General features: G+C 60.5%; 47 protein-coding genes, 1 pseudogene and 1 other annotated feature (2 of these 49 only partly in view). Of the genes and pseudogenes, 28 read left to right on the top strand and 20 right to left on the bottom strand.

What is annotated here, in order from left to right; genetic code table 11:
- The 4 genes in view from PEP31012_RS00495 to PEP31012_RS00480 are tightly spaced (at most 9 nt apart) and all read left to right on the top strand, a layout consistent with a single transcriptional unit that may run on beyond the window.
- Positions 1–733, top strand: partial view of an ABC transporter ATP-binding protein gene (locus PEP31012_RS00495; protein WP_150587419.1) — the 3' portion only. 5 nt of this gene lie to the left of the window's left edge; 733 of the gene's 738 nt are visible here — the last part of the coding sequence; the start codon falls outside the window, past its left edge; its stop codon occupies positions 731–733.
- Between the two features lie 8 nt (positions 734–741).
- Complete coding sequence (locus tag PEP31012_RS00490; RefSeq protein WP_150587418.1) at positions 742–1,626, top strand: branched-chain amino acid ABC transporter permease; 885 nt, start codon at positions 742–744, stop codon at positions 1,624–1,626.
- A gap of 9 nt (positions 1,627–1,635) precedes the next feature.
- Positions 1,636–2,685, top strand: coding sequence for a branched-chain amino acid ABC transporter permease (locus PEP31012_RS00485; RefSeq protein WP_150587417.1), 1,050 nt, complete (start codon positions 1,636–1,638; stop codon positions 2,683–2,685).
- Positions 2,682–4,061 (top strand): NAD(P)/FAD-dependent oxidoreductase, encoded by a 1,380-nt coding sequence (locus PEP31012_RS00480; protein ID WP_246171082.1) that lies wholly within the window; start codon positions 2,682–2,684, stop codon positions 4,059–4,061. Before PEP31012_RS00485 ends, PEP31012_RS00480 begins: the two co-directional genes overlap by 4 nt.
- A gap of 1,578 nt (positions 4,062–5,639) precedes the next feature.
- Here PEP31012_RS00480 and PEP31012_RS00475 read toward each other — a convergent pair.
- Entirely contained in the window at positions 5,640–7,838 is a 2,199-nt protein-coding gene (locus tag PEP31012_RS00475; protein WP_150587416.1) for a putative bifunctional diguanylate cyclase/phosphodiesterase, read from the bottom strand.
- Positions 7,839–7,885: 47 nt separating this feature from the next.
- Entirely contained in the window at positions 7,886–8,173 is a 288-nt protein-coding gene (locus PEP31012_RS23515) for an EAL domain-containing protein (protein ID WP_246171080.1), read from the bottom strand.
- 140 nt (positions 8,174–8,313) lie between these two features.
- On the opposite strand from PEP31012_RS23515, the gene PEP31012_RS23510 reads away from it, so the two are divergent.
- Positions 8,314–8,598, top strand: a complete 285-nt coding sequence (locus PEP31012_RS23510; protein ID WP_174978059.1) for a hypothetical protein — start codon at positions 8,314–8,316, stop codon at positions 8,596–8,598.
- A 400-nt stretch (positions 8,599–8,998) separates the two neighbouring features.
- Here the strand turns inward: PEP31012_RS23510 and PEP31012_RS00465 are convergent, their stop codons facing one another.
- Entirely contained in the window at positions 8,999–10,291 is a 1,293-nt protein-coding gene (locus tag PEP31012_RS00465; RefSeq protein ID WP_150587414.1) for an NAD(P)/FAD-dependent oxidoreductase, read from the bottom strand.
- Positions 10,288–10,725: a hypothetical protein gene (locus PEP31012_RS00460; RefSeq protein WP_150587413.1), complete on the bottom strand. Its 438-nt coding sequence runs from the start codon at positions 10,723–10,725 to the stop codon at positions 10,288–10,290. Before PEP31012_RS00460 ends, PEP31012_RS00465 begins: the two co-directional genes overlap by 4 nt.
- Positions 10,726–10,831: 106 nt before the next feature.
- Between PEP31012_RS00460 and PEP31012_RS00455 the strand changes: the two genes are divergently transcribed.
- Entirely contained in the window at positions 10,832–11,737 is a 906-nt protein-coding gene (locus tag PEP31012_RS00455; protein WP_246171079.1) for a LysR substrate-binding domain-containing protein, read from the top strand.
- Positions 11,738–11,786: 49 nt separating this feature from the next.
- On the opposite strand, the gene PEP31012_RS00450 is transcribed toward PEP31012_RS00455, so the two are convergent.
- Positions 11,787–12,728: a LysR substrate-binding domain-containing protein gene (locus PEP31012_RS00450; RefSeq protein WP_150587411.1), complete on the bottom strand. Its 942-nt coding sequence runs from the start codon at positions 12,726–12,728 to the stop codon at positions 11,787–11,789.
- A gap of 157 nt (positions 12,729–12,885) precedes the next feature.
- On the opposite strand from PEP31012_RS00450, the gene PEP31012_RS00445 reads away from it, so the two are divergent.
- From PEP31012_RS00445 to lhpI, 11 genes are read left to right on the top strand one after another with little or no spacing between them, the layout of a single operon-like run.
- On the top strand, positions 12,886–13,926 hold the full coding sequence (locus tag PEP31012_RS00445; RefSeq protein WP_150587410.1) for an ABC transporter substrate-binding protein: 1,041 nt from the start codon (positions 12,886–12,888) through the stop codon (positions 13,924–13,926).
- Between the two features lie 22 nt (positions 13,927–13,948).
- A complete protein-coding gene (locus tag PEP31012_RS00440) occupies positions 13,949–15,025 on the top strand; it encodes an ABC transporter ATP-binding protein (protein ID WP_150587409.1) in 1,077 nt (358 codons plus the stop codon).
- Positions 15,026–15,054: 29 nt separating this feature from the next.
- Entirely contained in the window at positions 15,055–16,407 is a 1,353-nt protein-coding gene (locus PEP31012_RS00435) for an acyclic terpene utilization AtuA family protein (protein WP_150587408.1), read from the top strand.
- The gene (locus tag PEP31012_RS00430) at positions 16,407–16,736 is read left to right on the top strand and encodes a DUF4387 domain-containing protein (protein WP_150587407.1); all 330 of its coding nucleotides are present in this window, start codon (positions 16,407–16,409) and stop codon (positions 16,734–16,736) included. The genes PEP31012_RS00435 and PEP31012_RS00430 overlap by 1 nt, the downstream gene beginning before the upstream one ends.
- A gap of 3 nt (positions 16,737–16,739) precedes the next feature.
- Positions 16,740–17,600 carry an ABC transporter permease gene (locus tag PEP31012_RS00425; protein ID WP_150587406.1) on the top strand — a complete coding sequence of 287 codons (861 nt, stop codon included), beginning with the start codon at positions 16,740–16,742 and terminating at the stop codon, positions 17,598–17,600.
- Complete coding sequence (locus tag PEP31012_RS00420) at positions 17,597–18,394, top strand: ABC transporter permease (protein ID WP_150587405.1); 798 nt, start codon at positions 17,597–17,599, stop codon at positions 18,392–18,394. The genes PEP31012_RS00425 and PEP31012_RS00420 overlap by 4 nt, the downstream gene beginning before the upstream one ends.
- Positions 18,395–18,412: 18 nt before the next feature.
- Positions 18,413–19,645 carry a CaiB/BaiF CoA transferase family protein gene (locus PEP31012_RS00415; protein WP_150587404.1) on the top strand — a complete coding sequence of 411 codons (1,233 nt, stop codon included), beginning with the start codon at positions 18,413–18,415 and terminating at the stop codon, positions 19,643–19,645.
- A complete protein-coding gene (locus tag PEP31012_RS00410) occupies positions 19,645–20,805 on the top strand; it encodes a thiolase family protein (protein WP_150587403.1) in 1,161 nt (386 codons plus the stop codon). Before PEP31012_RS00415 ends, PEP31012_RS00410 begins: the two co-directional genes overlap by 1 nt.
- The gene (locus PEP31012_RS23855; RefSeq protein ID WP_150587402.1) at positions 20,802–21,215 is read left to right on the top strand and encodes a Zn-ribbon domain-containing OB-fold protein; all 414 of its coding nucleotides are present in this window, start codon (positions 20,802–20,804) and stop codon (positions 21,213–21,215) included. The genes PEP31012_RS00410 and PEP31012_RS23855 overlap by 4 nt, the downstream gene beginning before the upstream one ends.
- Positions 21,216–21,243: 28 nt before the next feature.
- A complete protein-coding gene (locus PEP31012_RS00400) occupies positions 21,244–22,443 on the top strand; it encodes an MFS transporter (RefSeq protein ID WP_150587401.1) in 1,200 nt (399 codons plus the stop codon).
- A gap of 2 nt (positions 22,444–22,445) precedes the next feature.
- Complete coding sequence (gene lhpI, locus PEP31012_RS00395; RefSeq protein WP_150587400.1) at positions 22,446–23,417, top strand: bifunctional Delta(1)-pyrroline-2-carboxylate/Delta(1)-piperideine-2-carboxylate reductase; 972 nt, start codon at positions 22,446–22,448, stop codon at positions 23,415–23,417.
- A 133-nt stretch (positions 23,418–23,550) separates the two neighbouring features.
- Here the strand turns inward: lhpI and PEP31012_RS00390 are convergent, their stop codons facing one another.
- Positions 23,551–24,612 (bottom strand): GGDEF domain-containing protein, encoded by a 1,062-nt coding sequence (locus PEP31012_RS00390; protein WP_150587399.1) that lies wholly within the window; start codon positions 24,610–24,612, stop codon positions 23,551–23,553.
- A 759-nt stretch (positions 24,613–25,371) separates the two neighbouring features.
- On the opposite strand from PEP31012_RS00390, the gene PEP31012_RS00385 reads away from it, so the two are divergent.
- Positions 25,372–26,911 (top strand): IS3 family transposase gene (locus PEP31012_RS00385; protein ID WP_150587398.1). Its coding sequence is split into 2 segments (ribosomal slippage): positions 25,372–26,007 and positions 26,009–26,911, totalling 1,539 coding nucleotides; the frame shifts between segments, so codons are not numbered across the junction.
- Positions 26,912–27,175: 264 nt separating this feature from the next.
- Here PEP31012_RS00385 and PEP31012_RS00380 read toward each other — a convergent pair.
- From PEP31012_RS00380 to PEP31012_RS23850, 12 genes and pseudogenes are all read right to left on the bottom strand, one after another.
- A complete protein-coding gene (locus tag PEP31012_RS00380; RefSeq protein WP_174978058.1) occupies positions 27,176–27,625 on the bottom strand; it encodes an AMP-binding enzyme in 450 nt (149 codons plus the stop codon).
- Positions 27,626–27,829: 204 nt separating this feature from the next.
- Positions 27,830–28,929 (bottom strand): IS3 family transposase gene (locus tag PEP31012_RS00375; protein ID WP_150587396.1). Its coding sequence is split into 2 segments (ribosomal slippage): positions 27,830–28,668 and positions 28,668–28,929, totalling 1,101 coding nucleotides; the frame shifts between segments, so codons are not numbered across the junction.
- A 157-nt stretch (positions 28,930–29,086) separates the two neighbouring features.
- Positions 29,087–29,464: a photoactive yellow protein gene (gene pyp / locus PEP31012_RS00370; RefSeq protein WP_150587395.1), complete on the bottom strand. Its 378-nt coding sequence runs from the start codon at positions 29,462–29,464 to the stop codon at positions 29,087–29,089.
- Between the two features lie 453 nt (positions 29,465–29,917).
- Positions 29,918–30,709: an EAL domain-containing protein gene (locus PEP31012_RS00365; RefSeq protein ID WP_150587394.1), complete on the bottom strand. Its 792-nt coding sequence runs from the start codon at positions 30,707–30,709 to the stop codon at positions 29,918–29,920.
- 66 nt (positions 30,710–30,775) lie between these two features.
- The gene (locus PEP31012_RS00360; RefSeq protein WP_150587393.1) at positions 30,776–32,116 is read right to left on the bottom strand and encodes a sensor domain-containing diguanylate cyclase; all 1,341 of its coding nucleotides are present in this window, start codon (positions 32,114–32,116) and stop codon (positions 30,776–30,778) included.
- The gene (locus PEP31012_RS00355) at positions 32,113–32,484 is read right to left on the bottom strand and encodes a phosphonate transporter (RefSeq protein ID WP_150587392.1); all 372 of its coding nucleotides are present in this window, start codon (positions 32,482–32,484) and stop codon (positions 32,113–32,115) included. Before PEP31012_RS00355 ends, PEP31012_RS00360 begins: the two co-directional genes overlap by 4 nt.
- Positions 32,485–32,716: 232 nt before the next feature.
- Positions 32,717–33,403, bottom strand: a complete 687-nt coding sequence (locus tag PEP31012_RS00350; RefSeq protein WP_150587391.1) for an HD-GYP domain-containing protein — start codon at positions 33,401–33,403, stop codon at positions 32,717–32,719.
- A 112-nt stretch (positions 33,404–33,515) separates the two neighbouring features.
- On the bottom strand, positions 33,516–33,893 hold the full coding sequence (locus PEP31012_RS00345; RefSeq protein ID WP_150587390.1) for an EAL domain-containing protein: 378 nt from the start codon (positions 33,891–33,893) through the stop codon (positions 33,516–33,518).
- Positions 33,894–33,939: 46 nt separating this feature from the next.
- Positions 33,940–35,177, bottom strand: a protein-coding gene (locus tag PEP31012_RS00340; RefSeq protein WP_150587389.1) for an IS3 family transposase whose coding sequence is annotated in 2 segments (ribosomal slippage) — positions 33,940–34,886 and positions 34,886–35,177 — 1,239 coding nt in all. Because the reading frame shifts where the segments join, the coding sequence is not laid out codon by codon here.
- Positions 34,780–34,896: a sequence feature (AL1L pseudoknot), on the bottom strand. It overlaps the preceding gene by 117 nt.
- Positions 35,178–35,224: 47 nt before the next feature.
- Complete coding sequence (locus PEP31012_RS00335) at positions 35,225–38,506, bottom strand: diguanylate cyclase domain-containing protein (RefSeq protein ID WP_246171077.1); 3,282 nt, start codon at positions 38,504–38,506, stop codon at positions 35,225–35,227.
- A gap of 14 nt (positions 38,507–38,520) precedes the next feature.
- Positions 38,521–40,827, bottom strand: coding sequence for a sensor domain-containing diguanylate cyclase (locus PEP31012_RS00330; protein ID WP_150587388.1), 2,307 nt, complete (start codon positions 40,825–40,827; stop codon positions 38,521–38,523).
- A gap of 114 nt (positions 40,828–40,941) precedes the next feature.
- Positions 40,942–41,127 (bottom strand): annotated as a pseudogene (locus tag PEP31012_RS23850) (IS3 family transposase); the annotation flags it as partial.
- Positions 41,128–41,572: 445 nt separating this feature from the next.
- Between PEP31012_RS23850 and PEP31012_RS00320 the strand changes: the two are divergent.
- Complete coding sequence (locus PEP31012_RS00320) at positions 41,573–43,018, top strand: IS1182 family transposase (protein WP_150587386.1); 1,446 nt, start codon at positions 41,573–41,575, stop codon at positions 43,016–43,018.
- 253 nt (positions 43,019–43,271) lie between these two features.
- Here PEP31012_RS00320 and PEP31012_RS00315 read toward each other — a convergent pair whose 3' ends face one another.
- Positions 43,272–44,543 (bottom strand): tyrosine-type recombinase/integrase, encoded by a 1,272-nt coding sequence (locus PEP31012_RS00315; RefSeq protein WP_150587385.1) that lies wholly within the window; start codon positions 44,541–44,543, stop codon positions 43,272–43,274.
- Between the two features lie 610 nt (positions 44,544–45,153).
- Here PEP31012_RS00315 and PEP31012_RS00310 point away from each other — a divergent pair.
- The 5 genes from PEP31012_RS00310 (at position 45,154) to PEP31012_RS00290 (ending at position 52,326) form a co-directional block, all read left to right on the top strand.
- The gene (locus PEP31012_RS00310) at positions 45,154–46,071 is read left to right on the top strand and encodes an SMP-30/gluconolactonase/LRE family protein (RefSeq protein WP_150587384.1); all 918 of its coding nucleotides are present in this window, start codon (positions 45,154–45,156) and stop codon (positions 46,069–46,071) included.
- Between the two features lie 79 nt (positions 46,072–46,150).
- Positions 46,151–47,614, top strand: a complete 1,464-nt coding sequence (locus PEP31012_RS00305; RefSeq protein WP_150587383.1) for an NAD-dependent succinate-semialdehyde dehydrogenase — start codon at positions 46,151–46,153, stop codon at positions 47,612–47,614.
- A 92-nt stretch (positions 47,615–47,706) separates the two neighbouring features.
- Complete coding sequence (locus PEP31012_RS00300; protein WP_150587382.1) at positions 47,707–49,440, top strand: solute:sodium symporter family transporter; 1,734 nt, start codon at positions 47,707–47,709, stop codon at positions 49,438–49,440.
- 67 nt (positions 49,441–49,507) lie between these two features.
- Positions 49,508–51,526: an alpha-glucosidase gene (locus PEP31012_RS00295; RefSeq protein ID WP_150587381.1), complete on the top strand. Its 2,019-nt coding sequence runs from the start codon at positions 49,508–49,510 to the stop codon at positions 51,524–51,526.
- 32 nt (positions 51,527–51,558) lie between these two features.
- Positions 51,559–52,326: a sulfite exporter TauE/SafE family protein gene (locus PEP31012_RS00290; protein ID WP_150587380.1), complete on the top strand. Its 768-nt coding sequence runs from the start codon at positions 51,559–51,561 to the stop codon at positions 52,324–52,326.
- 36 nt (positions 52,327–52,362) lie between these two features.
- Here PEP31012_RS00290 and PEP31012_RS00285 read toward each other — a convergent pair whose 3' ends face one another.
- Complete coding sequence (locus PEP31012_RS00285; protein ID WP_150587379.1) at positions 52,363–53,406, bottom strand: LacI family DNA-binding transcriptional regulator; 1,044 nt, start codon at positions 53,404–53,406, stop codon at positions 52,363–52,365.
- 167 nt (positions 53,407–53,573) lie between these two features.
- Here PEP31012_RS00285 and araD point away from each other — a divergent pair, with 167 nt between their 5' ends.
- From araD to PEP31012_RS00265, 4 genes are all read left to right on the top strand, one after another.
- A complete protein-coding gene (araD, locus tag PEP31012_RS00280) occupies positions 53,574–55,325 on the top strand; it encodes an L-arabinonate dehydratase (RefSeq protein WP_150587378.1) in 1,752 nt (583 codons plus the stop codon).
- Between the two features lie 10 nt (positions 55,326–55,335).
- Positions 55,336–56,139 carry an HpcH/HpaI aldolase family protein gene (locus PEP31012_RS00275; protein ID WP_150587377.1) on the top strand — a complete coding sequence of 268 codons (804 nt, stop codon included), beginning with the start codon at positions 55,336–55,338 and terminating at the stop codon, positions 56,137–56,139.
- Positions 56,140–56,282: 143 nt separating this feature from the next.
- Complete coding sequence (locus PEP31012_RS00270) at positions 56,283–57,389, top strand: ABC transporter ATP-binding protein (protein WP_150587376.1); 1,107 nt, start codon at positions 56,283–56,285, stop codon at positions 57,387–57,389.
- 85 nt (positions 57,390–57,474) lie between these two features.
- Positions 57,475–57,671: the 5' portion of an ABC transporter substrate-binding protein gene (locus PEP31012_RS00265; protein WP_150587375.1), read on the top strand. The gene runs 1,078 nt beyond the window's last position; 197 of the gene's 1,275 nt are visible here — the first part of the coding sequence; it begins with the start codon at positions 57,475–57,477; its stop codon lies off the right edge, out of view.

Genomic DNA, 57,671 nt, shown 5'->3' with positions numbered 1-57,671 from the left:
AACCACGCTTTCTCCCCCTGCGCTGCACATCGAAGGCCTACACGGGTGGTACGGCGAATCGCACATCCTGCACGGCGTCGATCTGCACGTGGATCGCGGGGAAGTAGTCACGCTGCTGGGCCGCAACGGAGCGGGGCGCACGACGACGTTGCGCGCCATCATGGGACTGATCGGAACGCGACGCGGTTCGATCCGCATCGACGGGAGCGAGACGATCGGTTTGCCGACACACCATATCGCGGGATTCGGCGTTGGCTACTGCCCCGAGGAGCGCGCCATCTTCGCGAGCCTGTCATGTGAGGAGAATCTGCGACTCCCACCGCGACTCGGCTCCAGACGGGGTAACGATTCCCTCGCGGGCATGAGTGAAGACGAGATCTATAAACTGTTCCCAAATCTCTGGGAGCGACGTCACAGCCAGGGGACCCGACTCTCGGGCGGTGAACAGCAGATGCTGGCGATGGCGCGAATTCTGCGCACCGGTGCGAATCTCCTTTTGCTCGACGAGATTTCCGAAGGGCTCGCCCCTGTGATCGTGCAGAGCCTTGCGCGCATGATCCGTGCGCTCAAGCAAAGGGGTTACACGATCGTCATGGTCGAACAAAACTTCCGCTTCGCCGCGCCACTGGCCGACCGGTTCTATGTGATGGAGCACGGTCGCATCGTCGAGCACTTCGTCGCCAGCGAGTTGCCGCAGCGCGCGCAGGCCCTCCACCAATTGCTCGGCGTTTGAGGTCTTCCATGCATCTGTTCGAGATTCCCTTGCCTGCGTTGCTGTCCCAGCTATTGCTCGGACTTGTCAACGGCTCGTTCTACGCGATGCTCAGTCTGGGTCTAGCAGTCATCTTCGGATTACTGGGCGTGATCAACTTTGCGCATGGTGCACTGTTCATGCTGGGCGCCGTGTTGGCGTGGATGGGTATGGAGTACCTGGGGCTGGGGTACTGGACCATGCTGCTGCTCGCGCCGCTCATCGTCGCCGGACTCGGTGTCGTGATGGAGCTTGTACTGCTGCGCTGGATATACAAGCTCGATCACCTCTACGGACTTCTGCTGACGCTCGGTATCACGCTCCTGCTCGAAGGCACTTTGCGCGCAGGGTATGGCGTTTCAGGATTGCCGTACGCGACACCCGACGGGCTGACCGGCGCGACCGACGTCGGTTTCATGGTGTTGCCGAACTACCGCGCGTGGGTGGTCGCGGCGTCGCTTTCCGTCTGTCTGGGGACCTGGCTGCTGATCGAGAAGACGCCGCTCGGTGCACGCCTGCGGGCCGGTACGGAGAACCCGAAGATCGTCGCGTCGTTCGGTGTCAACGTGCCGCTGATGATTACGCTGACCTATGCCTTCGGTGTCGCGCTCGCGGCACTCGGAGGCGTGCTCGCCGCGCCAGTCATCCAGGTGTCACCGCTCATGGGGCAGAACCTGATCATCGTCGTGTTTGCCGTAGTCGTGATCGGCGGAATGGGATCGATTCTCGGAGCCGTCGCCACCGGGCTCGGGCTCGGCGTGATCGAAGGACTGACCAAGGTCGTCTATCCCGAGGCGTCGTCGACGGTCGTCTTCGTGGTCATGGTGCTGGTGCTGCTCGTGCGCCCGGCGGGATTGTTTGGCAAGGAATCGTAGGAGTTCGGTATGGAAAAACGATGGCTACCCTGGCTGGTTCTCCTGGCCCTGCTGGCCGCACCGTTTGCAGGGGCGTATCCGGTGTTCGTCATGAAAGTCCTCTGCTTCGCGCTGTTCGCCTGTGCGTTCGATCTGCTGCTCGGGCATGCGGGGCTGCTGTCGTTCGGGCATGCCGCCCTTTTCGGCGGCGCCGGTTACGTGGCCGGCTATGCGATGAAGGCGTGGGACGTATCGCCGGAAGCCGGCCTGTTGCTCGGCGCACTGACCGGTGCGGGGCTCGGCGCCGTCATGGGCGGACTGGCGATTCGACGCAAGGGCATCTATTTCGCGATGGTCACGCTCGCCCTCGCGCAAATCGTCTATTTCGTGTTGTTGCAGGCGCCGTTCACCGGCGGCGAAGACGGCTTGCAGGCAGTGCCGCGCGGTCGACTGTTCGGGGTGTTGCCACTCGATGACGATCACACGTTGTACTACGTCGTACTCGCCATCGTGGCGGCGGCGTTCCTGCTGATCGGCCGCATTGTCGCATCGCCTTACGGTGCGGTGCTCACGGCCATCAAGGAGAACGAGCCGCGCGCCATGTCGCTCGGCTACGACGTCGATCGCTTCAAGTGGCTCGCCTTCGTGCTGTCGGCTGCGCTAGCCGGCCTGGCGGGGGCGCTCAAGGTGCTGGTGCTCGGCTTCGAGACGCTGACCGACATGCACTGGTCGATGTCCGGGGCCGTCATCCTGATGACGCTGGTCGGCGGGATGGCAACGCGCTGGGGGCCCGTCGTCGGCGCTGTGGTCATCACGGGGCTGGAGACCAAGCTCGGCGACATCGGCGATGTGCTCGCGGCACTCACCCGTATCGACGCATTCGCTCGTCTGGGCGAATCCGTCACCATCGTGACCGGACTGCTGTTCATCGTCACGGTGCTGTTCCTGCGCGACGGCGTTGTCGGCAGCGTTGTCGCACTCTGGCAGCGCGTGCGCACACGAGTGCTGCCGAACCCGAACCATGAAGCAATGCGTCTCGCGGCAGGCACCGCCACCTCACAATCAGGAGAAAGCGAATGACGACACGCGAGCATGCCCGTCTGGCCGCCCATGACGCGATGACTGCCACCACCGGCGTGCGCAGCGATACCGCAGGCAATGGCGCGCGGCGCGGCGACGCCGGTCCGATCGGCGCGTTCCCGTCGCTCTGGTCGGCCACCGCGACGCCTGCGTTGGCGACTCCCGCGCTCCACGCGTCGCGACGCGTGGACGTGGCGGTGATCGGCGGCGGGTTCACGGGGGTTTCCGCTGCGCTGCATTTGGCAGAAGCCGGCGTCGACGTTTGTGTGCTTGACGCCGGTGAGCCCGGATGGGGCGCGTCGGGGCGCAATGGCGGTCAAGTGATTCCGGGACTCAAGCACGATCCGGATGCGCTGATGAAGCGCTTTCCTGGGGAGCAGGGCGTCGCGCTCGTCGACATGATTGGCGGGGCGGCCGACGTCGTCTTCGACCTTATTGCGCGCTACGGCATCGACTGCGATGCGCGGCGCGAAGGCTGGATACAGCCGGCGCATTCTGCCGCGATGCTGGCGGCCCAACGCATGCGAGTCGCGCAATGGCGCACGCGAGGGGCACCCGTCGAGATGCTCGATCGCGATGCTGTGACATCACGCATCGGCAGCCCCATTTACCAGGGTGGCTGGATCGACCGGCGTGCGGGCAGCCTGCATCCGCTGAGTTATCTACGAGGCCTGGTGCGGGCAGCGACCGGGCAGGGTGCGACGATTCACGGGAACACACAGGTGACCGGCCTGCGAGCAGTGGTGGGGCGCTGGCAGGTGAGCACGGCGTCGGGCCACACGATCGACGCCGCGCGTGTGCTGATCGCGACCAACGGCTATACCGACGACCTATGGCCCGGGCTACGCCGTACCCTAATCGCCGCGAACAGTTTCATCGTCGCTACGGCGCCGTTACCGGAGCACATTGCGGCCACTGTGCTGCCAGGCGGCGAAGTCGCCTCGGATGCGCGCCGACTGTTGCTGTACTTTCGCAAGGACGCCGCTGGCCGATTGCTGCTCGGCGGCCGCGGCTCGTTTTCAGACCCGGGCTCGGCGAGCGCATGGCGGCATCTCGAGCGCGCGCTGGTTCGCCTATTTCCGCAGACGCAGGGCGTACCCATCGAGTATCGCTGGGCGGGGCGTGTGGCGGTGACACCGGACGCGATGCCGCACGTTCACGCGCCGGCCCCCGGTCTGACGATCTCGCTCGGTTACAACGGCCGCGGCATCGCCATGGCGACGGCGCTCGGGCGTGAACTGGCCGGGCACCTCACCGGGCACTCGGCATTGCGTTTCCCTGTCACGCCCATCCGGCCGATTCCCTTCCACGACTTGCAGCGTCTGTATTTCTCGGCTGCGGTGAACTGGTATCGCGTGCTCGATCAATTGAGTTGAATGACGTTACCGGACGGGCTCCGGTGGCGCTTCTTTTGCTCAACTGTCCGTTGAAGTAATTGAATCGCCCCGGCTTTCGAGGAGGCCGGTTGGTTTAGGTTATGACTGATTCGGCGGCCCCCCTGGCGAGTTGCCGCCAGTAATTTGACCATGCCTCGAAACGACATACCCTTTGCGTCGGACGATGGCCTGCCATTGATGAGGGCCACGGTTGTTGATTGTTGCCATGCGGTCGCTACTCCCGAATTAAAGTGTAGCGTCGCCGCGAGGGCATGATTGGCAGGTGCAGCAGGCTTGCTGCAAATTCTCAGTGCAGCAGAATTGCAGCAATAAATGGCCAGAAAGCAAAAAGCCCACCTAAAAGGTGGGCTAAGTGCTTGATATCTTTGGTGGGGCGAGAGTGACTCGAACACTCGACCTACGAATTAAGAGTCCGTAAACCTGACAACTGGCCTCGCAACGAAAAACCTAGGGCAGTCGCGACAATTTCGTCGCACAGTCGCAAAACTGTGGCGCCAGTCGCACATACTCTGGCGCCCTACGATTCCGGTTCCCTACAGAAATGTTAAGGAAGTCGATCTGACAACCTACAGCAACCACCAGCTCAGATCGCTTCACTTATTTGTGAAGAACATCAACTTTTCTGGGATCCTACAGCGTCAAACCGCACATAACCCCGCATCCAGCTTGTGTTCTGGGCATTGAGCGGGCGGCGACGTGAGAACACGTAGCCCATCACCAGCCTTTGCAATCTATGGCGAAACAGCTGCGGGCGATCTGTTACGCGACCGGAACCACTTTCGGATCCCGGTCTCCGCAAAAAAATCGCCCGCAGGGTGAGCTGCGGGCGGAACCTGCGTCATCGATATTGGGGGGGGCGATGAGCATTGGTTTGATTCTAGCTACCAATACATGTGACTAGTTCATGGGGAAACCACCAGGAGACGAAATGCCGTGCATAAGCGTGGCCAATGAAAGTGCAGACTTTCCATGCACCTCGAAATGCCCCACCACGCCCGTACTGGCGGGCCTCAGCGGTTGGCACAAAAGTGCATAAAAAGTGTTGCATCAAGCGGGCAGGCGCGGCGGGGTCATGACCGGGCGCGCGCCGGGGGCTGCGCTGCGGGGTGCCTCCCATAAAAAGGCTGCAGCACGGCGAGGTCACTGCGCGCCTCGCCGACGGCCTGCCGCTGACCGCTGGGCCCCGCGCGCCACCCCCGCAACGGTCGCCTGCCACGGCGCGTCACCGTGAGTCAGACTCACGGGGCAGACCGATTTACATCCGCGCAGCATTTTGACCGCTCGGCGCCATCAGCCTGACAAGTCACAACGCCGCGCCCCGTCCAGTCTCGACCTCTCTTGACCTCCAGCAGGTTTAGGAACTCACGCCAATGCCGGAGGTGCGCGAGCTACCGCGGGCAATCCACCGGATTACCTGAAAAAAACCGTTCAACGACGCCGCATTGATTAAAGCTGTGGAAAAAGCGCTAGAGCTACGCCAACTCCCATAAAGCGCTTCGCCCTCTCGCACTGCAGACTTTTTACTTCCTCGTCCCGACTGGCCTCGGTTGCGCACGTTTATGCGTGTGCCAAGAGCCGGGTGGGCAGCTCAATCCCGAAAGCGGCCGCGAATCGGGGGGCGGGGGCAGGACGGCCGAACAGAAATCCTTGGCCCTCATGGCAGCCCAGGCTTTTCAGGACCTCACGTTGCTGCTCGCTTTCAACACCTTCGGCAATCGTCTCCATCCTGAAACTGTGCGCCACATGAAGAATGGCGCGGATTACCGCCGCATCACGTTCCGATTCGAGCATGCCTTGCACGAAAGACTGGTCAATCTTGATCCGTGTGACTGGACAGCGCTTAAGCAGACTTGGCGAAGCATAGCCGGTTCCGAAATCGTCAAGGGCAATCCCGACGCCACGCGTCCTTAGTTTCTCAAGTGATTCCAGCACGGCGTCGTCGCGGTCGAACACGGTGTTTTCGGTGACTTCCAGTTCGAGCGCTTGTGGCGGCAGGCCATGCCGCTCCAGAACGGAGAAGACTTGCGAATCAAGGTCGCCGTTCGTGATAATCTGCGCGGCGAACAGATTGACGCCAATCCGGAAGTCCTTCGCGCCGCTTCTGCGCCAGAGTGCCGCTTGCGCACAGGCTTCATCAAGGACCCACCATCCCACCGCCGCTGCCAGCGGGCCACTTTCCAACGCGGGAAGAAAAGCTGCGGGCGAGAGAAGACCATGCTGCGGATGCAGCCAGCGTATGAGCGCCTCCGCTCCGGCAAGGGTACCGTCTGCCAGACGGATCTGCGGTTGATAGAAGAGGACGAATTCGCCATCATTGACGGCCCGATGCAACTCCATGTTGTAGCGTTGATTCACCACCGCGGTTTCCCTCAGTGCGTTGACAAACGATACCGATCTGCCGCGGCCGAGCCTTTTTGCCTTCGAAAGCGCCAGGCCTGCATTGCCGATGAGCTGTACCGCTTCCAATGCATGAAGTGGCGCCGTCGCTATGCCGCAGCAGGCCGTCAAGCGCATTTCATGTCCGGCGATAATGATCGGTTCGCAAACATTGCTCATGACGGCACTGGCCGTCTCGTTCGCCTGTGCGGCGCTGGCGTCTTCCAGCAGAATCGTAAACTCGTCTCCGCCGATGCGCGCCACCAAATCTTTCTGCGGTATGATTTTCTCCAGGCGGCGAGCTACTTCGCAAAGGATTCCGTCGCCTATCGCGTTGCCTAACGTGGCATTGATGTCCTTGAAGGCATCTAGGTCGATCATTAACAGGGCGCAGGACGACGTATCCTTGAGTGCCTGTTCTACACGCCGATAAAAGCCAGCCCGGTTGACCAACCCGGTGAGACTGTCAGTGTGGGCCAGACGCTGCAACTCCTCCTGCTCGCGTCGCAGTGCGGCCTGATCGATCAGGAATGCGTTAAATATCGGGCTACCGTTCCGGCGGCCATGACTCAGGCATAGCTTGAGTTCAAATTCCGATCCGTCCTTACGCAACCCTCGCAGGTTTGCCGTCATGGGCAGCCTGTCGTCGGTCAGGCCAGCCGCCGAACGCGCAACGAGGTCGCGCACGGTGTCCCTCTCGCGCTCGGGAACGAGAGCATCGATGGATGGGGCAAACCCGTCATCTGGTCCGTATCCATACAGGGCGGCAGCTGCATCGTCCCAGGCAATCACGGCGCGCCTCTCATCGAACTGTACAAGGGCACCGGACTGGTTGAGGTCAATTTCCCGGAAGGGACGCGCGGCCGGTTGCATTGCCATTTCCACGCGGCGCAACTCAAGCCTGTCGGCGGCCATTTTTGCCAATTCGGCCAGGCGCTCACCGTCGTCCGGAGAAAAATCGTGATGCGGCTTGTTGTCGATCACGCAAAGCGTACCGAGCGCGTGACCATCAGGTGACAACAGTGGGACGCCGGCATAAAAGCGCACATTGGCCTGTCCCGTGACCAAAGGGTTGTCGTGAAACCGTTCATCGAGCATGGCGTCGGGCACCACCATAACGCTGCCCTGCGTAATCGCATGTGCGCAGAAGGAGACGTCGCGGCTCATGTTAACTTCTCCACCCTCCAGGCCAATGCTAGCGGCAAAGAAAACGTGGTCGCTGCCGATCATATTCACCGCAGCGACGGGCATGTTGAACATGCGGGCCGCAATCCTGACGACAGGGTCCAGGCTGGGTAGCGGCCGCTCAGTGCCGAGCTCATACGCGGATAGGGCCTTCAGCCTTTCTGGCTCCGTCTTCAGTTCTGGTGGACATTTCATAAACGTTCCCTCCCGTTTCCGAATTCTCGACCTGAGTAGCCTTGGTGTTATTTCCAGCGACCTTTCTTTCGCATCCGAAGCGATACCCCGGCGGCCTCCAGACATGTGAGCAAAAGGCTTAGGGGCATGGTTCGCCCGCAAAAGAATCCCCGCACCAGTTCAATCTCTGCCTGGCTGACCACTGCATGATTATTGGCGCTCTCTACGCCTTGCGCAACCATGGCGCCCCCTAAAGGACGAACAGCACTGACCACCGCTGTCAGGCGCTGCCGGCGCTCGTCCTCTTCGAGAGTCATGATGTGTCTGTCGATCTTGATCTGCTCGAAACCGAACATTTCGCGCTGGTCACGATGAGACGGCACTTCATCTACGTCGGCTAGGGCAACTCGTTTCTGAATTTCTGGCCTCCGAGCATGGGAGCCAGGCCGCCCAAGCACTGGCGGCGCAAGGCATCGGTGCGGATGACGCACAGCAAATGCTGAGCCAGGCCGCAGAGACCGCGCACGCCCACGTTGAAGAGCAGAGTGGTGGTCTGATGGGCGAGCATGCGGGGCGGAGCTTTTTTGCAGCCTTCGCCTCAGGCCTGGTCCGAGGCGACGGATTTTTCAAGTCACTGACCGAAGGTGGGGAAGGTATCCTGACCGGCCGGGTGGCTGAGTCGCTCGCGGGGAGAATGGGCATCGACCCGTCCACCGCATCGACGGTGGCCGCCGCCGCTACTCCGTATCTCATGGCGTTCCTGAAGGAAAAGCTCGCGTGAGTTTGTTCTCAGGCCAGTCCTGATAGCGCTAATGATTGGAGGCCTGTTGGCCTCCAATCTCGCCCAGCGGACCTCGGTGCTCATGCCCAGTCTTTATAATGTCTTCGACGGCCGGGTTTCGTCGCGATGTTCAGCGTTTGTTGCACAAGTAGGTTAAGATCGTAATGCCCCTCACCACGGGCGGATTGATTGCATTGCGACGGTCGCGGCGGGCTGAGGTGTGCGAAGCGATTGAGGATAGCGGCTGGGGTAACCCTAGTCGAGTACCAGAATCGCAGCTTGTGGTTTGAACTCCCGGGAAAACGTGCGCGTTGCTGGGTCATCAGACACATCTTCATGGCGAGTATTCTGGCCTAAATCAGTGTCTGGATTCATCAGGCCACTACAGTCATGCTTGCCCTCAAATACGCGCATCCACCGCGTGAAACAGCTTCGCTCCGGTTTCGTAGCCAAGCTCCCGCAATATACGCAGGTTTGCCCGGGTCACGGGCGTTACCGGGAGCGGCAGATCGGACACATGGATATCGCCGAGAATGAGCCTCGCCAGCTCTCTTCCAAAAACGGTACCCGGAGCAATGCCTCTGCCGTTGAAGCCGCTGAAAGAAACGACGTTGTGATCGAGAAAGTGCAAGCGCGGCAGGGCATCCTGAGTCATGCCGATCGTGCCGTACCACTCATGTTCGAACTGGATGTCCTTGAGCGCAGGAAAAAGGCGAGCGAGCGCGCGCCGCCCCCAGTCGTGGTGGATGGCGCGGCCGGCGCCGCGCAGGGAACCCACGCTGCCAAACACCAGACGCCCTGCCGCATCAAACCTTAGCGACGACAGTACGTGGCGGGTGTCCCACAGTCCATGCCGTAGCGGCAGGATCGACTCGCTGAGGTGGCGCGGCAAAGGGGACGTTGCCAGATTGAAGTAGGGCAGTTTGACCTGCTCGGTTCGGATGCCTGACCACAAGCCGTTGGTTGCCGTGTACGCGTCCGTGGCAACAATGACCCACTTGGCGGACACAGACGCACCGCTGGCGGTCTCCAGGTGCCAGTTCTCGCCTTCCTTTCGAGCGCCCGTCACCCAGGTGTGGGTGTAAAGGCTTGCGCCTGCCTGCATTGCGGCGGTTGCCAGACCCCGCACATAAGCCAGCGGCTGGATCGTGCCCGCCCTTCGATCTAGCAGCGAAGCCTTGTAAGCGCCGGTCCCTGTCAGCGCTCGTGTGCGTTGCGCGTCGCACAACTCTACGGGCGCGCCCAGCGCCATCCATTGGCGTGTACGTTCCGTCACCTCCACAACGCCGGCGTTGCCGACCGCGCAATGCAACGTCCCGTTGCGTACCGGTTCGCACGCTATGCCGTGGCGCCGCACTAGTTCGAATACCACGGAAGGTGCGTTCCCGAGTAGCTCCAGTAGCCGCTTGCCGTGGTCGGTGCCGAGATGCTCCATCAGGACGGAGGGCATGACCCACATCCCCGCATTGACCAGGCCGACGTTTCTCCCCGAGGCGCCAAAACCGACCTCCTGCGCTTCCAGGATGGCGACACGCATCCCGCCTTCCGCCAGATGCAGCGCTGCGGACGTGCCGGTGAATCCTGCGCCGATGATCGCCACTTCGACCTCGATGTGCTCGCGCAATGCACCAGATGCCGGGCACGTCGGTGCAGATGCTTCCCACAGGCCATGTGAATTCGGGTCGCCGTTCATTGGGCCGCTCCAATCAAGTTTTCGAATGGCTGTGGAGCAGCGAAGACATCGCCGGATGTCGGCGCGATTCCATACAGGTCGGCGTGTGTCAGCGCTTGTGGCGTGAAGATGTTACGCTTGCCTGGGATTCGCGCAGCTGTGTTTCGGCGTGCGGGGGCGGTGGCCAATTCCAGCCGGTGCAGGGAATTGATGACCCGTAACCGGTGGATGGCGGGTGCCGCCTTGACATTCCGGCCGGGCCGCCTCCCGAAGGGGCAATGAACGGCGTCCGCATTGGTTTGGCCGACCGTCGTGCCGTACCGCGAAATTTTGCTGTGGTGCAAGGTCGATAAGGCGCTGGCGAAGCGCGCGCGCATTTCGTCGATCGCAACGAGCCGCTCATTCGTTTTGCGCATGCGTCGGGAAGGGGGGGCGCTAAAAGTTGCGTCGATCATTCTTTGGCCGAATCACTGGAGGGTTGTTGGTGGCACGATTCTCGAAATCAATCACTACAATGGCAAACGATATTTCGGTCCAATATCATGCTTGCAAGGAATGACCATGCCGTTGCTCCCTCGTCGATTTCTCGCGCCGATGAACGTGCTGACGGCCTTCGAGGCTGCCGCCAGGTTGCAGAGCTTCACCGCAGCGGCCGAGGAGTTGAATCTGACCCAGAGCGCGGTCAGTCGGCAGATTCGAAGCCTGGAGGAGAAACTCGGCGCGGAACTCTTCGTGAGAGACCGGCAGACAGTCCGCCTGACCGTCTCAGGTGAAATCTATGCGCAGGAGATCCGTTGCGCACTCCAACTGATCGCCACGGCAACGTTGGGCTTTCGTGCGAACCCGCAAGGCGGTACGCTCAACCTCGCGATCCTTCCGACCTTCGGGGCGCGCTGGCTCGTGCCCCGGCTGCCGAAGTTCCTCGCTGCCCATCCCGGCGTGACGATCAACCTGGCAACGCGTTTGGCGCCTTTCGATTTCAAGGTGGACCAGCTGGACGCGGCCATCCACTACGGCGCGCCCGAGTGGGCAGGCGCGCGGCTCGATTGCCTGATGAAGGAGACCATTCTCCCAGCCTGCAGCCCGGCCTTTCGGTCGCAATACAAGGTGCAGAAGCCTGATGATCTGCTGCGGGCTCCGCTGGTTCACCTCGTCAGTCGTCCGGACGCATGGGAGCGCTGGTTGCAGGCCGCCGGCGTGGGGTTCGACGAGGTGCACGGCATGCTGGTGGACCAGTTCTCGGTGGCCACGCAGGCTGCAGTCGCAGGGCTGGGCGTTGCGCTGCTGCCCACCCTACTTATCCAGGATGAACTGTCGCGTGGCGATCTGGTGCCCGCCGTCGACTGGCCAATGCAGAGCACTGACAACTACTACCTCGCCTGGCCGATCGCACGGGAAGACTATCCGCCCCTGCAGGCGTTCCGACGATGGATCGAGGCTGAGGTAGCCCAGTCGCCGAATCCTTGATTCCGCCGCGTCGGGTTCCGTGTTGCGGGCTCGCTTGGCGAGCCGCTTGTCACGTTTGATCGAGATCCATCGGGAACGACTGAAATCCGACCCGAAATTCGGTCAGCCTGCGCTCGAGTTCCGCATGCAGGAACCGGGCAAACGCAGCGGCAATCTTCGACATGGGCCTGTGCGTCGGGTACATCAACCAAACGTCGAAGTAGACCTTGGGTTCGATTCGCTTGATCAGAAATGATCCCGGCGCAAAGCTCATGGCCGAGAACGGTTCGACGATGGACACGCCGGTACCGTCGGTGACCATCTGGCAAGCGCCCTGCGACATCTGCATCTCGGCCACGATGTTACGCAGATGCTCGCGGCCACGAAAGAACTCTTCGACCAGGAAGCGTGATCTGTCGTTGGTGCTCAGAGAGATGAAGGGCTCCCGGTCTATATCACTGGGACGGATGACCCGGGCGCGCTTGAGGCGGTGATTGGGCGGCAGCACGCAAACCCCTTCCACTTCGAGTATTCGTGTGAAAGCGAGGCCCGGGCGCTCCTGGGCAAGCAGGGCCACCCCGAGGTCGCTTCTCTGAGCTGTCACCCAGTCGATCAGGTACGACGAACTGCGGCTCGTAACCAAGGGCCGCACGCCAGGATGCATGCGGATGAAATCGCTCACGATGGTCGGTAGCGCATGGGCGCTCAGGGCGGGAAACGCTGCGACGTGAAGCGACCCGAATCGCTTCTCGCGAATCTCCTCGGCCTTGTTACGTATCTCCTCGGTGCTCACCATCATCTGCTGCACCTCTGCGAAAAGCAGGTCCCCCTCCGCCGTCATTGTCAGCCGGTTGCCATTCCGGTGGAACAACTTGAACCCGCAACTCCGCTCAAGGGACGACACGAGTTTGCTCACCGCCGGCTGCGAAATGTGCAGCTTCTCAGCGGCCCGTGTCAGCCCCCCTTCCTTTACTACGGCTGCGAAGGCCTCGATTTGCCTTATTTGCCACATTGCATAACCTCAGAGAATGGAACACCCAAATAATATCAGTTGAAATCTATGGGGGATTTAATGACACTGCCCTTAACGAATCGCGAGCATGGGGACTAACGCTCAGGTTGCGGTCGTGACCACTCGATGTGAATTCTTTACCTACAAGAGGAGCAACATGTCGACAAGATTCAATTTGAAGAAAGTGGCCGCAGCTGTCGCAGGCATCTCTGCGGCATCCCTTGCCCATTCCGCGAATATCACCGTGGCAACGTACGGGGGCGAGTGGGGCGACGCTATCAGGGACTGCATCTCGCAGCCGTTCACCAAGTCAACCGGCATCACCGTGACTCCCGAGCCGGGCGTATCCGGCGTGACACTCGCCAAGCTCAAGCAGCAACGTGGAAATCCGACCATTGACGTCGCATGGCTGGATGGCGGCGTCTCGGAGCTTGCCGCCGAAGCAGGCGTGCTCGATACCCTCGACTCGGCGCGAATGCCGGGCCTGGGCAAGATTATTCCGGAAGGCCTGTACCGCGCTGCCGATGGAAAGCCCTACGCCGTCAGCACCGGCTTCTATGCGCTGGGCCTGGTTTACAACACCAAGGAAGTGAAGACACCGCCCACGTCCTGGAGCGATCTCTGGTCGCCGCAGTATGCCGGCATTGTCACCGTGCCCAGCCCCGCGAACGCGATGGGCATTCCGTTTCTGATGATGATCAATTCCATCGCCGGCGGAACGCCGACTGACCAAAGCAAAGGGATCAGCCGGATGAAGGCGCTCAAGTCCTTCGCATTCTTCGATTCCTCGGGGACCGCGACGAACAGCTTCCAGTCCGGCGAGGTGACGGTCGGCGCGCACTATGCGTCCGCCGCCTGGTCGATGGTGGCCAAGCAGTTGCCGATCGCCTACGTCGTTCCCAAGGAAGGCGCACTGGGGGGCGATATCCGGTTGCACCTGATTCGCGGGACCAAGAACGCGGACGCGGCTCGCGCCTTCATCGACTTTGCGATCGCACCCGCCCGCGCTGCCTGTATGAGCAACCGGCTTTTCATCGGTCCTGCCACGAGCGATGTTGTGCTGACGCCTGAGGCCAAGGCGCGCATGCCCTGGGGGCCGACTGGCTCGGTCAAGAACCTGGTGATCCCGGACTGGAATGCCGTGAACGCCCAGCGTGCTTCCATCAACGATCAGTGGAACAAAGCAATTGCGCGCTGACCTTTACCCCCATCCACACGCCATGAGCGCCACGAGTCATCGACCGCCGCTGATCCGACTCGACCGGATCGTCAAGCAATACGGGGCTTCCACGGTTCTCGACAACGTGAACCTGGACATCCATGCCGGCGAGTTTCTCGCACTGCTGGGCCCCAGCGGGTGTGGAAAGACGACGCTTCTGAGAACCATCGCAGGTTTCGTGACGCCTACCTCAGGGGATCTGACGATCGACAGCCGCTCGGTGCTGGCGGATCCGCCGCACCGACGGCCGGTGAACACGGTGTTCCAGAACTATGCGCTGTTCCCGCACATGACGGTGAATAACAACGTCGCCTTCGGTTTGCGCCGGCTCGGCATTCGCGGCGTCGAACTCGACGAGCAGGTCATGAACGCGCTCGTACTGGTCGGCATGGAGAAGTTTGCGGACCGCTATCCGGCGCAATTGTCGGGTGGCCAACAACAGCGTGTGGCGCTTGCCCGCGCGGTTGTCAACCGGCCGAAGGTGCTTTTGTTGGATGAACCGCTCGCTGCCTTGGACCTGAAGCTGCGAAAGCGAATGCAACTGGAGCTTAAGCGGCTGCACGAGCGACTGGGCATGACCTTCGTGATCGTCACACACGACCAGGAAGAAGCCTTGGTCATGGCCGATCGCATCGTCGTCATGTCGAACGGGCGTATCGAGCAGGTCGGCACCGGGGAAGATATCTACGACAACCCGGCGAGCCGGTTCGTGGCGGATTTCATCGGTGAGGCCAACCTGATTGCCTGCCGCGTGGATGCATCGGGCGTGCTGCGAACCCATCGGGGCGACGTGGTGCTTCCTTACGGCACCACGTCCCCGCGCGAGCAAGACGTCACGCTGATGGTCCGACCCGAACGCATCCAGGTCGTGGAGGGAACCAGGAATCCGGATCTCCTGCACTTCACCGGCATTGTCCGCGACGTTGTGTATGCCGGTCCAATCACGCGGATCTACGTTTCCTGCGACATCGCCGACGAAATTGTGGTGTCGCACAAGAGCACGCAGCGGCAATTTTCTATCGGCGAATCGCTGCCTTTTGCGTGGTCGAGCAGCGACGCCCGGATTCTCACGCATTGATGCGCTCCTTTAACGAAAGCCACGAAATCATGAACAAGCCAATATGCATCCTGACGCCGACCTGCACCCTCGGGTACGGCTTCGATCCAGAAGCGCTCGCCCGCGGTATGTCGCTGCGACCCGATGTCATCGCCGTCGATGCTGGATCGACCGACCCTGGCCCCCATTACCTGGGCTCTGGCGAGCCCCTGGTTTCGCGTTTCGGAATCAAGCGGGAGCTGACGCAGCTCATCAAGGCCGCTTGCGCAGCCAAGATCCCGCTCATCGTTGGCAGCACCGGTGGCGCAGGCACTCGGCGTCACGTCGATGACGTAGCCGAGATTGCCAGGGAGGTCGGCCGGGAGAACGGCCTGACGTTCAAGCTCGCCAAAATCTATTCCGACATTCCGAGTGAGGTCGTCGCTGCCGCAGTGCGCAAAGGCGAGGTCGCGGACTTCGAGGCGGGAGTCGCGCTTTCTGAAGAGGTTGCCTTGGCAAGCGAGACGATTGTCGCGCAGATGGGGCACGAACCCATCGTGGAAGCCTTGGAGCAAGGTGCGCAAGTCATTATCGCCGGACGAGCCTGCGACGATTCAGTGATCGCTGCCTTCCCGATCTGGAAGGGGGCGGATCCTGGCCTGGCAATTCACATGGGCAAGATTCTTGAGTGTGGTGCGTTCTCGGCCGAGCCGCATGGCACCGACGTGATGATGGCGTTTGTGGATGACCACGGATTCACCCTCGAGCCAGGGAGCGTCAACCGTCGGGCGTCCCTGACCTCGGTGGCGGCGCATACCTTGTATGAGCGCGAAAACCCGTTCCTGCAAGCGGGGCCAGGCCATCAATTGGACCTCAGCGAATGCGCGTTCGAACAGATCAACGAGCGTCAGGTGCGTGTCACCGGCTCTCGCTTCTCGGCGACGCCCGACTATTGGGTCAAGCTGGAGGGGGCCCGCTGCGTCGGCTACCGCTCGATCTCGATCGCTGGCGTTCGTTGCCCAACCATGATCTCGCGCATCGACCAGTTACTCGAAGATGCCAAGCGCAACGCACTGGCGTATTTCGCGAGGCCGAGCCTGAAGATTCACTTCCATCTGTATGGCTGCAACGGCGTCATGGGGGCCTTAGAGCCGGTCAAGGGAAATGTGCCTCACGAACTGGGGCTGATCATCGACGTGGTCGATAGCGAGCAACAGGATGCGCACGCCGCTGCCCACTTCATCAGCGGCTCGCTGCTCCATGTCAGCTGGAACGGGCAGTTCAACACCGCCGGCAACCTGGCATTTCCCTATTCGCCCTCGGAGTTGGACGCCGGGCCAGTCTACGAGTTCTCCGCCTACCATCTCATGAAGGTGGCGTCCGCCACAGCGCATTTCCCCGTCCAAATTGAGGTTGTCGCCTGATGAAAACCACTCCTCTTCGAGAAATTGCTTCGATCATCCGGAGCAAGAATGCTGGCCCGTTTCTGCTGACCTTCGACGTGATGTTTGATAGCGACGACGATTTCCAGGCGGTGTGGGCGGGAGGCAGCTTTACCCGCCATAACGTCGCGAAGCTGTTCGATGTCGATGAAGCCTCGGTGACCTCCATCTTCGCGGTACCGCGAGGCCGAGCGATCAAGCTGACCTTGCGGCGTCCCCTTGCGCAGGGGGCATTCGGCGAGTCTGACATGTACGGCTGCCAGCAGCACGCACCGCTTCTGGACTACTACATCAATCTTGCGGGGCGCTGAGCTATGCAAATCGATTGGCGGGCAGCAGCCGTCTTGCTGGCGATCCCTCTACTTTTTCTGCTGGCTTTCTTCGCAGTCCCGTTCGCGGTCGTCATGGTCGACAGCCTGAGTGCCGGCGACGGTGGTTTTGGGGTGAGCCAGTATGCGAAGCTTCTGAGCGACTGGTACTACTTCGACGTGCTGTGGTTCACCTTGCGGGTGTCGTTGTGGGTCACGCTGGTGTCCTTCGTGATTGGGTATGTCCTGGCGTACGTGATGACGCGCATGGTCCAGCGGCGGTGGCTTCGTCGTCTGCTGTACATCGCGGTGATCACGCCGCTCTTCACCAGCAACATCGTGCGCTCGTTCGGGTGGATGATCATCCTGGGCCGAGAGGGCCTCGTGAACCAGTCCCTCTTGTTGGGAGGCATCATCGATCGACCACTCGCGCTGTTGAACAGCGAGCTGAGTATCGTCATTGGTATGAGTTACATCATGACTCCCTTCATGGTGCTGACGATTGCTGCGGTGCTTCAGAACATCGATCGGACGCTTGAGCATGCCGCGCAGGATCTTGGGGCGACACCGGTTGTCTCATTCCTGAAAGTCACCTTTCCGCTGAGCATGCCGGGAGTGATCGCCGGCTCGCTGATCGTGTTTACGCTGAGCGTCAGCGCTTACGTGACTCCTAGCATCCTGAGCGGCGGCAAGAAGACGGTGATGTCGATGCTGATCTATCAGCAATACGCCAGCATTTTCGATTTCCACTTCGGCGCCGCCCTGGCCGTGGCGCTGCTGCTGACGACGCTGGTGCTGCTTGCGCTGTCTTCCATCGCATCGTCGCTGCGCCCGGGAAAGCGAAAACTCTTAGGAGCGACGGTATGAACGCCAATCCCCTTGGTCGATGGCTCCTTGGCGGCGCGGCCGCGCTGGGTGTGATATTCCTGGCGCTGCCGCTCGTGGTCATCGTATCAGCATCCTTTACGGCGACGGAGTATCTCGCGTTTCCGCCACGAGGATTGACGCTGCGCTGGTATGCCCAGTTCTTGCAGGACAGCTCTTATCTGCAGTCCATCGGACTTAGCGCGCAACTGGCTGTGGCCGCGACGGCCACGGCCCTGGTGCTAGGCATCCCGGTAGCGCTGGTACTGGCACGGTCGAAGAACCGGGTCAATACCGCCATCGCTGCGCTGTTCCTGTCACCGCTGGCGCTACCCACTATCGTGATCGGGGCGGCGCTGTTGCAGTTCGCTACCAAGTTTGGATTTGCTCGCACCTGGTTTGCGCTCTACGTCGGCCACTGCGTCCTGGTGATCCCCTACGTCGTTCGAACTGGCCTGGCCTCGCTCGCGGGGTTCCAGTTATCGCTGGAGGAGGCCGCACAGGATCTGGGCGCGGCGCGCGTGCAGACCTTTTTCCTGGTGACGCTTCCGATCATGAAGCCGGGCGTGATTGCTGGCGCTCTGTTTGGACTGATCATTTCCTGGGTCAACGTCGAGTTGAGCATCTTCCATTCGACTGCTGCGCTCATGCCGTTGCCTGTGAAATTGTTCAACTATGTTCAGTACTCGATCGACCCAATGATCGCCGCCGTTTCCGCGGGGACCATCTACGTGGCCGTGGCCGTCGTGCTGGTGATCGACTGGGTTTTTGGAATAGACCGCATCAACGCGGGTTGACACGAAGGAGAAGAATCGGTGGCTACATTTGATATGTTCGGCGATGCCCGCAGCCGGGAACCGCGCGGAGCGCTTTCGGACCTGAAGGTCCTTGAACTCGGCTCGATGCTCGCAGGTCCGTTCGTTGGCACCATGCTGGCAGATTTCGGCGCCCGTGTGATCAAGGTTGAAAAGCCCGGCAAGCCGGATCCACTGCGCGAATGGCCGCCTCACAAGGGGGATCAGCCGCTATGGTGGAAGTCAATGGCGCGCAACAAGCGGTTGGTGACCCTCGATATTTCGCGCGCCGAAGGTCGCGAGGTGCTCCTGGAGATGCTGCAGGACACCGACATTGTCATCGAGAACTTCAAGCCTGGCACGCTTGAGCGCTGGGGCCTTGGCCCGGACGTGTTGGCACAGCAGTTCCCCGAAATCGTCTGGGTCCGCGTCAGCGGCTACGGGCAGTCTGGCCCCATGTCGCAACGAGGTGGCTACGCCACCATCGCGGAGGGATTTAGCGGGCTGGCATCTTTCACGGGCTTTCCCCAAAACGGGCCGTCGGTCTCGGCCTTTCCCATGGGGGACTACCTGGCAGGCATCTTCGGCGCGTTCGGCGCCTTGGCCGCGATTCACAACCGCCTGACCTCCAAGCGTGGCCAAGTGGTTGACGTGAGCCTGTTCGAGCCTCTTTTCCGGATCACCGAATCGGTGGTCCTGCGCTACGACCAGACGGGTGAGAAGAAGCCCAGGCTGGGCAACCAGATGGAGGAAGACGTGCCACGAAACGTATACGCCACCAGCGACGGCAAGGCCATCGCCATCAGTTGCGGTTCGCAGCGCATCTACGAGAACCTGACGAGGGCGATGGATCGTCCGGACCTGCTCACCGACGCGCGGTTCGTCACCATGTCGCTGCGCGTCCAGCATCGGGAGGCGATCGATGCCGAGGTGGCGCAATGGATTGCCGGGCAGTCGGTGGACGAGGCGATGCGTGTGCTTGACCACCATGGCGTGGTGGCCGGCCCCATCCTGGACATCGAGGACATTTTTTCGAATACACACTACGCTGCGCGAGGTGCCATCGCGACCGTGCAAGATCACGACGCGGGGCCGCTTCGCATGCCCTCGCCGGTGCCGAAGCTCTCCGACACGCCGGGAGAGATCAAGTGGGCGGGCGGTTGCCCGGGAACGGATAACGACGAAGTGTTTGGCACTGTGTTCCCGCTGGGCGCGCAGCGCCTGGCCGCATTGCGCACTGCGGGGGTGATCTGATGACCACCCATCTCAGCGGTGAAGTCGGTATCGTGGGCTACGGCCAGACGTTATACGAAAAGAAAACCGATCGCACGCTGATCGGCTTGTTTGCCGATGCGGCGCGCCGTGCATTGCACAGTTCTGGCCTGAGTAAGGGCGATATCGACGGACTGTCGGTGTGTTCCTTCGTCCTGCCGCCAGACAATGCAGTTACCCTCGCGGAGCAGTTTGGCCTGGCGATCAACTGGGGCTACTACGGCACTGCCGGTGGCGCAGGCCCGGTCGCGGCCGTGTTGGATGCGGTTCGTGCCATCGAGGCGGGGCGCGCCACCACCGTGCTCTGCCTGGCGGGTGACAACTACGACATCGCGGGCCATTACTCGCTGATGGACCAATTCAATTCGGCTCTGAGTTCCTATGGAACCCCCAACGGGTTTGGCGGCGCAAACGGCCTTTTCGGCATCGTTCAGCGAAAGCACATGCTCACTTACGGGACACGGCGCTCGCAGCTCGGACGGATTTCCATCGGGCAGCGGCGCAGCGCACAAAGGAATCCGAATGCGCTCCTGCGCGGCCCCCTGACCTTGGACGAGTACCTTGAGGCGCGGATGATCGCGGACCCCATCGGCTTGTACGACTGCGTGCTGCCTTGCACCGGTGCCGAGGCTGTCATCGTGACGGCCCTGGATCGCGTACCTAGCGACAAGCGGGTGCGTATTCTCTCCGGCCATGAAAGGCACAATGACCCGGCCGGCGAGATCGCACCGTTGCATGGCGGCTGGACCGGATTCCGGGATCGGCTATTTTCCGAGGCGGGCAAGGACCACGCCCAGATAGACCTGGTTCAGGCCTATGACGACTACCCGATCATGGTAGCGATCCAACTTGAGGATCTTGGCTTCTGCGAAAAGGGAAAAGTCGGCGAGTTTCTCGACAAGCATGATTTCGCATTCGACGGCAGCTTTCCACTGAACACCAACGGTGGGCAGCTCTCGTGCGGACAGGCCGGGGCAGGGGGGGGGATGATCGGGCTAACGGAAGCGATTCGTCAATTGCGCGGCGAGGCTGGGGACTTCCAGGTCGAGAGCGCGCGTTGTTGTCTCGTCTCCGGCTACGGCATGGTCGGATACGGCCATGGACTTTCCAGTAGTGCCATGATCCTGGAGAACACAAAGTGACTGCCACGCTTACGAAGCCTTATCCGCAACCCCGTGAAACGCCTGAGAACGCAACGTACCTGCGGGGATGGCGCAGCGGAAAGTTGATGCTGCAGCGCTGTGCTTGCTGCGACCGAGCTGTCTTCTATCCACGGCCGATGTGTCCGCATTGCTGGAGCGACTCACTGCTGTGGGATGAGGCCGGAGGCGTGGGTACGGTAGTATCGTTCAGCCTGGTGCGCCGCCCCAATCACCCGGTATTCAACGATGAGGTGCCGATCGTGCTGGCTGAAATTCTCCTGGAGGAGAACGTCGCCATGCTGGCAAGGGTTCTCGATGGCATCCCCACGATCGGGGCTCGCGTGGTGCTGGCGTCGGATCCCGAGACGGTGAAGCGCTATCCGCTGCCGGCCTTCCGGCTCGCTCCCTGATAGCTCGTAAAAATCCGGCCCCCTCCACATGCAGTCAGCGGCGATGGTTATCTGTGCACTGGCGCTCGTGGGGGTGAACCTGCGCGCATCCTTGATGGCGGTCACGCCGCTACTGCCTGCGATTCAGTCGGACTTGCAGCTTTCCGCTGCCCACGCAGGGCTGGTGATCTCCCTACCGGTACTGCTGTTGGGTTTGGCGCCTGCGGTCAGCGGCAGGCTGGCCCGGTCGATCAGTGCTTGCCGTGTCGTCGCCCTGGCCATGGCGGGGGCATGCCTGGGCATCGTGCTCAGGTCACTCGCGGGTGCCGGACCGCTGGGGTGGTCCTGTTTCGTGCTGGGAACGGTGGTGCTCGGCACGTGCCTCGGGGCGGCGAACGCGACGTTACCAGCCATCATCAAGCCGTTGCGGCCGCCCTCGCAGGTCGCCGCGGCGGGATTGCTGAATGTCACGTTGTGCCTTGGAGGGGCACTAGCGGCGATTGTGTCGCCGATGATATCCAGCTTCTTGGGAAACCGCTGGGCGCCAGCGCTTGCGGTCTGGGCCATCCCGGCGGCAGTCTGCGCAGTCGTGTGGTGGCGACTACACGGCGTGCAGCAAGCGCCCTCGGATGTGGCTGCGCGGCCCGCCCGCCTGAGCCTGAGTCCTCTCGCCATCGCGCTCGGGTTGAACATGGCCGCCCAGTCGTTTCTCTCGCAGGCCACCACGGCGTGGCTGCCGACCGTTCTCGTCTCTCATGGTCTCACTCGACAGGACGCTGGCGGATTCCTCGCGACGTTGATGGTGGCGCAACTGTTGACGGCGCTGTTCGGCCCTTGGGTGGCGAATCGGATGTCGAACCAGCGAGCGGTGATGGCCAGCATGTACGGCCTCGGGCTGGCAGGGTTCGCTGGCTGTACACAACTCCACGCGCCATGGAATTGGTGTGCGGCTGTCTTGTTGGGGCTCGGACAAGGGGGCACATTCAGCGTGGCATTGCATCTGGTCGTTTTGCGCGCCGGGAATTCTGCCGATGCCCGCGCCCTTGGGTTCAGCACGCAGTTGCTTGGCTACACGATTTCCGCATCTGCGCCATTTCTGTTCGGGATGCTGCGGGATCAGACGCACAGTTGGGGCTTCGCGCTTCCTGCCTACTCCCTCGTCACGTTACTGGGCCTGCGCGCCGCGCACGCGGCGGCTGCGCCATCAAGACCTCTCCTCAATAAGTCATTTGATATCGATAAGGACTGACCATGCAAATCATCGATCCTGAGCAAACGCGCTCGCGGCTCCCCTTCGATGCCCTAGTTCAGGCGTTGAGGGCCATGTTCATCGAGGGATGTGAGGTGCCCACGCGTCACATCCACCGCATCGACACCACGGGCGATGCGGCGACGATGCTGCTGATGCCAGCATGGAGAAAAGGGGGAAGACTCGGGCTCAAACTCGTGAACGTTTTCCCATCGAATGCAGGTACGGGTATCCCGGCGCTGCATTCTTCCTATCTCCTCTACGATGCCAGTACTGGCGTTCCGCTCGCGCAGATCGACGGCAACGAGATCACGTCACGACGCACAGCCGCGGCCTCGGCGCTCGCCGCGTCGATGCTAGCCAATGAATCTGCACGACGTTTACTTGTCGTGGGGGCGGGACGGGTCGCCAGCTTGCTGCCCGACGCATATCGCGCGGTGCGCGACATTCGCAACGTCGACGTCTGGGACATCGACAGGACGCTGGCCGAACAAATGGTGATTCGTCTTCGGGCAGATGGATTTGATGCCAACGTGGCTGGGTCGCTGGAGGGGGCCGCTCGCCATGCGGACATCATTACCTGCGCGACCCTTTCGCGGGAACCGCTGATTCTTGGGGCCTGGCTGCAACCTGGTGTGCACTTGGACCTCATTGGCGGATTCACCCCGGAGATGCGAGAGTCGGATGACGACTGCTACCGAAACACCCGGGTGTTTATCGATACAGAGGAGGCTCTCCTTAAGGCCGGCGACCTGCTTGGTCCGATCCACGCTGGCGTGCTCACGCGGCAAGACGTACTTGCGACGCTCGAAGACCTGTGCAGCAAGCGGCATCCAGGACGCCAATCGAAGTCGGATATTACGGTTTACAAATCGGTCGGTACGGCGCTCGAGGATTTGGCTGCGGCTTGTCTTGTGTATGACGCCAGCCCGGGGAGGGCGCCCACCTTCGACGCTGACGTCACAGGCTTGTAATACGCGGCCCGACGTAGCGCATCGATTTGGTGCGAGAGTGGCCGGACGGGCGAATAGAGCTTGTCGACGTCGATGAGAACAGGCTCGTTATCGTGCTTTCGAGGGTGAGTCTCCCAGGGAGTCGGGAGACCTATCAGAGGGATGTCTCATGGGCGAAAACCGTCTGATCTTTACCGAGCGCTTTGGCTCGGTACATCGCGCTATCAGTGCGCCGCATGATGGAGGGAATATCGAGAGGCTCGTCCTCGGCGCCGACAGACAGCAGGCAGACGCCGATGCTGGCTGAAACGGAAATGGGATGTTCGTCGATGGTATGGATGCCCTTCAAAATCGAGTGAACACCCTCGGCAATGGTTCGTGCGTCCGAGCTGCCATGTACCTGGCGCGCCAAAATCACGAACTCATCGCCTCCCAAACGAGAGAGCGTATCGCCTCGGCGCATCCGGGCACGTAACGCGTGGGCAAAGTGCTGAAGCAGTTTGTCCCCCACACCATGCCCATATGCGTCGTTCACTTCCTTAAAGCCGTCCAAATCGACGAGCAAAAGGGCCGCTTGCCCCGCCTCGCCATCCGGGGTGCGAAGCGCCTGTGCAATGGACTGCTCGAGGCACAGACGATTGCTAAGGCCGGTCAGGGGGTCGGTGGCCGCTCGCTTTTCGAGCCTATGAACCAACACCGCCAAATAGATTGAGGTTGCAGCGACGCCCAAAACTATGCCCAGGCCGGCTAAGGGGTTCGTTTGCCACCAAGGTTCCCACCGCATCAGGCCCGCGAGGCCCACAAGCGCAACCGCGCACGAGAGCGCCAACATGCGTTTGCCATACCGGCAGCCTGCGCCGACCAGGAACCAGAAAAAAGCCCAGAGCATGGGCAAGGCAACCCGCCCGCCTACGGCTAACGCCATTACAACCGAGGCTTGGTCAATGACGGTCGAAGTGACCAAGCGTATTCGTGACGGAGCCGGCATGACGTTGATGGACGCATACGTCACCAGGCTAAAGACAAGGTAGAAGACGCACGCCCAGAGTAGTGCGTAGGCCTCTTGCGTATGTTCAAACAAAGTGACGAACAGATAGGCGAGCAGCGCAAGCGGGCTCAGAAATATGCGCAGTAGCGCCTGCTCCCTTTCCGGCGGCCTCTCGGAGATGCTCCAAACGTTCGCCCCGCGCCAGCCCCATACATCTGACCCGTTCATATGAATCCCAAAGCGTATTCTTGTTGTTGCCTGTCAGTGTATCCCACGCATACGTCATCGCGATTTCAATCGAACCACCACCTTGTTCACTGAGCGTGCTGACCGAGACGGGGCACGCTTCGTCAGCCTCAGGGCGAGCGTCGTTCCCGATTGCGCCTGGGCCGGAGGCCTGTCCGCACCAACACTCAGGAACTTGAGGCGCATCTCAACCTCGCACCTCGAACGCCTCAACGGCATTGCAGAACTGGTGGGAGCGCGATCAAGGAAACAGCGTGGCCGCTCCACCACGACGAAAAAGGCCCATCTCGATGGATGGGCCACAAATCCGTGGAGCGGGGGGCACGACATTGCGTCACGGTCATGCCAGTCTATGCGTAATAGCTCGCGGAAAAGCTAAGGAATACCCTACCAGACCAAACGTGCGTTTGAAAAAGTGCTGGGTTAAACGTCTCAGAAGGGGGCAGGAACCCCGGAAAATTTCGCCGCGGGTGCATGTGACGCGAAAGGGGAAAGGTCAGCCAAGGAGAACGTATGCCTCGCAAACCAAAAGCTGAGCAGGTAGATCTTCCGGCGATTTCGTCCGAGCTGCTTGAGCAGTTCGTCACACTTGACGACAGGAGCACCGATTCAGATTCCTCGGTGATTTGACACCGGCACTGACCTATTGTCTCTGTGACAGGCTGTCTGGACCGGCCAGCCTTTCGTAGGCATCTTCGATGGGGATGCGGACAAAATCTTGGACTACTTTGGAGGTAGTCCATGTATTCATACCAAGAACGCGTTCGGGCGGTCGAGTTGTACCTGAAACTCGGGAAACGCAGCAAAGCGACCATTCGCCAGTTGGGTTACCCGACGAAGAATTCTCTCAAGGCGTGGTGTAACGAATTCGAGAAGAGTGGCGATCTGCAGAGGGGGTATGTTCGCGTAAAGCCGAAGTACTCAGAAGAACAGAAGAACGTAGCACTCGAGCATTACGTCAATCACGGGCGCTGCTTCGCCTTCACCCTCAGGACATTGGGCTATCCCTGTCGCCAGATACTAACGGAGTGGGTTCGCGAGCGCTATCCGGAAACCAGGAAATGCGTGGTTGGCAAGGCCGGTCAACCAACTGCTGCATTGGTGTCCAAGCAGGCTGCGGTGTACGAATTGTGCACACGGGAAGGAAGTGCAGAGGCGGTGGCCCGAAAGCTGGACGTCGACAGGGTGACGCTGTACAACTGGAAGAACCAGTTACTCGGCCGAGAGGCTCCTGCATCCATGAAACGCGACAAAGGCTCGCCCGCAGAGACAGATCGGGACGAACTGGAACGGCAGGTCGAAGCGCTCCAGCGCAACATTCGCAATCTGCAGCTTGAACAGGACCTGTTGAAGAAGGCGAATGAACTCCTAAAAAAATGACCTGGGCGTCGACCTGCAACTCCTGAGCAACCGGGAGAAGACGACGCTGGTTGACGCCCTGAGAGAGCAGTACGTTTTGGCTGAGCTGCTTGAGCAACTGGACTTGGCGCGCAGCTCCTATTTCTACCATCGGTCGCCCATGCGGGTTGCCGACAAATATGCCGAAGTTCGTCGTACCGTTGCGGAAATCTTCGAGGACAATCACCGATCCTACGGCTATCGTCGGGTGCAGGCAGCGCTCAGCAGACAACGGGTGTTCCTATCGGAGAAAGTCGTGCGTCGCCTCATGAAACAAGGCGGCCTCTACGCGGCGAGGCCCAAGCGGCGCCGATATCGTTCTTATGTCGGGGAAATTAGCCCTGCCCCAGATAACATCATCAATCGCGATTTCCACGCTACCGCCCCCAACGAAAAGTGGCTGACGGATATCTCCGAGTTCCAGATCCCGGCCGGGAAGGTATATCTATCGCCCATGATCGACTGCTTCGATGGCATGGTAGTCAGTTGGTCGATTGGCACAAGCCCCGACGCCGAGCTCGTGAATACCATGTTAGATGCGGCTATCGAGACCGTGACCGAGGACGATGAGAAGCCGGTCGTGCATTCCGATCGGGGTGGCCACTACCGTTGGCCAGGCTGGCTATCGCGAGTTGCAAAGGCTAATCTGATTCGATCCATGTCGCGTAAAGCCTGCTCACCAGACAACGCGGCCTGTGAAGGATTCTTCGGAAGGCTGAAGACCGAGATGTTCTATCCAGGGGACTGGCGTTCGACGACCATCGCGCAATTCGCAGAGGCACTGAACGCCTACATTCGCTGGTACAACGAAAAGCGGATCAAGGGCTCCCTTGGCTATCTCAGCCCCATCGAGTACCGTGAAAGCCTCGGGTTAACAACGTAAATCAGTCCAAGAAAATAGCCGCATCCCCCATTAGCACTGCGCCCATCGTCGGTGCCGCCAGGTGGCTCGCGAAATAGCGGTGGCTGTCCCGATCGATTACTGCAACTGAACTGTATCGCCGGGTTCGATGCTGCTTTAAGTGTTGTCTGGACAGCTCGAAGAGACGCAACCACAATTCGTAATCCATTAGTATCTCGACGGTGCGCTCAGACGTTGATGGTTTGTCGTCTGTGTCTCTTGGCCGGACGACCGGCGATCTGCACCCTATACAGGCCAGTCCGCCAGCTTGGAACGCTCATCTACAGGCAGTTTCGCGCCAATCGCAAAAGATTTCGGCCTCTCGGGAGCGGAGAGGCGAGCTGACGTCCAGCGCGAAAGGTCGGCAATAAGTACCGCCTGATCAGCCCCCGCCACTGGGACAACGAATGCCTTGAGTCGCTCACCTTCGTGCTGCTTCATCAGGCGGACGGCGGCGTCTTCGACCTGCGGATGTCGCAATAGCACTTCGCGGACGTGCTCCGGGAAGACATTGACGCCCGCTACCTGGACCGCATTGTCAAGTCGGGCACAAATTGTGAAGTGCCCCTGATCTGTCCATTCCAACCGGTCTTGCAGCGTTACGTTTCTTTCACCACCGTCGCTTGCCCGTCGGATAAGACGCAGGGGATTCGTAGCGTCCCGAAGCCAAAAAGGCATCAGTTGGAAGGGCTGCATGGATGTATCACGAAAACCAACGCCTGCAGTCTCGGAGCTTCCATATATCTGCATCAGACGCTGCAGGCCACTTTCGGCAGTAAGCGCTTGCGCCAGTTCGGGGGGGCAAGGGGCGGTTGATGTCACCCCGGATACCCCTCCAGGAAGCGCTCCAGCATAACGGGCAACCAGCTGACCTCCCCCCGGATAACCGAGCACTTTGGCCTAGAGATTTCCGGCTTCAAGGTGGGCAAGTCGGAACTCACCCGGAGTCAAATCGCCTAGCGAACTATGCGGTCTGAAGTCGTTGTAATCCTGTCGCCAGCCTTCTATCTTTTCTCGGGCATCGTCCAGTGACAAAAACCAATGCACGTTCAGGCATTCATCCCGAAAACTGCCATTAAATGACTCGATGAACGGATTGTCCGTGGGTTTGCCGGGACGGGAGAAGTCCAACGTTACGCCATTTTCATACGCCCAGTGATCCAGCGCATGAGAAATAAATTCGCTCCCATTATCGACCTGTATCCGTTTCGGGGTACCTCGCAGCGCTTTTAGATGTCCCATCGTTGCCACCACATCGGCAGCCTTCAAGGCGTAATCGACGGTGATCGCCAAGCTCTCCCGACTAAAGTTATCGACCACAGTTAAGGCCCGGATTTTCTGCCCGTTGAACAACTGATCGGCAACGAAATCCATGCTCCAGCACGCATTCACCGTAGAGATTTCGGGGCGCTCCATACGGTGTGCGGCAGCCACACGACGGCGAGGCCGCTTACGCCTTAGGTTCAGCCCCTCTTCACAGTAGATTCGGTAGGTCTTCTTGTGATTGATCAACCAGCCTTCGCGTCGCAGTAGAACGTGAATGCGCTCTACGCCATAACGTATCCGAGTTTCGGCAATCTCTCGGATGCGCCGACGCTCAGCACGGTCATCACGTGGGCTCGGCACATAGAAGTACGTGGCCTGGCGTAGCTGCAATAGTGCTGTCGCCCGCCGGATGCTCACCCGATACGCTTGAATCAAAAAATCAGCCAGCTCGCGCTTACGGGCTGGCTTCACAGCTTTTTTTGCACCACCTCCTGAAGCATCTGCTTGTCCAGGCTGAGATCGGCAACCATGCGCTTGAGTCGGGCGTTCTCCTCTTCGAGTTGCTTTAGGCGCCGCAACTCAGAAACCCCGAGGCCGCCGTACTTCTTCTTCCAGTTGTAGAACGTGGCTTCGGAAATACCCATCTTCCGACACACTTCTGCCACGGTGGTACCCAGTTCGGCCTGCTTCAGCGCAAACGCGATCTGCTCTTCCGTGTACCTCGATTTCTTCATGCAAACCTCCCGCCCGTCAGGGCTTCAAATTTGCCAGAAATCTCCAGCTTTCGGTGCTACGGTTTTTCGGGGGGAGGTCAGTCCGCCAGAAATCGCGCCAATGCTCCGCGTGGTTCGTACCATTCGCTGGTAGACGGCAACAGTGACGAGCTCAATTTTAGATCCGCTTCACAAAGATCCAGTAGGTGTCGCCAGAGATGGCTTTCTTCATGTGAACTTTCACCTTGGTGGGTACCATCTGATGGTCGAATACATATTCGAACAGCGTGCTCAGATCCCCACTTTTTACCCCTGCGTCAAATACGCCCCTGAATTCCGGACGGTTTGTACACGGGGCCACGTCCCGGAAAAAATTCTTACCCGCCATCGCTTTTGGGTCGCGCCCGGTGATCGCACCTTCCGTGGCGTTATATTTCAGAATTTTCCCCGTCGAATCGACCTCGATTGCTCCAAACGATAGCCCATCGAGTTGGGTTGAGCTCATTCGCCCAAGTACGTTTTCGATATCATCTTTGCCAAACGTAACGATTTCCATAAGGCCTTCAGGTTTAGAGTTTTATTCTACGGGTCCCAAGCCAGCTGTTCGGCTCAACTGCGTTAACGGCGAAGCTTGTCCGAACTTGAGGTAGAGTCAAGACGTCCCCTGTGCGCGCTGCCGGTTGGAGATTCATTCAATTTATTTACTGGATGCGCGTCTTGCATGCCTGCCGGATAACAGTCGCTGATGATAGACCAATTTTCTCTTGAGCCCCGCTCAGAACGAGTCACTGAGGGCGGGCAACCTCGCCAACAGAATGCCCGTTATCTGAGCGTAGCCAACGCTCGAACGTCCGATGCACCCCACCGGTAAGTGACGGTTCGTGGCCGACAGTGCCTTCCCGTGCGCGATGAACATACGCGGCGACGTTGAGGCGCTGAAATGTTGTGCCGGAAAATATGACCTACGAGCAAGACGGTCGCATTCAGGCAGTCGGATGGTGACTTGCCATCAGGCGAAATACGACATTTCATCGATTGTTGGAATCGATTTGAAAGCCGGTTTCGCGAAAAAATAGCCTTGCATCAGACTCACTCCATGCGCAACAAAGAAGTCGCGCTCGCCTTTGGTCTCGATGCCTTCCGCGACCACACGGATGCCAAGGTCGTGGCACATTGATATGACACTTCGCACGATGCGCTGACGCACCGAGTCGGTGTCGATGCCGCGGAGAAGCCCCATATCGAGCTTGATGATGTCGGGCTGAAAATCCACCAGAAGCGCAAGCCCCGAGTAACCAGCCCCAAAATCATCAATCGCGGTCAGAAAGCCGTATTCCTTGTAGGCCCTGAAAATATGGACCAGGTGAGTGCGGTCGGCCAGATGCTCGCCCTCGACCGTCTCGAATATGATTCTTTCAATCGGGAAACCATTCGCGTGCGCTGCGTCCAGGGTGCTCCTTATACAGACCTCCGGTCGATAGACCGCGTTAGGCATGAAATTGATGGACAGAAACGCTTCAAGACCTAACGCAGCAGCACTGGCGATTGCCGTCTTCCGGCATTGTTGGTCGAACTGGTATTTCACTCCATCATCAATTTGCGATAGCACGGAATGCGCGGACTCCCCGTTCGCACCACGTACCAACGCCTCGCAAGCGAACACCGCCCTGGCGCTAACGTCAACGATTGGCTGAAATGCAAAATCTATCTCGACTGGCAAGGGCGTCGTGTCCTTGCATCCAGAACATTTTTTCGATTGACTGGCCACCTCGTCGTGGCTATGAATCTTGAAAGAAGCCATCTGTCTATGAACCGTTTTTATTTGCTGTTTGGGACTGCATCTACTGGCGCCGTGGCCCGGCATCGGTCAAGTTGGAACCGTGTTACCTTCTTCGCTGACAGATAGGGATACGTCCTCTGGTTCCGCAATGGCGCAGCGCACGCAATTTCGCCCTGCTTGTTTTGCGTCATAGAGGGCGTGGTCTGCGGCAGCTAACAGGTCCTGGAGCGTCTGGTTTTCATCGCCTAGACTTGCTACGCCAAGACTAATCGTCGCTTTCAGTTGTCCGACAGCTGTTTCAATGAGTGCTTGCTCGACGGCAACACGTAATCGCTCCGCGACTACCATCGCCTCGCTTGCTGATGTAGACGGAAGCAGCAGAACGAATTCCTCTCCACCGAGTCTCGCGACAATGTCGGACCTTCGTAGAAGCGCTTTCGCTTCACCTGCAATCCTCCTCAAGACTTCGTCGCCAGCCTGATGCCCGGCCGTGTCATTTATACGCTTGAAATGGTCGGCGTCCAGCATGACCAGCGACAATGCGCGGGCATGCCGTTCGGCCCGGGCAACCTCAGATTCTGCAATTTCAAAGAAGTGAGCGCGGTTCGTAACGCCAGTCAGATGGTCTGTCGTCAGAAGACGTGCGAGGTTGTCGCTGTGAACTTTCCGCTCTGTAATATCCCTCAAAACCACCGAATACCCAGAAATCTCACCGTCCTCCTCACGGAGCACAGAAATGAGAACTTGCCCCCAATAGCGCCGACCAGCTTTCGTCTCGCACCAGAACTCCTCCACGTGCCAGCCATCGTCGCGCGTCAGCGCGATGTGCTCAGGTAAACGGTGCAAGACAATCTCATCGTTGGCATAAAAGCGCGACAGCATATGCCCGATAACTTCCACCTCACCAAAGCCCGTCAAGCGTTCAACAGATGGATTCCAGCTGTCGATGCAGCCTTGAGCATCTAGCGTAAAAAACGCAAAATCGTTGACACCCGTATAGATTCCGGCGAGCCATGACTCAGTCTGTCGCGCTCGACGCTCAGCGGCGACCTGGCGAGAGATGTCCGTCAACACCATCATCAGCACATCCGCATTCACCTTGATGATGGAACATGCTAGAACGACAGCGTCATCCTTGGCTGGCGTCACAAAAACCCGATGGTTTTCACAGACAGGCCCTCGCTCCGCCTCGAAACTGGCCACCAGATTGCGAAGTTCTGGGGCGACCGACGCAAGGCTGTCGAAAATATTCTCGATACTCCCACCTCTTACCAGAGGCATGAGCAGTTGCGCGGCAAGCGGGTTCATCATGTCAACGAAGCCTGATTTGTCGCTGCGGACAATCCCGACCGGCGATAGATACATGAATGAGAGTAATGCTTCGTACTCAGACTCCAGGTCGTTCTTGTCCGTGTTCGGCGCGCTCAATTTGCTGTCCTCCGCTCAATCAGGACAAATCGGGTCGCGCAGCCCGGCGCCTTCAGCAGCCTCAACCGCACCGGGGTCGGGCGCATGCGCAAGGTCAAGACGTAGGGAATAATATCGTCAAGCTCATCCGCGTCATCGAAGCGTTGCGCGACCATGAAGTTGTTCATGCATGGCGCAACCTCTTCAAAAAGATGCTTGCCTAGAACTCGCTGCGGGCTCAGTCCGGCATTTCTCGACTCGGTGGCGTTGTAGACCGTGACCATCGCATCCGGCGCAAATCCGATTACGCCGAATGAAAATGCATCTACCCCCTCGGCACCCAATTCAGCCAGCTCTGTTATTCGCACCTCTTCAAATTCATTGCCCACGCTTCCCCCTACCTGGACTCACTTCACCAACTTTGATTTTTCCGACCATTTAGCCAATCATCACGTAACACCAGCCTCCGGCAAACACCGGCAAAACGGGTTGGCAGGAAAAAATCCCACATAACATGTTATCGGCTGAGATAAATAGAACTTTAGCGCGGATGCTCGACAGTTGGTCTGGAAATCTGCACTGAGCCCGTTCGAGGTGACAGCAAACTCGGTGTCGAGATGGCTACGGCGCTATGGCTCTGAGCCCCCCATTTGCATGCAAGCGTAATCCATAAAACCTGGCAACGAGTTCCATATCGTCGCCCGACGCGAGTGCCCTATTGGTAGCCTCCCGGACGCGTAATATCTCCGAGATGCCTTCCTGGAAAGTCTGTGCGATGTGTGGGTCAAAATGCGTGCCACTGCCACTTGCGATGACGGATAGCGCTTCGTCATCCGTCATCGCAGGCCGGTAACTGCGCGGCTCAGTCATGGCGTCGAACGCATCTGCGACCGCCACGATACGGGCGGCCAGTGGGATACGCTCTCCGCACAGGCCCGCGGGGTATCCGTTGCCATCGAAGTGCTCGTGATGATAGCGAGCAATCTGTGAGGCAAACTGCAGAAGCTCGTCTGCCCCACCAGCAAGCAGTTCGGCGCCGATACTTGAATGACGCTCAATGATGGTGCGCTCTGGCGGATCGAGTCTGCCGGGCTTGAGAAGTACATCGTCCGGGATAGCCAGCTTCCCTATGTCATGCACGGGGGCGGCGAGGCGTATGCGTTCCCGGTCCGCTGTGTTCAGGCCCAGCAGAGCGGCGAGGCAGGTGCTTGTCTCCCCAGTACGAATAAGGTGGCCGGACGCGTAGGGATAGCGCATGCAACCTGCTGCTGTCAGGCTGGCAAGCATTTGGACGACTTGAAAGTTCATTGAGGTTCTGTATGGCAATAACGGATAGTGTCGTGCGCCTTTCTCTCGAAATAATCTCATCGGATGCAGAACGCTAAAACGGACCTCGAAAAAACTACATCGGCGCCAGCATCTATGAAACTCTGGCCGGCCCAGCGAGCCACTCATGCAACAAGTGAAATGGCATCGGACGGCCGATGTAGTAGCCTTGGCCAAAATCGCAGCCATCCGCACGAAGCATATCCATGACTTCCCGTGTCTCGATGCCTTCGGCAGTTACCGCGATGCCCAGACTATGCGCAAGGGAAATAATCGAGAGAACAATTGCCCTTGAAGCGTAACTGTCAGACATGCCACGGACGAAGGAGCGATCAATCTTGAGGTCATCGACGGGCAGCTTCTGGAGGTACGCGAGAGACGAGTATCCTGTGCCAAAGTCATCGATGGCGATCCGAACGCCCCAATTATGGAGTTCTTCGAGAACTTTCAAAGTGCGCTCTGGATCGGTCATTACCGCACTCTCTGAATCGCCCCGGCTTTGTAGGAGGCCGGTTGGTTTAAGTTATCGCGGGCGCTTCAGCAGTATTTCTGAGTTGCCTGTAATAGTTTGCCTCAGCCTCGGCTGGCGGGATATAGCCCAGCGGTTCCATCAGCCGATGATGGTTGTACCAGGCCACCCATTCCAGGGTGGCGAGCTCGACGGATTCCCTTGTTTTCCAAGGCGCTCGCCGGTGAATCAGTTCCGTTTTGTATAGACCGTTGATCGTTTCCGCCAGGGCGTTGTCATAGCTGTCGCCGCGGCTGCCGACCGATGGCTCAATGCCCGCTTCGGCAAGTCGCTCGGTGTACCGAATGGAAACATATTGCGATCCCCTGTCGGAGTGATGGATCAGCGACCCGTCGCCGCCCGGTTGGCGGGCATACAGCGCCTGTTCAAGCGCATCGAGTACGAAGTCGGTGCGCATCGTCCGACTCACCCGCCAGCCAACGATGCGCCGCGCAAACACGTCGATGACGAACGCCACGTACAGCCAGCCCTGCCACGTCGAAACGTAGGTGAAATCGGAAACCCAAAGCTGATTCGGCCGGTCGGCCGTAAATTGGCGATTGACCCGGTCCAGCGCGCGAGGTGCCGAGACATCTGGAATCGTCGTGCGAACCCGTTTGCCGCGAACCGCGCCTTGCAATCCCAGCCGCTGCATCAATCTCTCGACCGTGCAGCGGGCCACACGAATTTGCTCCCGGTTCATCTGCCTCCAGACCTTGTCTGCGCCGTAGACCCGCATGTTGGCGTGCCAGATACGCTGGATTTCCGGGCACAGCACGTCATCACGCTTGACTCGGGCGCAGCGCTTCGACGGATCGCGAAGCTGGGCAGCATGGCGCCAGTAACCCGACGGGGCAATCCGCAAGACCTTGCAGATCGACTCGACCCCGAAGGTGTCGCGATGCTGATCGATGAAGGCTTTCAGGACTTGATACGGCGGTCGAGTTCCGCCTGGGCGAAAAACGCGCTGGCCAGTTTGAGAATCTCGTTGGTCTTGCGCAATTCCTTGTTCTCGCGCTCCAGTGTTTTCAGGCGCTCGCGTTCGCTCGTGGTCAGGCCGGCACGTTCGCCGTTATCGATCTCGTCGCGCTTGACCCAATCGTTCAGTGTTTGCGGCGTGCAGCCGATCATCGGTGCAATCGACTCGACTGCCGCCCACAGCGAGGGATGCTCGCTACGCTGCTCGCGCACCAGGCGCACTGCGCGCTCCCGGACTTCCGGGGAAAACTTGCTCGATTTCTTGTTCATGGCTCCATTTTCTCAAGAGTTGGAGCCTCCTCCAAATCCGGGGCGATTCACTCTGTCACCTCTAGCTTCAGGCGATCCATTGGGAAGTGGTGCAACTCAAGCAGCGCGCGAACCCGCGATGCAAACTGCTGGTCGATGAGGTTGCGCATCGACACGTTGACTGCAATAAACGCATCAGGCCACGTATCGACGACGGCTCTGAACTGGGACACGGCTGAGTCAATGACCCAATCTGTGAGCGGATGGATTAGGTCGCTGAGCTCAATCATCGGCATGAACTCGCCTGGACCGACCATTCCAAGTTCGGGGTGATTCCAGCGCAAGAGGGCCTCGAAACCGATGCGCGTCTGCCCCTGCAGCGAAACCTTCGGTTGAAAATATAGGACGAATTCATTTTTCTGCAGGGCGTGTCGCAATTCGCTCATCAGAAATGGACGGGGAATTCCAGAGTCTACCCGCTCTGTCAGAGTGAACCCATGCCCGTCTTTTTTGGCCGCGTACATCGCTGCGTCCGCGCTGCGCAGCAGCGTGTCCGCGTCGAGGCCGGCTCCGGGAAATCGCGCGGCGCCGATGCTGCCGCTAATCTGGACATCTAGGCCGGAAATGCTAAACGGCTGGCGTATTGCTTCTAGAACAGCCTCGACGCTTGTGTTGATCGATCGTGCGTCGATTTCGTCAAGAACGAAAACGAACTCGTCGCCACCGAGCCGACCAACGTCGCCTGATGAGTCAATCACATTACACAACCGTTCGGCCACGTCACGAAGGAGATTGTCACCTGCCGCATGCCCCAGTGAGTCGTTTATTTCCTTGAATCCGTCAAGATCGAGTATGGCCACGACTGGACGTCGATTATGCGCATCGGCTCGAGCAAGCCGGGACTCAAGCGCGAGGACAAAGCTGGAACGGTTCAGAAGTCCTGTCAGGCCGTCATAAGTGGCGCGGCGACGTAGCTCCTCCTGTTGCCTGCGGCGCTCCGTTGTATCGATGAACGTTACGATCGACCCGTTCACCTTACCGTCCCGAACAATCGGATACGCCCAGTACTCGACTGGCATCGGTGAGCCGTCGCTCTTCCAGAACACTTCGTCGTCAACGTGCACATGAGACCCGGATTCAATGCTGTTATGGATACGGCACGCGGCTGGATCATAAGTTGAGCCGTCTTCGCGCCTGTGGTGAACGAGCGTATGCATCGATTGGCCCGCCATATAGGCTGCGCTATAACCGAGCAGCCGTTCGCAAGCGGCATTCGCGAAAGTACAGAGTCCGTTTTGATCTACGCCGTAGATGGCTTCGACCGTGGAATCCATCAGCAGCGAGAAAAGCGCCTTCTGCTCCTGGATTGTGTGAGTAAGCTTGCTGCGATATGTGACATCGGAAATCAGAGCAAGCGTTGCATTTCTACCCTTAAAGACAAGGGGGAAATAAGCAACCTCGACTTCAAGCATGCCGCCCCGTGCGTCACGATGTAGCTTCACGCTCTTTGCGTGGAGTGCCGGGGCGTGGGCGCTATGCACCGAATCTTCTTCCTCCGCTTCCCCATACGACACATCAAGCTCGCTGACCTGCATGCCGAGAAGCGCTTCACGCGGATATCCGTATTGTGTGATCGCACTATCGTTCACGGCAAGAAACCTGCCAGTTACCTTATCCGATACCCACATGGGATATGGGTTGGTGTCGAATAACGACCGGTATTCCGCCTCCGACTGAGACAGAGCCTCGCCGGTCCTGTGCCGATCAATCGCGACTGCGGCGAGTTCGGCAGCCATCTGGCTAACCGGCAGCTCGTTTGAGCCCGGCGTTCTGTGTTCGCTGAAATAGAGTGCAAACGAACCGGACACGCGGTCCCCCGTCGAGACCACGGGATACGACCAGCAGGCGCGTAGGTTATGCGCAGACGCGAGATCACGATAGTTTGCCCACAGCGGGTCGTTTTCAATGTCCTCGGATATCACTGCTCGGTGCTCTGCAATTGCTGTTCCGCAAGATCCAGCGCTGTGCACCGCGCGAGCGTCGATGAGACCTTCCCGGAACGCCTCGGGCAGCCCTGGCGCGACGCAACTGACGACAAAATGGTCGTCGTCAACAAGCAGCAACGATGCGCGTGATCCGGGCACCTGCTCTTCGGCAAACTCGCAAATTGACTCCAGGATCCCATTGAGTGGTTCCGTTTGAGCGATGCGTCGCAGAAGTTCAACCTGATGGGACTGCCTGTCGATCGATGTCTGCCAGTCGCGTTCACGAAGGTCCAGTTCCTTGGCCATTTCATCCAACTGGATCGCGATCAACTGAAATTCGCTACCGGAAACTTCAGAGGCCACCCGCGTGCTGAAATCCCGCTCGCGCAGCCGCGCTGCGGCATTAGCGATGCGACGGATGTTCCGCCCTATCAGCGCGTTCGTACCAGTCCACCCCGCACCGACGGCCAACAAAATCAATGCAGCCGCAACAAGCGTTCCGAGCCACAGGTCGCGCCGCAGGCTGGCGAATACGCTTGATCCGCGGGATGTATAGAGAACAATAATGGCTGAAGGGTCATCGGGAGATCCCGCCAGTGTCGAGCCTACGAGACGAAAATCTCCAGAGGAACCTGTCGAAAGCTGAACGCCTTGGGATTGCTCCATGATTGCGCGGCGAAGCTGCACGTTATGAAGCGGCTCGCCGACGCGCCCGATTAACGGGTCTGATGCAACCAGGATCGTTCCATTTCTATCAAGGATTGTGATGTTTGCGTCTCGGTCGCCTGGGGCGGCGCCCATGCGTTCTAGAGATCCCAGGCGCAACGAGGCAAATACCACGGCAAAGGGCCTTCCGCTTTCGTCACGCAGCGCTGTGGAGACTGCGATCGACGGCAAGCCGGTTAGCCTCCCCTGTTGATAGTCCCCGATAGCCAAACCGGGATGTATCAGAGCGCGGCGGAAATAGGTGCGGTCTCCTAGATTTGGGAAGTTACCGGCGCCGGGATGAACGCCGCTACACAGGACGCGACCATCAAGGTCGATCACGCCGACGTTGGAGTATCGGTCCGAGCGCTGTGTAACGAGCCTATTGAGGTAGCTGTTGCAAAGCGGCCAGTTGCGACTATGGATAGCCGGACTCACCGAGATAGCTGCAAGCGTCTCCCCCGTCCCGGAAATTTCTGACTTCGTATAACCTGCAGCTAGCCTGAGAAATTGGGTTGACTCCAGACGGGTACTATTGCGAAGCAGCTCCGTCTGCCTTTGCAGGTAATAAGCGCTTCCGATGAGCAGCGGGAATGCAGCAGCGCAGATCACTAGAAGAATCCGCGCATGAAGGCTTTTGATCAGCTTGTATCCTGCCATGCTAGGCTCCGCGACTATTGCGAAATGATCGTTTGATTCTTTCCTTGCTGTTTTGCTCGGTACATCGCCTGGTCGGCACGGCGAAGCAGGCTTGTGCTGTCTGTAGTGCCATCGGAAACTGCGGCTCCGATGCTGGCGGAAATCCGTATCAACTGCTCACCCAACACGAGATCAGCATCCAACTTTTCGCGCAATCGCTGAAGAATCGATTCGGGTTCATTGCCCGAGGCCGGCAAGTCTTCCACGACTGCGACAAACTCATCACCTGCAAGACGCGCAACAAAATCTGTTGTCCGGAAGCCGTCGCGTGCTAACTTGGCGAACTCACGAAGCAGGGCATCTCCCACATCATGCCCGCACCTGTCATTTATTTGCTTAAAATCGTCGAGATCGATAAAAATGACCGCGAACTTCGTCCCCTCAGCTCTGGCGCGGATTATGACTTCGTCGAGCCTCGCGACAAATGCCCGCCGATTTGGCAAACCGGTCAGGAAGTCGTGGGTTGCCGCGTGCCGAAGACGGTGCTCCCCGCGCTTGCGATCGGTAATATCGGTGGCGAGCATATACGCGCCTGCAATACGATCTTGGGCGCCATCGCTGTCGTGCTGCCGATCAGGTACGAGATGAATGGAGAACCAGCGGGAGCCACGTTGTTGGCTCGACTGAAATTCGAAGGAGATTTCGTCGCCAGAAAGTGCTTGCTGGATGTATGGTTGCGCCCTACTGTACAGTGCGTTGCCAAAAATATGCCGGACGTGCCGGTTGGCGATTTTTGTCGTTTCCACGCCGAGGAAGGTTTCGTGCTGACTGTTGTGGAACCGGTATATTTCCCTGTCATCCAGATATCCGATAAGCGCCGGAATATTGTCGGTAATCGTTTTAAGCCGTGTCGCTGCCACACGGATTGTCTGCTCGTCTTGCTTTCTTTTCGAGATGTCGTGAATAAACGCGCTTACAAGAGATCGGCCTTCGAAAGAGGTAACTGCAAGCGTCATCTCGACGGGGAACAATTCACCCGAGCGACGCTGAGCCGTCATCTCAATCCGCTTTCCAACTAGACTCCAGTTTTGGGTGGCCACTGCAGCCGTGAACGCGTGCTGGTGCGCACTGCGCTGAGACAGGGGTACGATAAGTTCAGCAATGTCCTTGCCAATGACCTCATCTGCGCGCCAACCGAATGTTTGCTCCGCGGACCGGTTCCACATCTGAATCCGTCCGTCTTCGTTGGCCTCTATAAAAGCATCCGTCGCGTTTTCAAGTGTTGCTCGTAGGCGCTCCCGCTCTGAGGAAGCTCGCATTTCGGCCTGACGTCTTTGCTGTGCCTCGATTGCAAGCGAGGCAACTGCGTTATTCAGTTGACTAGTGCGGTCGATAACCATCGCTTCGAGCTGGGCGCCAAGCTCGACCAGCTTAAGCTCAGTCTTCTTGCGAGCATCGATATCGCTCACGACCATGACAAAACGGGGTTCCGTGCTCTCGCTGTCCGTAAGTCGGGAAACCGACACCTCGACCCAAAGCGGCTTACCGTCGGCGCGAATGAAGCGCTTTTCTAGGTTATAAGAATGAACTTTTCCAGCTATGAGGCTTTCGAATGCTGCCAGGTTCGCTTGCAAATCATCGGCATACGTAATTTGTTCAAACCGCATACCCCGCATGCGGTCCAGTGGGTAGCCCAGCATTTTGGCAAACCCAGCATTGACCTCGAGCCACGTCCCGTCGGCTGACTCCGCGGACAGAAGGGCGATTCCTACCGAGGCCTGCTCGACGATTCGAGTATAGAGTGCCTCAGTACGCTGGCGAGCGTGACGGGCGCGTTCGGAGCGTTGATGGGACTCCAGTGAATGGAAAAAGTGCTCGGCCATCGTTGCCAGGTCATCGAGCAATCCTTCGTCATGCGATGAAAACTCGCGCGATTTGCGATCGATGATGCACAGAGTGCCGATTGGTACGCCACTAAGTGAGCGCAGCGGCCGACCGGCGTAAAACCGTATAGCAGGCTCACCTGTAACCAAAGGATTCTTGATAAAGCGAGCGTCGGCGAGCGCGTCGCGGACGACGAATGTAGCGTCAGCTTCCACGGCGTGGGTGCAGAATGATATGTCTCGTGCCGTTTCGGGGACTTCGAGACCGGTGCGTGACTTAAACCACTGACGATCGCAGTCGATTAGGGACACTAGTGCAATCGGTATATCGAAGACCTGGCATGCAATACGGGTAATACGATCAAGCTCGTCCGATGGCGGAGAGTCTAGTATGTTTAGTTCGCGAAGAATGGCCAACCGCTGTGATTCCAGCGTGGATTTGAATTCGGCGTTTTTCATTATGAGCGATGACGTAACCGTATCAGTAGGGTGCTTTCTGAAGCCCCCTGATTTCCCTGGGCGCTAAGAAGCTAGAGTGAAGTTGGATTTGCATCCATATCGTCGAACACAATCTCAATCTTGAGTTGATGCGCTAGTTTTGCGCCGAAACTTGCGAGTTGGGCGATATTTCAGCGTGCTGTGTGAATGATGCTCGCTGTAATGATCGATCGGGGCGGTCAGATTGCGCACAGTCGCCACGGCATCAAGCTCGGGCATGTAGGCCACATAATCGCGCTTCATCGTTTTAACGAGGCTTTCTGGGGTGCTGCCGGTTACGTAGACAGCAATAGATTTTCGAAAGTCGTGGTGTCGGGATTGGGTCTTATTGTCAAGCTGCCTGACGGCGTCGATGACCGAGAAATCGTTCATTACGCACGAAAGCAAAACCTTGCACCGTCCGCGCTCTCTACATGGCACCTGCGGTCCGAGCTCGCAAGGAACGGCCTCCTTTTCAGCATAACAAATCTCCGGCCCGACAACATCCTCTCGGCCTGTGCTGCGCTCGACGATGTCGTTTCAGCACGCATCTAGCAACGTCGAGGCATCGATGCTAGATGCGTTTCTAGAATCAGCGTGGAATAACCGGTGCAGGAAGCTTTGCGGTCGTGCGTTTCAGGATAAGTGTGGTCCGCTTTGGGTCCAGGCTGTGTGAAAACGCGTTGATCGCCTAAACAGGTTCAACTCCTTCAGCTAGGGTGACCGGATGAAGCGATTCATAGAAGGCGAAGACCGCAAGCAATTGACGTTGCTTCCAGAATGCCTCGATGACTTCGTGGCCGAGGACAATCCGGTCAGGATCATCGAGGCGTTCGTTGACGAGCTTGACCTTGGATCATTGGGCTTCGATGGCGCCATGCCGGTGACTACGGGGCGCCCGTCCTATCATCCCGCCGTGCTGTTGAAGATTTATATCTACGGCTACCTGAACCGGGTTCAGTCGAGCCGTCGCCTGGAGCGTGAGTGCCAACGCAATGTTGAGTTGATGTGGCTCACGGGCCGTCTGGCGCCGGACTTCAAAACCATCGCCGACTTCCGTCGTGACAACGGCAAAGGCATCCACAATGTATGTCACCGCTTTGTGGTGCTATGCCGTGAGCTGAAGCTGTTCTCGCAAGCGCTTGTTGCGATCGATGGCAGCAAGTTAAAGGCGGTCAACACGCGTGATCGCAACTTCACCGAGGGTAAGGTCGACAAGCGCCAGAAGCAGATCGAGGAGAGCATCCAGCGGTATCTGAGTGCGCTGGAGACTGCCGATCGGACGCAACCTGCTGAGCTGGAAGCGAAGACAAGTCGACTACAGGACAAGATCGCGCGCTTGCGCGAGAAGATGCGCAGCCTCGACCAGATCAAGGAGCAACTCAAGACGCAGCCTGATGGTCAGCTATCGATGACCGATCCCGACGCGCGTTCCATGGCGACGAGCGGCAGAGGCTCGGGAATGGTGGGCTACAACGTACAGGTGGCAGTAGACGCAAAACACCACCTTATCGTTGCTCATGAGGTCACAAACTCTGGCAGCGACCGGGCTCAGCTCAGCCCTATGGCTAAAGCTGCACGCAATGCGATGGGTAGGAGCAAGCTGCGGGCAGTCGCCGATCGTGGCTACTACAGTGCGCCTCAGATCAAGGAGTGCGCGGATGCGGGCATTGCAGTCATGTTGCCGAAGCCCACGACATCAAGCGCAAAAGCTCATGGTCGATTCGACAGGGCCGACTTCATCTACATCGCCCGCGACGATGAATACCAATGTCCCGCGGGCGAACGTGCGATCTACCGTTTCACCGGAGAGGAGCATGGCATGCAACTGCGTCGCTACTGGAGCAGTTCCTGTCCTCAGTGCCCCATGAAGTCGCGATGCACGCCAAGTCAGTATCGGCGAATTACCCGATGGGAACATGAGTCGGTGCTCGAGGCGGTCCAGCGTCGGCTCAACAAGACACCGGACGCGATGGCGGTACGCAGGCAGACCGTTGAACACGTCTTTGGGACGTTCAAGCACTGGATGGGCCACACACACTTCCTGACACGCAGGCTGCCCAACGTGGGGACCGAGATGAGTCTGAACGTACTTGCCTACAATCTCATGCGAGTCCTGAGAATCCTCGGGTTCAAGAAGACAATGAAAGCGATGCGGCTGGCGGGTGCGTGAGCACTTCATTGGTCCTAAAACGGCCTCCCAATACCGTTTTATAGGGCCTCAGAGCCGTTCAATCGTGCGTCGTGCCGCATTGGCCGCCGAGGCAGTTATCTACGCCAGACGGTGTAAGAGCAGCGCGTCATATTACGGTTCTGTCGATGTTTCCACACAGCGAGGGTCGAACACGGCCCTTGATGACTTGACGTCCAAGCAATCTTGGACCTGATCTGACGCTGACTGAGAGATCAGGTCCCGACTTACACAGCTAACTTTCAGTCTCAAGCCTGATGCTTGCTTGTTCTAAAATCCAGTTCTCAATTCTCTTGTGCCACATGCGAAGCATGTCCAGGGGGCGTCGCCGATAGTGCTTCTCCGCTAGTGCACTAGGCTTGTGCCCCATGATCTGGGCTGACACGCCAGCGGGCATCTCAATCCACTCGCACAGCGTCCCGAAGGACCGGCGCAGGCCATGTACGCTGATGTGCGGCAGCTTGGCATGGTTCAGCGCTTTCATGTGAGCTTTTCTCGGCTCGACAATTCTTCCATCTTCGGCCGTTGGGCTGCTAAAGACCCACTCGTTGATGCGCGGCAGCTGCTCAAGCATCTGAGCGACGTATGGCGTCAACGGGATTACTCTGCCTGCCGCTTCGATTTTGTCTGCGAGTGACAGGCTCCCCCATTGAAAATCCACATCGGTCCATTTCAACTGCGCCAACTCTTCGCGTCGAGCGCCCGTAATAAGCAGGGCCTGAAGGTACGCGGAGATGACTGGATTGGGGATCTTCCGTACTTCGGCGAACCAGAGTTTCAACTGCTCGCGCTGTAGGCAGTCCGTCTTCACTTGCGGGCGTGGTACCGACTCTTTCACCGCGCGAGCGGAGCATGCCTTCGCATGCGCGATGCTCGCAAACGCAGGTTGCTCATCGCACCAACGCAGAAACGCTCGCAGTTTTCTATATGACTGTTCCGCTCCGGTTGGGCGATCTGCTGATTCGGTTGCGAGCCATTTCGAAACTGTATCGGGAGTGAGTTCCGCCAGCCGAAGTTGCATCAGCGGTGCGAGCGGACCAGGTCTGGTTAGTCCTTTTCCGCGAATCTTGGCTCCCCCGCCGGGCTGCGCCAGATTGATGTGGTCTTGCAGATGACGCTCCCCCCAGTTCGATTTGTTTGCTTCTAGATACTTCGCCCACGCCTGAGCGACCGTCGCTTGTTCTCTCTTCATCTGGAGCTCGGCCGTTCTTGCCGCTGCCTGCGCCTCGGCTTTTTCCGCTCGAGGATCGCGTCCTTGGTCTGTTAGGAGCTTAAGGCGCGTTGCCTCAGTTTGGGCCTTCGCAATCGTCCACGTACGGGTGTCGCCGATCGTGATTCGAATTGTCTTGCCGTTGAGGCGTCCTTCGAAGATGAAGGACTTGGCTCCATTCGACGTTACGCGGACGCCTAGGCCAGGTATCTTCGCATCCCAATGAAGCGTTTGCTGCTTCCCGGGTTCTGAGCTGAAATTTGCGACCCGTTCACTGGTGAAGTTGACCTTGTTCATCCCTGATCCATGTAGGTGCTGTGTAGGCGGATTCTATCCGTTTTAGTCACCATCGATCAACGCCAGAAATTTCGGAAATTATTATTTTACTAATAAAATCAGTGGCTTGAATTGATTGTTGGGCGCCGATCAATCTCGGTCACTTAGATGTTGTTCGGCCTTCTAAGCCGACGGTCGGGGGTTCGAATCCCTCTGGGCAGGCCAGCTGCTATGCGATTTCATTTGATTGCGCGAACTTCGGTCTGCGATGCATGTTTTGTGTCCGCGATTCGCCGTTAGCTCTAGATGCCATTGGTGCGAAACGTTCCGGGCAGACCCCCGATGCCCCGATTCCCACGCCGCCGAAATCAAGGGTTTGCCCTAGTGTTGTGCAGTTGGCGCGGCGAAGCGATAATGCGAGCATCGTGAAGTGGCGTTGGTGTCAGTACTCGCTTCCATTTCACGAAACCACAAAGCGCGATGCGCTGTTTTTTTGAATAACGAATGGTAGCGGTACCATCAATGCCTCCCACGACGCTCCCCGAGCGAACATGGCAAGCGAGGCAAGCGTGGCGCGGCCATCACGTGCGACGCCGGTAACGGCATCGATACAGGCATGACGGATGTGACCATGGACCTTTCCCGAACCTCGACGCTGGCCCCGGTGGCGGACGTCGTCGCGCAACTGGGCGAATGCCCGCGTTGGGACGAGCGTCGCGGTGTGCTGTGGTGGGTCGACATTGTCGCGCCCGCGCTGCATGCGTTGACGCCAGCCTCCGGCGACGTGCGTACGCTGAGCATGGACGAAGACATCGGTTGCTTCGCGCTGACCGAGGACGGCGGCTTCATCGCCGGCATGCGCAGCGGCGTCTGGCTGCTCGACGGCGAGGGCCGCAAGGTCCGCCAACTGCATGCGCTCGGCGAAGACACCGCCACGCACCGCTTCAACGACGGACGCTGCGATACGGCCGGCCGCTTCTGGGTGAGCACCGTCGACGAGGCAAAAGCCTGCGGCGACGCCTCGCTGTACTGCGTGAGCGGCGCGCAGGGCGAAGCGATGGCGCGCATCGACACAGGCTTCATGACCGGCAACGGCCTGGCATTCAGCCCCGACGGCCGCTGGCTCTACTACTCGGATACCCCACGCTACAAGGTCTATCGCCGCGCGTTCGACGCCGCCACGGGCAATGTCGGCCCGCGCGAGACGTGGCTCACCTTCACGCCGACCGAGACCGATCGCGCTCGCCCGGACGGCGCAGCGGTAGACGCCGAGGGCTGCTACTGGAGTGCGCTGTACGAAGGCGGCCGTGTGGTGCGCATCTCGCCGCAAGGCAAGGTGCTCGCTGAATATGCGCTGCCGGTGCAGTGCCCGACGATGTGCGCCTTCGGTGGCGACGACTTGCGCACGCTGTACGTGACGACGGCTCGCGCCGGGCGTCCTGCCGATGAGCTGGCCCGCCAGCCGCACGCCGGCCGGCTATTCGCCATGCACGTGGATGTGCCGGGCCTGCCCGAGCCGCGCAGCGCGCTGCGCACCACCACGGACTGATTTTGCGCGACCGCTGCCCCTGGCGGCGAAAGACTTGATGACGGATGCGGCCACGCATCCCCGCAATGGAGAATTAGCGATGTTCACACTGCAAGATCCTGATCTGCTGCGCCAGCAGGCCTACATTGGTGGCCAATGGTGCGATGCCGACAACGGCGCCACGCTCAATGTGGTCAACCCGGCCACGGGCGCCGTGATTGGCACCGCGCCGGCGATGGGCGCAGACGAAACGCGTCGTGCGATCGCCGCGGCCGCCACGGCACAGGCCGAATGGCGCCAGACCACCGCCAAGACGCGCGCTGCCGTGCTGCGCAAGTGGCACGACCTGATGCTCGCCAACCAGGAAGATCTGGCGCAGATCATGACGGCCGAACAAGGTAAGCCGCTGGCCGAAGCGCGCGGCGAAATCGGTTTCGCCGCCAGCTTCATCGAGTGGTTTGCGGAAGAAGCCCGCCGCGTCGATGGCGACGTGATCGCGACGCCCGCATCGGATCGCCGTTTGCTCACGATCAAGCAGCCCGTCGGCGTGTGCGCGGCCATTACGCCATGGAATTTCCCGGCAGCCATGATCACCCGCAAGGCCGGCCCGGCGTTTGCCGCCGGTTGCGCCATGGTGCTCAAGCCCGCGATGCAGACGCCATACTCGGCACTCGCGATGGCCGTGCTGGCCGAGCGCGCGGGTCTGCCGAAGGGGCTGTTCTCAGTGGTCACGGGCTCGGCCGAGCCGATCGCCCATGAAATGTCGACCAACCCGACCGTGCGCAAGCTCACGTTCACGGGCTCGACCGCCATCGGCGCACGCTTGATGGCGGCCGGCGCCGCGAACATCCAGAAGCTGTCGCTGGAACTGGGTGGCAACGCGCCGTTCATCGTGTTCGACGATGCGGATCTGGATGCGGCCGTCGACGGCGCCATGATTTCGAAGTACCGCAACGCCGGCCAGACGTGCGTGTGCGCGAACCGCCTGTACGTGCAGGCCGGCGTACACGATGCCTTCGTCGAGAAGCTGGCCGAGCGCGTGCGCGGGTTGCGCGTCGGCGCGGGCACCGAAGCCGACGTGCATATCGGCCCGCTGATCGATACGAAGGCGATGGCCAAGACGCTGGCGCTTTATGACGATGCGCTGGCGCAAGGCGCCACGGCCGTGGTCGAGGGCCACGCGATCGAGCGCGACGGTCTGTCGCCACAGTTCTTCTCGCCGGCGCTGCTCACCAACGTGACGCCTTCGATGCGCGTTGCCCGTGAAGAAATCTTCGGCCCGATCGCTCCCGTGATTCGCTTCGAGACGGAAAGCGATGTGATCGCGCTGGCCAACGACACCGAGTACGGTCTGGCGAGCTATTTCTACAGCCGCGATCTGGCCCGCGTGTGGCGCGTGGCCGAGGCGCTCGAGTTCGGCATGGTCGGCATCAACACCGGTCTCATTTCGACGGCGGAAGCCCCGTTCGGCGGTGTGAAACAATCCGGTCTGGGGCGCGAGGGCTCGAAGTACGGCATCGACGAATATCTCGAACTCAAATACCTCTGCATGGGCCTGTCCTGAGGCGGTTGACGTAGCGCGGTTCAGTAGTCCAACGGCGCCAGCCCCGAGAGGGGCGAGCGTCGGGCATTCCCCAAAGAAGACAAGAGCAGGATATGGAGACGGAAATCTTTACCTTGGCCAGTTTCGCCGTATTCACGGCACTGGTCGGCCTGGTGTCATGGGCCATTACGCGTCGGGCCAAGGATGTGGGCGCTCGCGGCTACTTCATGGCGAGCGGCGGCCTGTCGGGCTGGTTCATCGCGGGTTCGATGATGCTGACGAACCTGTCGGTCGAACAGCTCGTCGGCCTGAATGGCGACGCCTACGCACACAACCTGAGCGCGATGGCCTGGGAGTGCACGGCCGCGATTTCGACCGTCGCGCTGGCAATGTTCTTCCTGCCGCGCTACCTGCGTGGCGGCTTCACCACGTTGCCGCAGTTCCTCGAAGAGCGTTTCGACGCCCGCACGCGACGCATTGTCAGCGGACTGTTCATCATCGGCTATACGCTGGTGGTGAATCCGTCGGGCCTTTATCTGGGCGCGATCACGTTCAACCAGATCTTCGGCGTGCAGCCATTGTTCGGCCTGTCGTATCCGGCAACGATTTCGCTGCTGGTGGTCGCCAGCGGCGCCATCGGCGCGCTCTACGCCGTGTTCGGCGGTCTGCGCGGCGTGGCAGTGTCCGACACCATCAATGGCATCGGCCTGCTGATCGCCGGCCTGATGATTCCGGTGCTGGGCCTGTTTGCCCTGGGGCACGGCGATGCGTTGGCCGGTCTGCACACCGTGCTGCATGCCGCACCGGAGAAGCTCAATGCCATTGGCGGTGCCCACGACAGCGTGCCGTTCGGCACCCTGTTCACGGGCATGATCTTCGCCAACCTGTTCTACTGGTGTACCAACCAGTCGATCGTGCAGCGTACGTTCGCCGCGAAAAGCCTGGCCGAAGGGCAGAAGGGCGTGCTGATCTCGGGCCTGCTCAAGCTGCTGGTGCCGCTGATCATGCTGATGCCCGGCGTGATCGCGTATCACATCTACGCCGGCGGCAGCGCACTGACGCGCCCCGATCTGGCGTACCCGCAACTGGTCACCGACCTGCTGCCGTTCTGGGCCAAGGGCTTCTTCGTGGCCGTGCTGTTCGGTACCGTGATGAGCCACTTCAACGCGGTGATCAATTCGACCGCGACGCTGATCGCCTTTGACTTCTACAAGCCGTGGAAGCCGTCGGCAACCGATGAGCAACTCATTCGTGTGGGCAAGCGGGCGAGCATCGCGATCGCCGTGGTCTCGCTGCTGATCGCACCGATGCTGATGTACGCACCGGATGGTATCTACGCGGTGATGCGCCGTTTCACCGGCTTCTTCAATATCCCGATCATCGCGGTGGTGCTGGTGGGCTTCTTCAACCGACAGGTGGGTGCCACGCCGGCCAAGATCGTGCTGATCTCACATGTGATCGTCTATTCGCTTCTGGTGTTCGTGCTCGACGTGGACAAGCGCTATGGCTTTCACTTCATCCACTTGATGGGCACGCTGTTCGTGCTGGAAGTGGCGCTGATGCTGTTCCTGAGCCGCCGCTTCGCCCGCGAGACGCCGTACTCGCCGACGCCGCGTGCGCATGGCGACACCACCCCGTGGCGCTATGCCAGCAGCATGAGCACGTTCCTGATTGCATTCCTGGTGAGTGTGTACCTGACGTTCTCGCCGCTTGGCCTGGCCAATGCGAACGGGCCGGGCGCGGCCTACGGCAAGCTGATGGCGGCCGTGTGGTGTGTGGCGATCGTGCTGGCCTGGCGCTTTGCCGGCCGCTCGAACGCCTCGGCCCGCGCGGCCCGAACTGCTTGAGCGCTTTCCTGAACCCGGCGCGCGCCAGTCAAGACTGAGCGCGCGCCAGCTACGACCCCCGACACTCATGGAACTTGTACACGACGCGACTTCCTGGGCCTTGCGCCACAACGGCCGCACCGTCATCGCCCACGCTCCCGGCCAACCGTGCTGCTTCGTCGGCCATGGCCAGGAGACCGTGGAGATGTATCGCGGCAACTTTGACATCTCCGATTACGTCGAGGAGCGCGTGGCACTCGCCCATGCCTCGTTCGACGCCACCGACGACAGCCTGCGCGTGTCGCTGGCCCGCGTGGCGGGCGGTCGCGCCGACCTGATCCTGCGCGTCAAGGCAGATGAGCAGGGCGCCACGATCGACTTCGAGTACGCGGCGCCGGGCATCAACCGCCTGTGGTGGCGCGTGCAGGCGGAGTCCGACGAGGCCGTATGGGGCTGCGGCGAGCAGATGTCGTACTTCAACCTGCGCGGGCGTCATTTCCCGCTGTGGACGTCCGAGCCGGGCGTCGGTCGCGACAAGCGCACGCATCTGACCTGGCAGGCCGACGTGACGTCGCGCGCCGGTGGCGACTACTATCACACGAACTATCCGCAGCCGACCTACGTGTCGTCCACACGCTACTGTCTGCATGCGCAGACCACGGCCTATGCAGACTTCGATTTCCGACGCGGCGGCTTCCATGAACTGCAATTCTGGGCCGTGCCCGAGCGCATCGAGCTGCTGACCGCCCGAACGTTCGTCGATCTGGTCGAGCGTATCGCTGCCCGCTTCGGCAAGCCGCCGCGCCTGCCGGATTGGGTGTTCAACGGCGCCATTCTCGGTCTGAAGAACGGCCGCGATCACGCCGACACGCTGCTCGCCAAGAGTCGCGAAGCCGGTGTCGCGGTCGCCGGTCTGTGGTGTGAAGACTGGGTGGGCCTGCGCATCACCTCGTTCGGCAAGCGGTTGTTCTGGGACTGGAAGTGGAACGAAACGCGCTATCCGGGCGGCAAGGCGTGGGCGGCGACGCTGCGCGCCGACGGCGTGCGCTTCCTCGGCTACGTCAATCCGTACCTTTGCAATGACGGCACGCTCTATGCCGAAGCCCGCGACGCTGGCTATCTCGCGACGCGTCTGGACGGCGGGGACTATCTGGTCGACTTCGGCGAATTTTGGTGCGGCGTGGTGGACTTCACGAACCCGGCCGCCTCAGACTGGTTTGCCGAGCGCGTGATCGGCAAAGAGATGCTCGACGCCGGCCTGGACGGATGGATGGCCGACTTCGGCGAATACCTGCCGACCGACGTCAAGCTCGCCAACGGTGTCGACGCCATGCTGATGCACAACGCCTGGCCGACGCTGTGGGCCAAGGTCAACGCCGATGCGGTCGCGTCGCGCGGCCGTACGGGGGATGCGCTGTTCTTTATGCGCGCCGGCTACACGGGCGTACAGAAGTACTGTCCGCTGCTGTGGGCGGGTGACCAGTCTGTCGACTTCACACGACACGACGGCCTGCAGACGGTTGTCACGGGCGCGCTGTCGTCGGGCCTGCTGGGCAATCCGTACCACCACAGCGACATCGGCGGTTACACGAGCCTGTTCGGCAACACGCGCACGCCGGAGTTGTTCATGCGCTGGGCGGAAATGGCCGCGTTCACACCGGTTATGCGCACGCACGAAGGCAATCGTCCAGACGAGAACTTCCAGTTCTGGCAAGACGCCGGCGTGCTGAGCCACTTCGCACAGATGACGCGCGTGTATCGGGCGCTCGCGCCGTACGTGCGCACGCTGGTCGACGACGCCGAGGCGCGCGGCCTGCCGCTGCAACGTCCAATGTTCCTGCATTTCGAGGACGATCGCGCCACCTACGATATCCACGATCAGTACCTGTATGGCCCCGACTTGCTGGTCGCGCCCGTGCATGCGGCGGGTGCCGAGCGTTGGCGGCCCTACCTGCCCGCCGGTGCGCGCTGGACGCACGTGTGGTCGGGCGAGACGTTCGAGGGCGGGGCGCGTGTCGACGTGGCGGCCCCGCTGGGTCAGCCGCCGGTGTTCGTGCGTGCGGGCAGCGCCAACGAAGCGGCGCTGCTGGCCATTGCCAAGGCGTAAGCACGTTACACGTCGGAAAGGGAGCGTCTTGCATGTTCGGTAGTGTCTCGTTGGGTCAGCACCTCGCATTCATTGCGTGCGTGGCGCTGGCCACCTATATCCAGAACCTCACCGGGTTCGCGTTCGGCCTCGTCCTGCTGGGCCTGGTCGGCGCATTCCATATCGCCTCGCTGCCTGTGGCGGCGAACGTGGTGACGATGATGGTGCTGGTCAATGCGGTGATGGTGGTTCGGCGCCGTCCGCAACTGCCTGGCCGCACGCTGGAGCTGATTCTCGGCACCAGCCTGATCGGCGTGGCCGTCGGCGTCTGGATGCTGACGTGGCTGTCGACCAATGCGTCGAACGTGCTGCGCCTCACGCTGGGTGTCGCGATCGTCGTGTGCAGCTTCCTGCTGGTGGCGAGCATGCGCAAGCGCGCGTCGATGTCCGGCCCGCTGGCGTTCGTCGGTTATGCAGGCCTGTCCGGCGTGATGGGGGGCATCTTCGCAAGCGCCGGGCCGCCGATGGTGTTCCACATGTACCGGCAGCCGTTGGAAGCGCAGACCGTCAAGGAAACGCTGGTGCTGCTGTTTGCAGTCAACGCCGTGCTGCGCCTGATCATGGTGGTCTCGCAGCACCATTTCGACGATGCATCGATCGCGCTGAGTCTGGAGGCGCTGCCGGTGGTGCTGGGGCTGACGTGGTGTGCGCGTCGCTATCCGCCGGGCTGGTCCCCGACGATGGTGCGGCGGGTGGTGTTTGCACTGTTGCTGGGCGCGGGCACGAGCCTCGTCGTTCCCGCCCTGACGGCGCTGCGCTGAGTCGCGCACCCCGTCGCGCCGGTTGACGCGGGTGGGTCAGGTGCTTTCGCGCTCGATCAACTCGTATTCCATCGGATTGTCGCGTTGCACGTGCTCGGCCGGCGCCTCGCCGTCTTCCGTGCGCAGTGCGTCGAGTACGCGCAGGGCGGCCACGCGGCCCATCTCGTAGCGCGGCGGGCGGATGGTGGTCAGACTCGGCAGCAGCTTGTCCGCGATGCTCAGGTCGCCGAAGCCCATGATCGCGCAGTCGCCCGGAATGGCAATGCCGGCACGCAGGCCGTGCAGCAGGGCGCCCGCCGCCAGATTATCGTTCGCGAAGATGATGGCCTCGGCCGGCCAGCGGCCTTTGCGCAGCGTGTCCAGCGCTTCCTTGCCGGCTTCCAGCGGTGCCTGCATCGGCGCCTGATACGTCGACGGCGTCAGCCCCAGCGATTCCATCGCCCGGGCATAGCCTTGCGCACGCTCCATGGCGCGTACGTCTTCCGGCTGGCCCGTATGCACGAAAACGATGCGGCGATAACCCTTGTCGTACAGGTACTGCGCCGAATCGCGACCCACGTCGAAGTGCGAGAAGCCCACCTGGATACGCTTCGCATGGGGCTTGTAGTCCCACGTCTGCACCACCGGGATGTTGGCCTTGTCCAGCAGGTCTTCCGTGCCGCGCGTGTGCTGGTGACCGATGAGGATGAGTGCGGCGGGCGACCAGCCGATGAAGGCGCGCACCGCCTCTTCCTCTTCGGCGCTCGAATAATTGCTCGACGCCAGCAGCAACTGGTAGCCGTGCGGCCGAAGCGTGTCGGTCACGCCCTGAACCGTCTCGCCGAACACGCCGCCCGCGATGTTCGGAATCACCATGCCCACCACCTTGCCACGCGCCGAGGCCAGGCCGCCCGCGAACACATTCGGCACGTAGCCGGTCTGCTCGATGGCCTGCGCAATGCGTTGCTGCGCCTCCTGCGCGACCAGTTCGCGCTGACCGAAGTAGCGCGACACCGTCATCGGCGACACGCCAGCCAGCTCCGCGACATCGCGAAGTTTGATGCGGCCGGAACCGCGCCGCTTGCGGGAAGGGGCATTCATGAGATTCGGGTATTCCTCTAGTGTCGGTTGATTGACGGGATGAGAGCGGTAACAGATACTAACCAATGTTAGCGGTAACAAATCGAGACTGCAATCGACGCAGTGCCCCGGTCGACACCGCGAGCCGCCCCCGCTACGCGACGGATGGCACGGGAGAGCCAGTCAGCATGACGAACGAGACAAAGACAGTGAACAAGCCACGCAAACGCCTTGAAGACCTGCGCAGCCAGCGCTGGTTCGCCCCGGACGACATGCGATCGTTCGCGCATCGCCAACGGCTGCAGCAGATGGGCCTGCGACGCGAAGAATTCATGACCCGCCCGGTCATCGCCATCATCAACACCTGGAGCGACCTGTCTCCATGCCATGCGCACTTGCGCGAGCGCGCCGACGCTGTGCGTCGCGGCATTCTCGCGGCGGGCGGCATACCGTTCGAGCTGCCGGCGATGTCGCTGGGCGAGGTGATGGTCAAGCCGACCACGATGATCTATCGCAACTTCCTGGCCATGGAGAGCGAGGAGCTGCTGCGCTCGCTGCCGATCGACGGCGCGGTGCTGATGGGCGGCTGCGACAAGACCACGCCGGGCCTGTTGATGGGTGCGCTGTCGGCTGACCTGCCGTGCCTGTTCGTGCCGGCCGGGCCGATGCTCAACGACCGTCACCGCGGCCTGGCCGTGGGCGCGGGCACGCACACCAAGAAGTTCTGGGACGAATACCAGGCCGGCAACATCGAGCAAAGCGAATGGATTGCCCTCGAAGCGCGCATGACGCGTGCGCCGGGCACCTGCAACACGATGGGCACGGCCAGCACCATGACCTCGATCGTCGAGGCGATGGGCTTCACGCTGCCGGGCGCCACCAGCATTCCCGCGATGGACGCGGCGCACCCGCGCATGGCATCGCAGGCCGGCGAGCGCATCGTCGACATGGTTTGGGAAGACCTCAAGCCCAGCACGTTCTTCAACGAGCGCTCGGTGGCCAACGGCATCGCCACGTACATGGCGCTGGGTGGCTCGACCAATGCCGCCATTCACCTGATCGCCATTGCCGGCCGCGGCGGTGTGAAGCTTACGCTCGACGACCTTCACCGCCAGGGGGAGGGCGTCCCCGTACTGGCCAACGTGTTCCCCTCGGGCGACCGACTGATGGAAGACTTCTATTACGCCGGCGGCCTGCCGGCGCTGCTCAACCAGATTCGTGAACACCTCGATCTGGATTGTCTGACGGTGACCGGCAAGACGCTGGGCGAGAACATCGCCGATATCCCGAACGTCGACCCGACCACGGTACGCCCGCTCGACAACCCGGTGACCCAGGGCCGGGCGCTGGCCGTGCTGCGCGGCAACCTGGCGCCGTCCGGCGCGGTGATCAAGCCGAGCGCGGCGAGCGATAAGTTCCTCAAACACGAGGGCCCGGCGCTGGTGTTCGACTCAATCGCCGAGATGAACCGTCGCATCCACGACCCCGAACTGGACGTGGACGAAAACACCGTGCTGGTGTTGCGCGGCGGTGGTCCGTTGGGCGCGCCTGGCATGCCGGAGTGGGGCAACCTGCCCATTCCGAAGAAGCTGCTCGCCGCCGGCGTGCGCGACATGGTGCGTCTGTCGGACGCGCGCATGAGCGGCACCCACTATGGCACCTGTGTGCTGCACATCGCGCCGGAAGCGGCTGCGGGTGGCCCGCTCGCGCTCATCCGCACGGGCGATATTGTCGTGCTCGACGTGGCCGCCGGCCGTCTCGACATGCGTGTGTCGGACGAGGAACTGGCGCGTCGCCGCGCCGAGTGGACGCCGCCGCCGGGGACGCGTCAGCGCGGCTACACCAAGCTGTACGTCGAACACGTCAAGCAGGCCGACGAGGGCTGCGACTTCGACTTCCTGATGGGCCACGAGACGCCCGTCGAACCCGCCATCTTCTGAGGATTCCCCGATGAGCCAAGCTCCCGAAAATCGCTTTCTGAAGGCTATCTCGGCCGCACCGGTGCCACTGGGCACGTGGGTGATGTCAGGGACATCAAGCACCGCCGAAGCACTCGGTTACGCCGGCTTCGACTGGCTCGTGGTCGACATGGAACACGTACCGTACGAGTTTCGCGACACGCTGCAGATGCTGCAGGCCATCACTGGTACCGGGGCGATGCCGGTGGTACGTCTGGCCGGCAACGACCCGGTGATGATCAAGCGCGCACTCGACATGGGGGCACCGTCGCTGATGATTCCGTTCGTGCAAACCGTCGAAGACGCGCAGCGCGCCGTGTCGGCATGCCGGTATCCGCCGCAGGGCGAGCGCGGCTACGCCGCCATGCACCGCGGCAGCCGCTACGGCACGTGGGCCGGCTATGGCGAGCAGGTCAACGCCACCGTGACGTGCATCGTCCAGCTCGAAACGCCGGAGGCCATCGGCCGTCTTGAGGAGATCGCGGCAGTGCCGGGCGTCGACGCGCTGTTCGTCGGTCCGGGCGACCTGTCGGCCGCGCTGGGCAAGATTGGCAACATCGCCGATGCCGAAGTGCAGGCACTGATTGCCGATGCGGCACATCGCGCGCGCGCCATCGGCAAGCCGATCGGCATCGTTGGTCCGAACCCGCAAATGGTGAGCCAGTTCGTCGAGATGGGTTACACGTTCGTGGCCATCGCGTCGGACCTCGGCATGATGATGCGCCAGGCCAACGCATTCCTCGCGGAACTCAAGGGCGCCACGCGCGCCGCGGTACCCCAGGCCGGCCCGTACTGACGGCAGAACCGCGGCCCGGGTCCGAGGAGGGGCACGGGCTGCAAGGATTGCACGGGTGCGGTAAACCCGCACCGACATGACATAACGACAAGCAAGACCTCAACGTCTGCCCCGGGCAGGCGATGCGGGTTCAGGAGACGACGATGGCGACGGTGAATTTCGAACGCGTGGTCAAGGCTTACGACAACGGCGTGACCGTGCTGCACGACATCAACCTCGACGTGAAGAGCGGCGAGTTCGTGGTGTTCGTGGGGCCGTCCGGTTGCGGCAAGTCCACGCTCATGCGCATGCTGGCCGGTCTGGAGACGCTCAGCGATGGCGGCATTTCCATTGATGGACGGCGCATCGAAGGCCTGGCGCCGCGCGAGCGCGACATTGCGATGGTGTTCCAGGATTACGCGCTGTATCCGCACAAGACCGTGTTCGAGAACATGGCCTTCGGCCTGCGTCTGCGCAAGACGCCCAAGGCCGAGATCGAGCGGCGCGTGCGTGAAGCGGCCGACATGCTCAAGCTCGGCCATCTGCTCGAGCGCAAGCCGCGCAACCTTTCGGGCGGCCAGCGCCAGCGGGTGGCAATGGGGCGTGCGATCGTGCGCGACGCGAAGGTATTCCTGTTTGACGAACCGCTCTCCAACCTCGACGCTAAGCTGCGCAACGAGATGCGCGTGGAGATCAAGAAGCTGCACCGAAAACTCGGGGCCACGATGATCTACGTGACTCACGATCAGGTCGAGGCGATGACACTGGCCGATCGGATCGCCGTGCTCAACGGCGGCTACGTGATGCAGTACGGCACGCCCGACGAGATCTATCACGCACCGGCCAACACATTCGTGGCAGGGTTCACCGGCTCGCCGCCGATGAACCTGCTGCGTTTGCAGGCCAGCGCGGGCATCGCGAGCGGCAACGGGGTGGCGCTGCCGCTGCCGGTGCAGGTACGCACGGCGCTGGGCGATCGCGCAGAAGTGATCTTTGGCGTGCGCCCCGAGAACGTGGCGCTCGCGCACGGTCCCGCCGAGGGCAGACTGCGCGTGAGCGGGCGCGTGACGGTGGTCGAGCCGATGGGCGCGGAAACCGTCTGCACCTTCGAGGTGGCGGGGCAGGCGCTGGTCGCGCGGCTCGCCCCGGAAGTGCGCCTGGTGCCCGGCGACGAAGTATCGCTGCAACTCGACGCAGAACGCACTCATTGGTTCGACGCGGTCGACGGCAATGTGCTCTGCGCAATTGTCGGTGCGCGCCAGGCCGCCTGAAGTCGCCCCGACACGCCTTTCGCCGAGACAGTGATTTCGGCATTGCATCCCATAAATAACGACATCGTCTGATCAGGAGACAACCATGATCCATCCGTCCGCTCGCCTCGCCGCCGCCACGCTTGCCGCTGTGCTCGTTGCCGGTGCCGCCCAGGCCCATGCCGAAACCGTGACGCTCAAGGTGTTTGCCGGTGGCTCCGGCCAGCGCCCGGACCTCGTGCGCAAAGCGCTCGACGACTATGAAAAGCACAACCCTGGCGTGAAGGTGGCGATGGAGACCGG

This window comes from Pandoraea eparura (genome assembly GCF_902459725.1).
Taxonomy (GTDB): domain Bacteria; phylum Pseudomonadota; class Gammaproteobacteria; order Burkholderiales; family Burkholderiaceae; genus Pandoraea; species Pandoraea eparura.
This window is presented reverse-complemented; position numbering and strand designations above follow the sequence as displayed.

Excerpts from the sequence above, each read along its gene's own strand:
- PEP31012_RS00490 (WP_150587418.1), top strand. The coding sequence starts at position 742 with ATGCATCTGTTCGAGATTCCCTTGCCTGCGTTGCTGTCCCAGCTATTG.
- PEP31012_RS00485 (WP_150587417.1), top strand. The coding sequence starts at position 1,636 with ATGGAAAAACGATGGCTACCCTGGCTGGTTCTCCTGGCCCTGCTGGCC.
- PEP31012_RS00480 (WP_246171082.1), top strand. The coding sequence starts at position 2,682 with ATGACGACACGCGAGCATGCCCGTCTGGCCGCCCATGACGCGATGACT.
- PEP31012_RS00475 (WP_150587416.1), bottom strand. The coding sequence starts at position 7,838 with ATGAAATGTCCACCAGAACTGAAGACGGAGCCAGAAAGGCTGAAGGCC.
- PEP31012_RS23515 (WP_246171080.1), bottom strand. The coding sequence starts at position 8,173 with ATGTTCGGTTTCGAGCAGATCAAGATCGACAGACACATCATGACTCTC.
- PEP31012_RS23510 (WP_174978059.1), top strand. The coding sequence starts at position 8,314 with ATGCTGAGCCAGGCCGCAGAGACCGCGCACGCCCACGTTGAAGAGCAG.
- PEP31012_RS00465 (WP_150587414.1), bottom strand. The coding sequence starts at position 10,291 with ATGAACGGCGACCCGAATTCACATGGCCTGTGGGAAGCATCTGCACCG.
- PEP31012_RS00460 (WP_150587413.1), bottom strand. The coding sequence starts at position 10,725 with ATGATCGACGCAACTTTTAGCGCCCCCCCTTCCCGACGCATGCGCAAA.
- PEP31012_RS00455 (WP_246171079.1), top strand. The coding sequence starts at position 10,832 with ATGCCGTTGCTCCCTCGTCGATTTCTCGCGCCGATGAACGTGCTGACG.
- PEP31012_RS00450 (WP_150587411.1), bottom strand. The coding sequence starts at position 12,728 with ATGTGGCAAATAAGGCAAATCGAGGCCTTCGCAGCCGTAGTAAAGGAA.
- PEP31012_RS00445 (WP_150587410.1), top strand. The coding sequence starts at position 12,886 with ATGTCGACAAGATTCAATTTGAAGAAAGTGGCCGCAGCTGTCGCAGGC.
- PEP31012_RS00440 (WP_150587409.1), top strand. The coding sequence starts at position 13,949 with ATGAGCGCCACGAGTCATCGACCGCCGCTGATCCGACTCGACCGGATC.
- PEP31012_RS00435 (WP_150587408.1), top strand. The coding sequence starts at position 15,055 with ATGAACAAGCCAATATGCATCCTGACGCCGACCTGCACCCTCGGGTAC.
- PEP31012_RS00430 (WP_150587407.1), top strand. The coding sequence starts at position 16,407 with ATGAAAACCACTCCTCTTCGAGAAATTGCTTCGATCATCCGGAGCAAG.
- PEP31012_RS00425 (WP_150587406.1), top strand. The coding sequence starts at position 16,740 with ATGCAAATCGATTGGCGGGCAGCAGCCGTCTTGCTGGCGATCCCTCTA.
- PEP31012_RS00420 (WP_150587405.1), top strand. The coding sequence starts at position 17,597 with ATGAACGCCAATCCCCTTGGTCGATGGCTCCTTGGCGGCGCGGCCGCG.
- PEP31012_RS00410 (WP_150587403.1), top strand. The coding sequence starts at position 19,645 with ATGACCACCCATCTCAGCGGTGAAGTCGGTATCGTGGGCTACGGCCAG.
- PEP31012_RS00400 (WP_150587401.1), top strand. The coding sequence starts at position 21,244 with ATGCAGTCAGCGGCGATGGTTATCTGTGCACTGGCGCTCGTGGGGGTG.
- lhpI (WP_150587400.1), top strand. The coding sequence starts at position 22,446 with ATGCAAATCATCGATCCTGAGCAAACGCGCTCGCGGCTCCCCTTCGAT.
- PEP31012_RS00390 (WP_150587399.1), bottom strand. The coding sequence starts at position 24,612 with ATGAACGGGTCAGATGTATGGGGCTGGCGCGGGGCGAACGTTTGGAGC.
- PEP31012_RS00380 (WP_174978058.1), bottom strand. The coding sequence starts at position 27,625 with ATGCAGCCCTTCCAACTGATGCCTTTTTGGCTTCGGGACGCTACGAAT.
- pyp (WP_150587395.1), bottom strand. The coding sequence starts at position 29,464 with ATGGAAATCGTTACGTTTGGCAAAGATGATATCGAAAACGTACTTGGG.
- PEP31012_RS00365 (WP_150587394.1), bottom strand. The coding sequence starts at position 30,709 with ATGGCTTCTTTCAAGATTCATAGCCACGACGAGGTGGCCAGTCAATCG.
- PEP31012_RS00350 (WP_150587391.1), bottom strand. The coding sequence starts at position 33,403 with ATGAACTTTCAAGTCGTCCAAATGCTTGCCAGCCTGACAGCAGCAGGT.
- PEP31012_RS00345 (WP_150587390.1), bottom strand. The coding sequence starts at position 33,893 with ATGACCGATCCAGAGCGCACTTTGAAAGTTCTCGAAGAACTCCATAAT.
- PEP31012_RS00335 (WP_246171077.1), bottom strand. The coding sequence starts at position 38,506 with ATGGCAGGATACAAGCTGATCAAAAGCCTTCATGCGCGGATTCTTCTA.
- PEP31012_RS00330 (WP_150587388.1), bottom strand. The coding sequence starts at position 40,827 with ATGAAAAACGCCGAATTCAAATCCACGCTGGAATCACAGCGGTTGGCC.
- PEP31012_RS00320 (WP_150587386.1), top strand. The coding sequence starts at position 41,573 with ATGAAGCGATTCATAGAAGGCGAAGACCGCAAGCAATTGACGTTGCTT.
- PEP31012_RS00315 (WP_150587385.1), bottom strand. The coding sequence starts at position 44,543 with ATGAACAAGGTCAACTTCACCAGTGAACGGGTCGCAAATTTCAGCTCA.
- PEP31012_RS00310 (WP_150587384.1), top strand. The coding sequence starts at position 45,154 with ATGGACCTTTCCCGAACCTCGACGCTGGCCCCGGTGGCGGACGTCGTC.
- PEP31012_RS00305 (WP_150587383.1), top strand. The coding sequence starts at position 46,151 with ATGTTCACACTGCAAGATCCTGATCTGCTGCGCCAGCAGGCCTACATT.
- PEP31012_RS00300 (WP_150587382.1), top strand. The coding sequence starts at position 47,707 with ATGGAGACGGAAATCTTTACCTTGGCCAGTTTCGCCGTATTCACGGCA.
- PEP31012_RS00295 (WP_150587381.1), top strand. The coding sequence starts at position 49,508 with ATGGAACTTGTACACGACGCGACTTCCTGGGCCTTGCGCCACAACGGC.
- PEP31012_RS00290 (WP_150587380.1), top strand. The coding sequence starts at position 51,559 with ATGTTCGGTAGTGTCTCGTTGGGTCAGCACCTCGCATTCATTGCGTGC.
- PEP31012_RS00285 (WP_150587379.1), bottom strand. The coding sequence starts at position 53,406 with ATGAATGCCCCTTCCCGCAAGCGGCGCGGTTCCGGCCGCATCAAACTT.
- araD (WP_150587378.1), top strand. The coding sequence starts at position 53,574 with ATGACGAACGAGACAAAGACAGTGAACAAGCCACGCAAACGCCTTGAA.
- PEP31012_RS00275 (WP_150587377.1), top strand. The coding sequence starts at position 55,336 with ATGAGCCAAGCTCCCGAAAATCGCTTTCTGAAGGCTATCTCGGCCGCA.
- PEP31012_RS00270 (WP_150587376.1), top strand. The coding sequence starts at position 56,283 with ATGGCGACGGTGAATTTCGAACGCGTGGTCAAGGCTTACGACAACGGC.